The 57671-nt window shown below is 71.0% G+C and carries 47 protein-coding genes (1 of these 47 only partly in view); 34 read left to right on the forward strand and 13 right to left on the reverse strand.

The features are described 5' to 3' along the window. The 6 genes from JOF43_RS19270 to JOF43_RS19295 all read left to right on the forward strand — a co-directional run. Positions 1-627: the 3' portion of a F0F1 ATP synthase subunit delta gene (locus JOF43_RS19270; RefSeq protein ID WP_209904755.1), read on the forward strand. 189 nt of this gene lie to the left of the window's left edge; the window shows 627 of its 816 coding nt (coding positions 190-816); its start codon lies beyond the left edge, outside the window; it ends in the stop codon at positions 625-627. Positions 628-709: 82 nt separating this feature from the next. Beyond that, a complete protein-coding gene (atpA, locus tag JOF43_RS19275; RefSeq protein ID WP_209904757.1) occupies positions 710-2332 on the forward strand; it encodes a F0F1 ATP synthase subunit alpha in 1623 nt (540 codons plus the stop codon). Positions 2333-2403: 71 nt separating this feature from the next. After that, positions 2404-3315 carry a F0F1 ATP synthase subunit gamma gene (locus tag JOF43_RS19280; RefSeq protein ID WP_209904758.1) on the forward strand — a complete coding sequence of 304 codons (912 nt, stop codon included), beginning with the start codon at positions 2404-2406 and terminating at the stop codon, positions 3313-3315. 52 nt (positions 3316-3367) lie between these two features. Next, positions 3368-4825: a F0F1 ATP synthase subunit beta gene (gene atpD, locus JOF43_RS19285; RefSeq protein ID WP_209904760.1), complete on the forward strand. Its 1458-nt coding sequence runs from the start codon at positions 3368-3370 to the stop codon at positions 4823-4825. Then, entirely contained in the window at positions 4822-5094 is a 273-nt protein-coding gene (locus tag JOF43_RS19290; protein ID WP_209904762.1) for a F0F1 ATP synthase subunit epsilon, read from the forward strand. The genes atpD and JOF43_RS19290 overlap by 4 nt, the downstream gene beginning before the upstream one ends. A gap of 18 nt (positions 5095-5112) precedes the next feature. Next, positions 5113-5553, forward strand: coding sequence for a DUF2550 family protein (locus tag JOF43_RS19295; protein WP_209904764.1), 441 nt, complete (start codon positions 5113-5115; stop codon positions 5551-5553). 20 nt (positions 5554-5573) lie between these two features. Here the strand turns inward: JOF43_RS19295 and JOF43_RS19300 are convergent, their stop codons facing one another. Together JOF43_RS19300 and nucS are read right to left on the reverse strand one after the other, a co-directional pair. After that, positions 5574-6806 carry an N-acetylglucosamine-6-phosphate deacetylase gene (locus tag JOF43_RS19300; protein WP_209904766.1) on the reverse strand — a complete coding sequence of 411 codons (1233 nt, stop codon included), beginning with the start codon at positions 6804-6806 and terminating at the stop codon, positions 5574-5576. Between the two features lie 23 nt (positions 6807-6829). Continuing rightward, positions 6830-7537, reverse strand: coding sequence for an endonuclease NucS (gene nucS, locus JOF43_RS19305; RefSeq protein WP_209904768.1), 708 nt, complete (start codon positions 7535-7537; stop codon positions 6830-6832). Positions 7538-7709: 172 nt separating this feature from the next. Between nucS and JOF43_RS19310 the strand changes: the two genes are divergently transcribed. From JOF43_RS19310 to JOF43_RS19320, 3 genes are all read left to right on the forward strand, one after another. Then, entirely contained in the window at positions 7710-8612 is a 903-nt protein-coding gene (locus tag JOF43_RS19310; protein WP_342592234.1) for a hypothetical protein, read from the forward strand. Continuing rightward, complete coding sequence (locus JOF43_RS19315) at positions 8609-9694, forward strand: DUF8094 domain-containing protein (RefSeq protein ID WP_209904770.1); 1086 nt, start codon at positions 8609-8611, stop codon at positions 9692-9694. Before JOF43_RS19310 ends, JOF43_RS19315 begins: the two co-directional genes overlap by 4 nt. Positions 9695-9799: 105 nt before the next feature. After that, entirely contained in the window at positions 9800-10702 is a 903-nt protein-coding gene (locus JOF43_RS19320) for a co-chaperone YbbN (protein WP_209904772.1), read from the forward strand. Between the two features lie 34 nt (positions 10703-10736). Here the strand turns inward: JOF43_RS19320 and glgB are convergent, their stop codons facing one another. Both glgB and JOF43_RS19330 read right to left on the reverse strand, forming a co-directional pair. Next, complete coding sequence (gene glgB, locus JOF43_RS19325) at positions 10737-12968, reverse strand: 1,4-alpha-glucan branching protein GlgB (RefSeq protein WP_209904774.1); 2232 nt, start codon at positions 12966-12968, stop codon at positions 10737-10739. Position 12969: 1 nt separating this feature from the next. Further along, positions 12970-15009 carry an alpha-1,4-glucan--maltose-1-phosphate maltosyltransferase gene (locus JOF43_RS19330; protein WP_209904776.1) on the reverse strand — a complete coding sequence of 680 codons (2040 nt, stop codon included), beginning with the start codon at positions 15007-15009 and terminating at the stop codon, positions 12970-12972. A 339-nt stretch (positions 15010-15348) separates the two neighbouring features. Here JOF43_RS19330 and JOF43_RS19335 point away from each other — a divergent pair, with 339 nt between their 5' ends. The 12 genes from JOF43_RS19335 to JOF43_RS19395 all read left to right on the forward strand — a co-directional run bounded on the left by JOF43_RS19335 (position 15349) and on the right by JOF43_RS19395 (position 29813). Then, positions 15349-16470: an AAA family ATPase gene (locus JOF43_RS19335; protein ID WP_245354616.1), complete on the forward strand. Its 1122-nt coding sequence runs from the start codon at positions 15349-15351 to the stop codon at positions 16468-16470. A gap of 26 nt (positions 16471-16496) precedes the next feature. Beyond that, positions 16497-17393, forward strand: coding sequence for a DUF58 domain-containing protein (locus JOF43_RS19340; RefSeq protein WP_209904778.1), 897 nt, complete (start codon positions 16497-16499; stop codon positions 17391-17393). Further along, entirely contained in the window at positions 17380-17889 is a 510-nt protein-coding gene (locus JOF43_RS19345) for a hypothetical protein (protein ID WP_209904781.1), read from the forward strand. The genes JOF43_RS19340 and JOF43_RS19345 overlap by 14 nt, the downstream gene beginning before the upstream one ends. Next, the gene (locus JOF43_RS19350) at positions 17880-18902 is read left to right on the forward strand and encodes a vWA domain-containing protein (protein WP_209904783.1); all 1023 of its coding nucleotides are present in this window, start codon (positions 17880-17882) and stop codon (positions 18900-18902) included. Before JOF43_RS19345 ends, JOF43_RS19350 begins: the two co-directional genes overlap by 10 nt. Next, on the forward strand, positions 18887-19897 hold the full coding sequence (locus JOF43_RS19355; RefSeq protein ID WP_245354617.1) for a VWA domain-containing protein: 1011 nt from the start codon (positions 18887-18889) through the stop codon (positions 19895-19897). The genes JOF43_RS19350 and JOF43_RS19355 overlap by 16 nt, the downstream gene beginning before the upstream one ends. Further along, positions 19894-20841: a hypothetical protein gene (locus JOF43_RS19360; protein ID WP_209904785.1), complete on the forward strand. Its 948-nt coding sequence runs from the start codon at positions 19894-19896 to the stop codon at positions 20839-20841. Before JOF43_RS19355 ends, JOF43_RS19360 begins: the two co-directional genes overlap by 4 nt. Beyond that, positions 20835-22055 carry a cysteine desulfurase family protein gene (locus JOF43_RS19365; protein ID WP_342592235.1) on the forward strand — a complete coding sequence of 407 codons (1221 nt, stop codon included), beginning with the start codon at positions 20835-20837 and terminating at the stop codon, positions 22053-22055. Before JOF43_RS19360 ends, JOF43_RS19365 begins: the two co-directional genes overlap by 7 nt. 117 nt (positions 22056-22172) lie before the next feature. After that, a complete protein-coding gene (gene mnmA / locus JOF43_RS19370) occupies positions 22173-23288 on the forward strand; it encodes a tRNA 2-thiouridine(34) synthase MnmA (RefSeq protein WP_209904787.1) in 1116 nt (371 codons plus the stop codon). Next, positions 23285-24409, forward strand: coding sequence for a hypothetical protein (locus JOF43_RS19375; RefSeq protein WP_209904789.1), 1125 nt, complete (start codon positions 23285-23287; stop codon positions 24407-24409). Before mnmA ends, JOF43_RS19375 begins: the two co-directional genes overlap by 4 nt. Before the next feature lie 64 nt (positions 24410-24473). Beyond that, positions 24474-26912 carry an NAD-dependent DNA ligase LigA gene (gene ligA / locus JOF43_RS19380; protein ID WP_209904791.1) on the forward strand — a complete coding sequence of 813 codons (2439 nt, stop codon included), beginning with the start codon at positions 24474-24476 and terminating at the stop codon, positions 26910-26912. 122 nt (positions 26913-27034) lie between these two features. Further along, positions 27035-28270 (forward strand): hypothetical protein, encoded by a 1236-nt coding sequence (locus tag JOF43_RS19385; protein ID WP_209904793.1) that lies wholly within the window; start codon positions 27035-27037, stop codon positions 28268-28270. A gap of 310 nt (positions 28271-28580) precedes the next feature. Continuing rightward, a complete protein-coding gene (locus JOF43_RS19395) occupies positions 28581-29813 on the forward strand; it encodes a hypothetical protein (protein ID WP_209904794.1) in 1233 nt (410 codons plus the stop codon). On the opposite strand, the gene JOF43_RS19400 is transcribed toward JOF43_RS19395, so the two are convergent. Continuing rightward, positions 29814-32075: a RecQ family ATP-dependent DNA helicase gene (locus JOF43_RS19400; RefSeq protein ID WP_209904796.1), complete on the reverse strand. Its 2262-nt coding sequence runs from the start codon at positions 32073-32075 to the stop codon at positions 29814-29816. 132 nt (positions 32076-32207) lie between these two features. Then, positions 32208-32420, reverse strand: coding sequence for a hypothetical protein (locus tag JOF43_RS19405; protein ID WP_209904798.1), 213 nt, complete (start codon positions 32418-32420; stop codon positions 32208-32210). 74 nt (positions 32421-32494) lie between these two features. Between JOF43_RS19405 and JOF43_RS19410 the strand changes: the two genes are divergently transcribed. The 5 genes from JOF43_RS19410 (at position 32495) to ilvD (ending at position 38726) form a co-directional block, all read left to right on the forward strand. Beyond that, positions 32495-33319, forward strand: coding sequence for a GNAT family N-acetyltransferase (locus JOF43_RS19410; protein ID WP_209904800.1), 825 nt, complete (start codon positions 32495-32497; stop codon positions 33317-33319). 9 nt (positions 33320-33328) lie between these two features. Further along, complete coding sequence (gene gatC / locus JOF43_RS19415) at positions 33329-33625, forward strand: Asp-tRNA(Asn)/Glu-tRNA(Gln) amidotransferase subunit GatC (protein ID WP_209904801.1); 297 nt, start codon at positions 33329-33331, stop codon at positions 33623-33625. Between the two features lie 16 nt (positions 33626-33641). Further along, positions 33642-35156 carry an Asp-tRNA(Asn)/Glu-tRNA(Gln) amidotransferase subunit GatA gene (gatA, locus tag JOF43_RS19420; protein WP_209904803.1) on the forward strand — a complete coding sequence of 505 codons (1515 nt, stop codon included), beginning with the start codon at positions 33642-33644 and terminating at the stop codon, positions 35154-35156. Further along, a complete protein-coding gene (gene gatB / locus JOF43_RS19425; RefSeq protein WP_209904805.1) occupies positions 35153-36676 on the forward strand; it encodes an Asp-tRNA(Asn)/Glu-tRNA(Gln) amidotransferase subunit GatB in 1524 nt (507 codons plus the stop codon). The genes gatA and gatB overlap by 4 nt, the downstream gene beginning before the upstream one ends. A 217-nt stretch (positions 36677-36893) precedes the next feature. Further along, positions 36894-38726 (forward strand): dihydroxy-acid dehydratase, encoded by a 1833-nt coding sequence (gene ilvD, locus JOF43_RS19430; RefSeq protein ID WP_209904807.1) that lies wholly within the window; start codon positions 36894-36896, stop codon positions 38724-38726. 16 nt (positions 38727-38742) lie between these two features. On the opposite strand, the gene cobA is transcribed toward ilvD, so the two are convergent. The 5 genes from cobA to JOF43_RS19455 all read right to left on the reverse strand — a co-directional run bounded on the left by cobA (position 38743) and on the right by JOF43_RS19455 (position 45197). Continuing rightward, positions 38743-40329 (reverse strand): uroporphyrinogen-III C-methyltransferase, encoded by a 1587-nt coding sequence (gene cobA, locus JOF43_RS19435; RefSeq protein WP_209904809.1) that lies wholly within the window; start codon positions 40327-40329, stop codon positions 38743-38745. Positions 40330-40412: 83 nt separating this feature from the next. After that, positions 40413-41720, reverse strand: coding sequence for a sulfate adenylyltransferase subunit 1 (locus JOF43_RS19440; protein WP_209904811.1), 1308 nt, complete (start codon positions 41718-41720; stop codon positions 40413-40415). Further along, positions 41720-42658: a sulfate adenylyltransferase subunit CysD gene (gene cysD, locus JOF43_RS19445; protein WP_209904812.1), complete on the reverse strand. Its 939-nt coding sequence runs from the start codon at positions 42656-42658 to the stop codon at positions 41720-41722. The genes JOF43_RS19440 and cysD overlap by 1 nt, the downstream gene beginning before the upstream one ends. Continuing rightward, a complete protein-coding gene (locus tag JOF43_RS19450) occupies positions 42655-43473 on the reverse strand; it encodes a phosphoadenylyl-sulfate reductase (RefSeq protein ID WP_209904813.1) in 819 nt (272 codons plus the stop codon). Before JOF43_RS19450 ends, cysD begins: the two co-directional genes overlap by 4 nt. Continuing rightward, entirely contained in the window at positions 43470-45197 is a 1728-nt protein-coding gene (locus JOF43_RS19455; RefSeq protein ID WP_209904814.1) for a nitrite/sulfite reductase, read from the reverse strand. Before JOF43_RS19455 ends, JOF43_RS19450 begins: the two co-directional genes overlap by 4 nt. A 355-nt stretch (positions 45198-45552) precedes the next feature. Here JOF43_RS19455 and JOF43_RS19460 point away from each other — a divergent pair, with 355 nt between their 5' ends. The 3 genes from JOF43_RS19460 (at position 45553) to ilvC (ending at position 49064) form a co-directional block, all read left to right on the forward strand. After that, positions 45553-47310 (forward strand): acetolactate synthase large subunit, encoded by a 1758-nt coding sequence (locus tag JOF43_RS19460; RefSeq protein ID WP_209904815.1) that lies wholly within the window; start codon positions 45553-45555, stop codon positions 47308-47310. A 50-nt stretch (positions 47311-47360) separates the two neighbouring features. Then, positions 47361-47876 (forward strand): acetolactate synthase small subunit, encoded by a 516-nt coding sequence (gene ilvN / locus JOF43_RS19465; protein WP_209905403.1) that lies wholly within the window; start codon positions 47361-47363, stop codon positions 47874-47876. A gap of 156 nt (positions 47877-48032) precedes the next feature. Then, entirely contained in the window at positions 48033-49064 is a 1032-nt protein-coding gene (gene ilvC / locus JOF43_RS19470; protein WP_209904816.1) for a ketol-acid reductoisomerase, read from the forward strand. A gap of 90 nt (positions 49065-49154) precedes the next feature. Here the strand turns inward: ilvC and JOF43_RS19475 are convergent, their stop codons facing one another. Both JOF43_RS19475 and JOF43_RS19480 read right to left on the reverse strand, forming a co-directional pair. Then, positions 49155-49973 (reverse strand): ABC transporter permease, encoded by an 819-nt coding sequence (locus JOF43_RS19475; protein WP_209904817.1) that lies wholly within the window; start codon positions 49971-49973, stop codon positions 49155-49157. Beyond that, positions 49970-50875, reverse strand: a complete 906-nt coding sequence (locus tag JOF43_RS19480; protein ID WP_342592237.1) for an ABC transporter ATP-binding protein — start codon at positions 50873-50875, stop codon at positions 49970-49972. The genes JOF43_RS19475 and JOF43_RS19480 overlap by 4 nt, the downstream gene beginning before the upstream one ends. 120 nt (positions 50876-50995) lie before the next feature. Here JOF43_RS19480 and JOF43_RS19485 point away from each other — a divergent pair, with 120 nt between their 5' ends. The 5 genes from JOF43_RS19485 (at position 50996) to cimA (ending at position 57628) form a co-directional block, all read left to right on the forward strand. Next, entirely contained in the window at positions 50996-51985 is a 990-nt protein-coding gene (locus JOF43_RS19485) for a TetR/AcrR family transcriptional regulator (protein WP_209904818.1), read from the forward strand. A 161-nt stretch (positions 51986-52146) separates the two neighbouring features. Next, positions 52147-53754 carry a phosphoglycerate dehydrogenase gene (gene serA, locus JOF43_RS19490; protein WP_209904819.1) on the forward strand — a complete coding sequence of 536 codons (1608 nt, stop codon included), beginning with the start codon at positions 52147-52149 and terminating at the stop codon, positions 53752-53754. Positions 53755-53787: 33 nt separating this feature from the next. Continuing rightward, the gene (locus JOF43_RS19495) at positions 53788-54864 is read left to right on the forward strand and encodes a 3-isopropylmalate dehydrogenase (RefSeq protein WP_342592238.1); all 1077 of its coding nucleotides are present in this window, start codon (positions 53788-53790) and stop codon (positions 54862-54864) included. Between the two features lie 39 nt (positions 54865-54903). Continuing rightward, on the forward strand, positions 54904-55995 hold the full coding sequence (locus JOF43_RS19500) for a branched-chain amino acid aminotransferase (RefSeq protein WP_209904820.1): 1092 nt from the start codon (positions 54904-54906) through the stop codon (positions 55993-55995). Between the two features lie 13 nt (positions 55996-56008). Then, positions 56009-57628: a citramalate synthase gene (cimA, locus tag JOF43_RS19505; RefSeq protein ID WP_209904821.1), complete on the forward strand. Its 1620-nt coding sequence runs from the start codon at positions 56009-56011 to the stop codon at positions 57626-57628. Positions 57629-57671 lie beyond the last annotated feature (43 nt).

Below are 57671 nucleotides of genomic sequence, written 5' to 3' on the forward strand. Positions count from 1 at the left end.
GCCGTCCGTTCGCTGCTGACCGGACGCGTCGACGACGCGTCCCTCGGCCTCGCTCTCGAGGTCGTACGCCGTCGGTGGTCCGAGCAGGAGGACATCCTCGATGCGCTCGAACAGCTGGGCGTGCTCGCCCTGCTGGAGCAGTCGGAGCGCGGGGGATCCCTCGCCCAGGTGGAGGAGGAGCTCTTCCAGGTCTCTCGCCTGATCGACGACAGTCCTGAGCTGTCCTCGAGCTTCGATGACGCGCGCCAGGACCCCGCCTCCCGCGGCACCGTGGTCCGGTCGCTGCTCGAGGGCCGCGCCCACCCCCTCACGGTCGCTCTCGCCGTCCGCGCCGTCTCCCGGGCTACGGACGTGAAGCCCGCGCGCCGCGTGCGGGAGTTCGCGGACTTCGCTTCCGAGCAGCGCCGCCGGCTCCTGGCCGTCGTCGAGAGCTCCCGGCCCCTCGACGAGGCCCAGCAGTCCCGCCTGGGTGCCGTGCTCGCAGGCATCTACGGCCGTGAGGTGCAGATGAACCTCGAGGTCGTCTCGGACGTCGTGGGCGGTCTGCGGATCCATGTCGGCGACGACCTCTACGACGCAACCGTCCTCGCGCGCCTGGCCAAGGCCCGCGCACACCTGGTGTCCTGACGGCCCCGGCCGCGACACACATCCCCGCACCACTGACCAGCGCCCGCAGCGACGGGACCACGAGAGGAAGCGAAGCACCGCGATGGCTGAGCTCACGATTCGCCCGGAGGACATCCGGCACGCCCTGGACACCGCCGTGTCCCACTACCAGGCAGAGAACACCGACCGCGAGGAGATCGGCCGCGTCACCGAGTCGGCCGACGGCATCGCCCGCGTCGAGGGCCTGCCCAACGTCATGGCCAACGAGCTCGTCCGCTTCGAGAACGGCGAGCTGGGCCTGGCGCTGAACCTCGAGCTGCGCGAGATCGGTGTCGTGGTGCTCGGCGAGTTCGCCGGCATCGAGGAGGGCCAGGAGGTCCGCCGCACCGGTGAGGTCCTCTCCGTCCCCGTCGGCGACGGATATCTGGGCCGAGTGGTCGACCCCACCGGAGCCCCGATCGACGGCCTCGGCACCATCGAGACCTCCGGGCGCCGCGCGCTCGAGCTGCAGGCTCCCAGCGTCATGCAGCGCAAGAGCGTCAAGGAGCCGCTGCAGACCGGCATCAAGGCCATCGACGCGATGACGCCGATCGGCCGCGGCCAGCGCCAGCTGATCATCGGCGACCGCCAGACCGGCAAGACCGCCATCGCGATCGACACCATCTTGAACCAGAAGGAGAACTGGGCCAGCGGCGACCCGTCGAAGCAGGTGCGCTGCATCTACGTCGCGGTGGGCCAGAAGGGCTCCACGATCGCCTCCGTGCGCTCGACCCTGGAGGCCGAGGGTGCGCTGGAGTACACCACGATCGTCGCCGCCCCCGCCTCGGACCCGGCCGGCTTCAAGTACATCGCCCCCTACGCGGGCTCGGCCATCGGCCAGCACTGGATGTACGAGGGCAAGCACGTGCTCATCGTCTTCGACGACCTCTCCAAGCAGGCCGAGGCCTACCGCGCCGTGTCGCTGCTGCTGCGTCGCCCGCCGGGCCGCGAGGCCTACCCGGGTGACGTCTTCTACCTCCACTCCCGCCTGCTCGAGCGCTGCGCCAAGCTCTCGGACGCGATGGGTGGCGGCTCCATGACGGCTCTGCCGATCATCGAGACCAAGGCCAACGACGTCTCGGCCTACATCCCGACCAACGTCATCTCGATCACCGACGGCCAGTGCTTCCTGCAGTCGGACCTGTTCAACGCGAACCAGCGCCCGGCGGTCGACGTCGGCGTCTCGGTCTCCCGCGTGGGCGGCTCGGCGCAGACGAAGGCCATGAAGTCGGTCTCGGGCACGCTGAAGATCGACCTCGCGCAGTACCGCGACCTCGAGGCCTTCGCGATGTTCGCCTCCGATCTGGACTCCGCGTCCAAGCAGCAGCTCAACCGCGGCGCTCGCCTGATGGAGCTGCTCAAGCAGAACCAGTCCTCTCCCTTCCCGATGGAGGAGGAGGTCGTCTCGATCTGGGGCGGCACGAAGGGCAAATTCGACGACATCGAGGTCGAGGACGTCCGCGACTTCGAGGACCACCTGCTGGAGCACCTGCGCCACAACGGCGGCGTGCTCGAGGCGATCCGTACCTCGGGCAAGTTCGAGTCCTCCACCGAGGAGGAGCTCACCACCATCCTCGACGAGGTCAAGCAGGACTTCCTCGCCGGCAAGGGCAAGACGGCCATCAACGACGTCGCCGAGAGCCTGGAGGACGAGCAGATCGACCAGGAGACCATCGTTCGCGGCTGAACCGTCCGTCGTGCCCGCTCTCGCGGGCGGGCACGGGGCACGCCGGCTGCAGGCCACGTACGAGGAGAGACATGGGAGCACAGCAGAGGATCTACAAGCAGCGGATCGGATCCGCCCAGGGCATGAAGAAGATCTTCAAGGCCAAGGAGATGGTGGCGGCCTCGCGCATCTCCAAGGCGCACGCGCGCGTGCTCGCCACGACGCCGTACGCCGACGCCATCACGCAGGCGATCGGCTCGGTCGCCACGCACACCCAGGACGCGGAGCACCCCTTCCTGCTCCAGGACCGTGCCCAGTCCGGCCGGGCGGGGATCCTGCTGATCACGGCGGACCGCGGCATGACCGGTTCCTACTCGCACAATGCGATCCGCACCGCGGAGGAGCTGGCCAACACGCTGCGTGAGGAGGGCAAGACCCCGGTGCTGTACGTCGTCGGCCGCAAGGGCGAGACGTACTTCAGCTTCCGCAACCGACCGCCCCACCAGTCGTGGGCGCCCTACCACGAGACCCAGCTCGGCAGCCTCGGCCAGGAGATCGGACACCGGCTCTCGGCGGACCTGCTCAGCGAGGACCCGGACGTCCACCTCGACGAGCTGTACCTCGTCGGTACCCGTTTCCTCAGCCGGTTCCGGCAGGAGGCCCGGGCCAGCCGCCTGGTGCCGATGGAGCTGATGGACGCCGAGGGTGTCGACACGACGGCGTTCCCGCTGTACGAGTTCACCCCGGACCCGGCCGCGGTGCTGGAGGAGCTCATCCCCCGGTACGTCGAGTCCCGCATCGTCAACCTCCTGATGCAGTCGATGGCCTCGGAGCACGCCGCCACCCAGCGCGCCATGAAGACCGCGACCGACAACGCCCAGACCCAGATCGAGAAGTTCACGCGCCTGGCCAACGCCGCACGTCAGGCGGAGATCACGCAGGAGATCTCGGAGATCGTCGGCGGCGCCGGCGCCCTGTCCGGATCCGGCCGCACCGAACGCTGAGACCTCGCCCCGCGCTCCGCCGCGCCGGCCCGACCCCTTGGAGAGAACGCACATGACCACCACATCCCCCGCCCCCGCCACCGCGACCGGTCGTATCGCGCGTGTCACGGGTGCCGTCGTCGACATCGAGTTCCCGCCCGGGAACATCCCCGCGATGTACAACGCCCTGACCGTGAAGGTCGAGATGAGCGGCGCCGGCCTCGAACCGACCGAGCTCACCCTCGAGACCGCACAGCACCTCGGCGACGGCATGGTCCGCGCGATCGCGCTGAAGCCCACCGACGGTCTGGTGCGCGGCCAGGACGTGACCGACACCGGGGCACCTATCTCGGTGCCCGTCGGCGATGCCACCCTGGGCACCGTCTTCGACACCGTCGGCAATGCGCTGAACCTGCCCGAGGGTGAGACCCTCGAGGTCTCCGAACGCTGGCCCATCCACCGCAAGGCGCCGAACTTCGACCAGCTGGAGTCCAAGACCCAGATGTTCGAGACCGGCATCAAGTCCATCGACCTTCTGACCCCGTACGTGCAGGGCGGCAAGATCGGCCTGTTCGGCGGTGCCGGCGTGGGCAAGACGGTCCTCATCCAGGAGATGATCTACCGCGTGGCCAACAACCACGACGGCGTCTCCGTGTTCGCGGGCGTGGGCGAGCGCACCCGTGAGGGCTGGGACCTCATCGAGGAGATGACCGAGTCCGGCGTCATCGAGAAGACCGCGCTGGTCTTCGGCCAGATGGACGAGCCGCCGGGCACCCGTCTGCGCGTGGCGCTGTCCGCGCTGACCATGGCGGAGTACTTCCGCGATGTGCAGAGCCAGGACGTGCTGCTGTTCATCGACAACATCTTCCGCTTCACCCAGGCCGGCCAGGAGGTCTCCACGCTGCTGGGCCGCATGCCCTCCGCGGTGGGTTACCAGCCCAACCTGGCCGACGAGATGGGCGTGCTCCAGGAGCGCATCACCTCGACCCGCGGTCACTCGATCACTTCGATGCAGGCGATCTACGTCCCGGCCGACGACTACACGGACCCGGCCCCGGCCACCACCTTCGCCCACCTCGACGCCACCACGGAGCTGTCCCGTGAGATCGCCTCGCGCGGTCTGTACCCGGCGATCGACCCGCTGACCTCGACCTCGCGCATCCTGGACCCGCAGTACGTGGGCCAGGAGCACTACGACACCGCGGTGCGCGTGAAGCAGATCCTGCAGCGCAACAAGGAGCTCCAGGACATCATCGCGATGCTCGGCGTGGACGAGCTCTCCGAGGAGGACAAGGTCACGGTCGCCCGGGCGCGCCGCATCCAGCAGTTCCTCTCGCAGAACACCCACCTGGCCAAGCAGTTCACGGGCGTCGACGGCTCGGACGTCACGCTCCGAGACACCATCGAGGGCTTCAAGGGCATCTGTGACGGCGAGTTCGATCACATCACCGAGCAGGCGTTCTTCAACGTCGGCGGCATCGACATGGTGATGGAGAACCACCACCGCATCCAGAAGGAGATCGGGGCGTGAGCACCCTCGAGGTCACCTTCGTCGCGAGCGACCGCACCGTCTGGTCCGGACAGGCGGCGCAGGTCGTCGTGCCCGCGGCCGACGGGTCGATGGGCATCCTGCCCCGTATGCAGCCGACCCTCGCCGTGCTCGGCGACGGGCCGGTGCGGATCATCTCCGAGGACGGCTCGGTCGCCGAGCGGACCGTCCACGGCGGCTTCGTCTCGGTCGACACCGACACCGTGACCATCGGGGTCGATGACGCCGAGCTGCTCGACGCGGATCGCTGAGCCGAGTACGGTCCGTCCATGACCCACCTGAACATCCCGATCCTCGTCCTGGGGATCGGGATGTTCGTTCTCGTGCTGGCACTCGTGCTGGTGGGTCGGCAGGTGGCGCTGGCACGGCAGAGCGGCGCCTTCGAGTGCACGCTGAAGCGCCGAGGGCTCGTGGGCGGTTCCAGCTGGCAGCACGGCCAGATGCGCTTCGGCACCGACCGGCTGCGCTGGTTCCGGGCCTTCTCGCTGCGGCTTCGCCCCGAGGTGATCATCCGTCGCTCGGAGATCCTGGACGTGACCCGTCGGCGGCTGCCGGCCCGCATCGTGGGCGATGAGGACTCATATCTCCTGGAGTTCTCCCTGCGGGGCGAACGCACGATCCTCGCGACCGTCGACCTGGTCTCCGGAGCCGCGCTGAACTCCTGGATCGAGGCGGCGCCGACCGGTCTCGTCATGGGCGACGCCGACTGAGCGCCTGCTCCCCCCGATTCTCAGGACTCGACGCGCTCCCCGGCGCGCAGCACCGTGACCGCGCGCAGCCGGTCGTCCACCAGCACCGCATCGGCGCGGCAACCGGCCGCGAGCGCACCGACCCTGTCCTGCATCCCCAGCACGGCGGCCGGGACCACCGAGGCCGCGCGCACCGCCCGCACCAGGTCCACCCCGGCCTCGAGCACCGCATGGCGCACCACCTCCAGCAGGTGCGCGGTGCCCCCGGCGATCGCGGACTGGCCGCTCAGCGTCGCCACACCCTCGGCGACCGTGACGTCCAGCGCCCCCAGCCGGTACTGCCCGTCGGGCATCCCGGCTGCCGCCATCGCATCGGTCACCAGCGCCACTGCGTTGTCGGCCGCGACGGAGAAGACGTGCGCGACGGTGCGGGCGTCCAGGTGCGCTCCGTCGGCGATCACCTCGACCACCAGCTGCCCGCGGGCAGCGGCGTCGAGGGCCGCGAAGGCGGGGCCAGGATCCCGGTGATGGACGGGGCGCATCCCGTTGAAGAGGTGGGTGGCGGTGGGGCGCGGGGAGCGGCCGTGCTCCCGGCGCAGCGCCGCCGCCGAGAGCGCGACGGCCTCGCTCATCTGGGTGCTCGAACCGTCGGTATGGCCCAGTGAGGGCACCGCCCCGACCTCGGCGAGAGCGTGGATCACCTCGTCGGCATCGGATGTCTCGGGGGCGACGGTCATGGTCGCCAGCGCCCCGCCGGCGAGGTGCGCGAGCTCGCGCACCAGGTCCGCGTCCCCGCCGGTGATGTGCTCCGGGTTCTGGGCGCCGCGCCGCGCACTCGAGAGGAACGGGCCCTCGAGGTGGATCGCGGCGATCTCGCCGTCGGCCGCGAGCAGGGCCAGCTCCCCGACGCGCTCCCGAAGGGTCGCGGCATCGGCGGTGACCAGCGAGGCGACCAGTGAGGTGGTCCCGTGGCGGCGATGCTCGTGCACCGCGGCCAGCATCTCCTCGGCGGAGGGGGAGTCGGGGAAGGAGACCCCGCCGCCGCCGTGGCAGTGGAGGTCCACCAGGCCCGGCAGGATCATTCCGTCGTGCGTGAGGGTCTGCACGGCCGCATGGGGTGGGGCGGTCGCGGCGGGGCCTGCCCAGAGGATGTCACCGCCGGCGATCAGCACCAGGGCATCGGGCACCACGCCCTGCTCGAGCACAGCGGTGCCGTGCAGCGCGAGCTCGACGGACAGCGGGGCGGGGGAGAGGTCCTCGGTGGCCTCGGGCATGGGGACTCCTGGGGGTGGAGGGGTCAGAACAGCCGGGAGGCGACGTCGTCGATCCCGCGCAGCGCGTCGTAGTCCAGCGTCACGCAGTCGATGCCGCGGTCGCCCGCGAGCACGCGGGCCTGCGGTTTGATGGCCTGGGCAGCGAAGATGCCGCGCACGGGGGCGAGCAGGGGGTCGCGGTTGAGCAGCTCGAGGTAGCGCGTCAGCTGTTCGACGCCGTCGATCTCGCCGCGCCGCTTGATCTCGATGGCCACGGCGGCGCCGTCGGCGTCACGGGCCAGGATGTCCACCGGCCCGATCGCGGTGCCGTACTCACGGCGCACCAGCGACCAGCCGTCGCCGAGGGTCTCGATGTTCTCGGCGAGCAGGACTTGCAGATGCGCCTCGATGCCGTCCTTCTGCAGCCCGGGGTCGATGCCGAGCTCGTGGCTGGTGTCCTCGAGCGTCTCGTACACCCGCACCCGCAGGCGGTCGCCGGACTTGTCGTGGAGGACGTCCCACTGCTCGATCCACGCTCCCTCGGGATCGTCCGCGGCCTCCTCGGCGCTGCGGGTCGTGGTGCGCAGGGTGCACGGCGGACTCATCCAGTTCAACGGCTTGTAGCTGCCCCCGTCCGAGTGGATCAGCACGCTGCCGTCGGCCTTGACGATCAGCAGACGCGGAGCCAGCGGGAGATGGGCGGTGAGCCGACCGGTGTAGTCGACGGAACAACGAGCAACGACGAGACGCACCGCTCCAGGGTACGTCACGGGGGCCTCTGGGCCGGACATGAGAGGAGGATGAGAATCCCTTCACCTGGGTGGACATGGTCACGCGCCCCTGTCGCGCGAGATGGGCCGCACCTATCGTGGGGAGGTCACCTGCTCGGGCCCGCTCCGGGCCCCCTCGAAGGAAGAACCCATCGTGAAACGACTCCTCGCCGTGCTCCTGGTCCTGATCGGACTGATCGGACTGGTGCTGGGCCGCCTCGGCGAGACCACCTGGGCACCCGCCGCCGAGACCACTGCCACGGTCGAGCTGAGCGACCCCGGCCCTGCCGTGGTCATCGACCCGGGCGTGCTCTACGTGGGCGGTATGGAGGGTGAGGTGACGATCGAGGGCGCCTCGGACGTCTCGCTGATCACGGCCGACAACAGCGATCTCGAGGCCTACCTCGAGGACACCGCGTACACCCGTATCACCGGCGCGAGCGACTGGACGACTCTGGAGACCGAGGCGGTCAACGCCGACGGGGCGACCGAGCTGAACAGCCCCACCGAGTCCGACCTGTGGCGCACCGTCGAGACCGGGCCCTCGCCGTACACGCTCGACATCGCCGACTTCGCGGCCCAGGAGCACGGGGAGAACAAGCAGGTCTACCGCGCCCTCATGATCGTCACCGACGGCACCGAGCCCGGCGCCGAATCCGTCTCGATCACCTGGCCCGTGGACGACGAGAACCAGTGGGTCCCCTACGCCTACGCCGGCGGCGCCGCGATCGCCGTGATCGGCCTGGTGCTGCTGGTGGTCTCGATCGGCGGCCGCCGTCGCGACGAGGAGGAACTCCTCGAGGACGAGGACGAGGACCTCGCGCCCGAGGCGGTCGAGGGAGAGTCCCAGGCCACCGCCGCGGCCGCCGACACCTCCGATCTCGACGAGGACGCCGCTGGTCCCGCCGAGGCGGACCCGGCCAGTGACGACGAGGGCACCGCCGAGCCCGCGACCGAGACCCTCGCGCCCGCCTCCGAGGACGATACCGAGACCCTCGACGCCTTCGAGGACGAGTCGACGGGTGGGGACGATCCCCACCGCGAGGAGGGGCGATGAGCACCCGGAGACAGCGCCCCACCGTGCGGAAGGACCCCCAGATGACCAGCCGACCCCTCGCCCGCCGTGGCCTCCTCCTGGGAGCGGGATCCCTGCTCACCACCGGCTTCCTCGCCGCCTGCGGCTCCGAGCCGGAGCCGCCGCCCGCGCCCCCGCAGGGTCCGAAGGCTTCTCAGCCGACCCCGCAGAACACCACCGAGCAGCTGACCACGGTGGTCAGCGAGGTGAACGCCGATGTGATGGCCGCGGACAAGGCCAAGAAGTCGAAGGAGCTCGCCCCCCGGGTGTCCGGCTCCGCGGTGCACTTCCGCCAGGCCGCCTACGAATCGATCTCGACGTCCAAGGGGCTGGCGAAGTTCCTCGACGTTCCCGGCGCGACGCTGACCGTGCCCCTGACCACGGTGACTGCCGGGTTCCCGCGCGTGTCCATCGCCCTGGTCGAGGACGACGAGACGGAGGGCCTGCGCCACTTCGTCGCGCTGCAGCAGGCCGACGCCCACTCGCCCTACACCTCCTGGGGATGGGCCAAGCAGCTGTCCGGTGTCGAGATGCCGAGCGTGTCCGACGCCCGAGTCGGCGCCGAGAACGTCGCGACCGACGCCGACGGCCTGCTGATGACCCCCGCCGAGGCGCTGGAACTGTACGCGAAGACCCTCACCGACGGGGCGAAGGGCGATCCGGACCAGCAGATCGCGGAGGATCCCTTCAAGACCAGCCGGCACGAGCAGATCCAGGCCGAGCGCACTCAGCTGAACGAGGGCGTGGAGAAGGACGAGGCCGCGACCATCCGGGAGACCTACGCGGTCCACGACGAGGAGTTCGCGGGTCTGCGCACCGACGACGGGGGTGCCCTCGTGATGGGCACCATGAGGTCGAGTCGCAAGATGACCGTCCAGGACGGTGCGACCGTGCGCTACGAGGAGGACGCCTACACCAAGGTGGCCGGCACGCACGAGTTCACCGAGGAGTTCGTCCGCTCCTTCGGCATCCACGTCGCGCTGTACATCCCTCCGAAGGACGCCGATGCTCCGATCCAGCCGATCGGGGCGAGCCTGACGATCCTCGGGGCCACCGCGGAGTGATGCCGTGAGACGGCCGCGTCGCGTGCTGCCGCCGCGGCGCGCCCGCACCATCGGCGCGGACTCCCTAGACTGTCGGCGTCCCGACTTCGTCGAAGGAGCTCACCTGTGACCGATCCGTACGGCATCATCGATCTCGCCGCGCTCAAGCAGCCCGCCGGGGGTGCTCCCGGCGGGCAGTCCGCCGGGGCCGGCGCCGCCTCCGCGCATGAGGTGGCCGTCACCGAGCAGGGGCTCGAGCAGCTGGTCGCCGATTCGCAGACGATCCCGACCCTGATGCTCGTGACCAGCTCGCGCGTCCCCGACAGCGAGCAGTTCCTCGCCTCCCTGCGCCGCGCCGTCGACGCCCAGGGCGGCGCGGTCCGTCTGGCCGTCGTCGACGCCGACACCCAGCAGCGGGTGGCCGCCGCCCTGCGTGTCCAGCAGCTGCCGACGCTGCTGCTGCTGATACTCGGCCAGATCCAGCCCATCGTGCAGTCCGTGCTGCCGGATGCGGAGGTCGACAACCTGCTCACGCAGGTGCTCGAGCTCGCGAAGCAGCAGGGCCTGGAGGTCTCCGTGCCCGAGGGCGAGGAGGAGGCCGCGGCCGAGAAGCCGCTCCCCCCACTGATCGCCGAGGCCTACGAGGCGATCGAGAAGGGGGATCTCGAAGGGGCCACGGCGGCCTACGAGAAGCAGCTGAAGGAGTCGCCGGCGGACGGCGAGGCCAAGGCCGGTCTGGCGGCGGTGGGTCTGATGCGGCGCACCCAGGGAATCGACGCGGACACCGTTCGCCAGGACGCCGCGGAGAAGCCGTCGGACCTCGCCGCCCAGCTGCTGGTCGCTGACCTGGACATGCTCGGCGGCCACATCGACGACGCCTTCACCCGGCTGCTCGACCACCTGCGCGGGGCCGACCAGGAGACGAAGGACGCGATCCGTGCCCGGCTGCTGGACCTGTTCGAGGTGGCCGGTCCCGAGGACCCTCGGGTCGCCGCCGCCCGCAAGCGGCTCGCCAACCTGCTCTTCTGACGAGCCCGGGCCGTCTGGGCGGGCCGGGGCCCGTTCAGTCCTCGCGCAGTCGCTCGGGGGCCAGGATCACCGCGCCCAGCGGCGGCACCGACAACCGCACCGAGTGGTCGCGTCCGTGCAGGGCCAGGGGCTCGGCATGGACCCGCCCGAGATTGCCGATCCCGCTGCCCCCGTAGACGGGGGCGTCGGTGCTCAGCAGCTCGAGCCAGATCCCGCCCTCGGGCAGCGGCACCCGGTAGTCGTGCCACGGCTGAGGGGCGAAGTTCAGCACTGCCACCACCGGGCTCCCCTCGTCGTCGCGGCGCACGAAGGAGATCGTGTTGTGGCCGGCGTCGTCGCCGATCAGCCACTCGAAGCCGCCCGGATCCTGGTCGCGCTCGTACAGCGCGGGCAGCTCGGCCTGGAGGGCGTTGAGGTCCTTGACCAGCTGCTGGGCGCCGCGGTGCAGCGGGTACTCCAGCAGCCACCACGGCAGTCCGGCCTGCTCGGACCATTCCGTGCCCTGGGCGAACTCGCTGCCCATGAACAACAGCTGCTTGCCGGGATGGGTCCACTGCAGGGCGAGGTAGGTGCGCAGCGACGCCGCCTGCTGCCAGTCGTCGCCGGGGGCCTTGCGCAGCAGGGAGCCCTTGCCGTGGACCACCTCGTCGTGGCTGATCGGCAGCAGGAAGTTCTCGGAGTACTGGTAGACCATCGAGAAGGTCAGCTCGCCATGGCGGTGCTGGCGGTTGACGGGGTCCTGGCCGAGGTACTCCAGGGTGTCGTGCATCCAGCCCATGGTCCATTTGAAACCGAAACCGAGCCCGCCGGTGTCGGTGCCGCGGGTGACTCCGGGGAAGGAGGTGGACTCCTCGGCGATCATCACGATGCCCGGGGCCCGCTTGGTCGCGGTGGCGGTGGCCTCCTGGAGGAACGCGATGTTCTCGAGGTCCTCGCGCCCGCCGTGACGGTTGGGGATCCATTGGCCGTCCTCGCGTGAATAGTCGAGGTAGAGCATGGAGGCGACGGCGTCGACCCGCAGGCCGTCGACGTGGAACTCCTCGAGCCAGTAGCACGCGTTGGAGACCAGGAAGTTGCGCACCTCGTGCCGCCCGGTATCGAACACCAGGGTGCCCCAGTCCGGATGCTCCCCGCGCCGGGGATCGGCGTGCTCGTACAGCGGCGTGCCATCGAAGCGGGCCAGCGCCCACTCGTCCTTGGGGAAGTGGGCGGGGACCCAGTCCATGATCACCCCGATACCGGCGCCGTGCAGCGCATCGATCAGGTGGCGCAGCTCGTCGGGGGAGCCCAGGCGCGAGGTCGGGGCGTAATAGCCGGTGACCTGGTAGCCCCAGGAGCCGCCGAAGGGATGCTCCGCCAGCGGCATGAGCTCGACGTGGGTGAAGCCCATCTCGGTGACGTACTCGACCAGCTCGGTGGCCAGCGACCGGTAGCCCAGCCCGGGCCGCCAGCTGGGCAGGTGCAGCTCGTAGATCGACATCCGCGAGCTGACGGGTTCGTGCGCGGCGCGCTCGGCGAGCCAGTGCTCGTCGGTCCATTCGAAGCCGCTCGTGGTCACCACCGAGCCGGTCGCAGGCGGCACCTCGGCCCGGCGGGCCATCGGATCCGCCCGGTCGCTCCAGGTGCCGTCGGCTCCCAGCAGGCGGAACTTGTAGGTCTCGCCGTCGCCGATGCCGGGCACGAAGATCTCCCACACGCCCGAGGCACCGAGGCTGCGCAGCGCGTGGCCGCGTCCCTCCCAGCCGTTGAAGGCGCCGACGACCTGCACCGCACGGGCGTTCGGCGCCCAGACGGCGAAGGAGGTTCCCTCGACCTCCTCGAGGGTGCGCACATGGGCGCCGAGCGCCCGCCACAGCTCCTCGTGCCGGCCCTCGTGGATGAGATGGAGGTCGAGCTCCCCGACGGTGGGCAAGAAGCGGTAGGGCTCCTGGAGCTCGACGGGGTCCTCGCCCTCTGCCCAGGTGACCCGCACGGTGTAAACCACCGGCGCGGGCAGGTCGAGGGCGGCGACCCAGATCCCGTCGTACTCGTGCTCGAGGGAGCGGGAGCTGCCGTCGGGCAGGACCACCTCGACGGCGCGGGCGAAGGGCCTGAGCGTGCGCACGGTCACGGCCCCCTGGTACTCGTGCGCCCCGAGCACCGAATGGGGGTCGTGGTAGCTGCCGGTCGCGGTGGAACCGAGCTCGTGCACGCCCAGCGGCATGATCGTCGGCCCGTCGGAGCTCCCGGGGGGCGGGGACGAGGCGGGGTCGGACTTCTCAGCCATGTCAGCTCTCCTCGGGGTGGATGATCCGCAGGACGTGCGCGGGCCGGTCGGTGGCGCTGAGGATGACGTAGGGGTCGGGGCCCCAGGTGAACCGTTCGCCGGTCAGCAGGTCCTCGACCTCGAAGGCGACGGGCTCCTCCGGGTCCAGGCCGAGGGCGAGGAGGTCCAGGTGCACGGTGGTCCAGGCGTCCCGGTCGTGCGCGGTCAGGGAGATCACCAGCACGGTGTCGAGGGCGCCGGTGCCGCTGGCGGCGGCGTCGAGATGCTTGGAGAAGGCCAGGACCTGCTCGTCGTCGGTCTCGTGGAAGCGGATCGTCCTCAGCGTCTGCAGCGCCGGATGCTCGCGCCGGATGCGGTTGAGGTCGCTCAGCAGCGGTTCGAGACTGGTGCCGTCCGTGAGGGCGCCGGTGAAGTCGCGTGGTCTGTACTCGTACTTCTCGTTGTCGATCTGCTCCTGCGCACCGGGCCGCGGCACGTCCTCGACCAGCTCGTACCCGGAGTAGATGCCCCAGGTGGGCACCAGCGTGGCCGCGAGGATCGCGCGCAGCGCGAAGGCCCGTCGGCCCCCGGAGGTCATGAACGGGGTGAGGATGTCGTGGGTGGTCGGCCAGAAGCTGGGCCGCATGTAGGGGGCGGCCTCCACCAGCTCCTCGAGGTACTCGCGCAGGTCCGCCGCGGTCTCGCGCCAGGTGAAGTAGGTGTAGCTCTGGTGGTAGCCCACCTTGCCCAAGGTGTGCATCATCGTGGGCCGGGTGAACGCCTCCGCGAGGAAGACGACCTCGGGGTGCTTCTCGTCGAACTCCGCCAGCAGCTCCTCCCAGAACCGCACCGGTTTGGTGTGGGGGTTGTCGATCCGGAAAAGGGTCACCCCGTGGGCGACCCAGTGCTCGAGCAGGTCGCGGATCGCCGCGTACAGACCCTCGTAGTCGGACTCGAAGCTGAGCGGATAGATGTCCTGGTACTTCTTCGGCGGGTTCTCGGCGTAGGCGATGGTCCCGTCGGCGCGGACGGTGAACCACTCGGGATGCTCACGCACCCAGGGATGGTCGGGGGAGCACTGCAGCGCGATGTCGAGGGCCACCTCGAGCCCCAGCTCCCGTGCACGGCCGACGAAGGTGTCGAAGTCCTCCAGGGTGCCCAGGTCGGGGTGGATCGCCTCGTGACCGCCGTCGGGCGAGCCGATCGCGTAGGGGGAGCCGGGATCGCCCGGACGCGGGTCGAGAGTGTTGTTGCGGCCCTTGCGGAAGGTGGTGCCGATCGGATGGATCGGCGTGAGGTAGGCGACGTCGAAGCCCATCCGTGCGATCCGCTCCAGCGAGCGCGCGGCGGTGCGCAGGGTGCCCGAGACCCATCCCTGTTCAGGATCGAAGCGCGCGCCCTCCGAGCGCGGGAAGAACTCGTACCAGGAGCCGTACAGCGCGCGGCGGCGGTGCACGATCAGCCGGTACGGCCCAGCGACCGTGACACCCTCGCGCAGCGGCCGCAGGGCCAGCAGCGCGCGAAGGTCCGCGGCCAGTGCCGGGGCGACCCGCGCGGCGGCCGGCAGACCGGGGGCGCGCAGGGAGTCCAGCGCCGCCTGCACCACCGGAGCGTCGGTGCGGGGCCGGGTGCCGTCCTCGACCTCGGTCAGCACCCTCGCCAGCACCTTCGCACCCTCGGCGCACACGAGGTCGACGTCGATCCCGGCGGGGATCTTCACCTCGGCGGTGTGCGCCCAGCTCTCGTAGGGGGCGGAGAACGCCTCGACCCGGAAGGACCAGTGGCCGATGCGGTCCGGCCGCACCTCGGCCTCCCAGAGGTCCAGTCCCGGGTTCACGGAGGCCAGAGGCACTCGCTGCTCGGCGCCGTCGGGGCCGAGCAGCACCGCGTGGACGCCCATCGCATCGTGCCCCTCGCGGAAGGCGTTGGCCCCCACGGTGATCGTCTCGCCCTCGACGCAGGAGGCCGGGAAGCGGCCGCCGTCGACGACGGGCTGCACGTCCATGATCGGGATGCGGCCCACGCCGCCCTCCAGTCCGGTGCGGTCAGTGGTCGGGGACATGGCCTCTCCTGCCTGACACCTCGGTGTCGGGGACGGACGCGGTGACGGTCCTCACGATAGCCGCTGGCGGACGGCGCGGCCCGGTGATGAGGATCCGGTGGATCCGCGCGGTGTCGCCCCGGCGGGGCGCGCCGGGGCGTCCGATCGCCCCTCGCCGCCAGGTGCCGTTAGGATCGGTGCGGTGTCGTCGTGCTCCGCCGTCGGGGGACCGACCGGCACCGTCACGGTCATGCGGCCGGCCTCGGCCTCCGGCCGCCACGGGGGAGGGGCCGGAGCGGGGCCATGGTCCAGCTCGCACGAGCAGAACGAGTCGAACGCACGACGGGGGAGCCGCAGCGCATGAGCAATCCACCCAACCAGCCGCCGAGCCCGCAGAGCGCGCCGCAGGGACCGCCGGGAGCGCCCGCCGCGCAGGGCCCGGCCCCGGGGCAGGGTGGCCCGCAGCGCCGCCCCGGCGAATTCGCGCCGACCTCCTCCGCGATCTCCCCGGGGGACCTCGAGCGCTCGGGATCGGTCATCTCGACCATCTCCCAGGTGTTCCAGTCCCGCGTGGTCGGGCAGGAGAACCTGCGCATGACCCTGGTCGGAGCGCTCGCAGCCGGCGGGCACGTGCTGCTGGAATCCGTGCCGGGCCTGGCCAAGACGACCGCGGCGAGCGCGCTGGCCTCCTCGATCACCGGCTCCTTCGCGCGCATCCAGTGCACGCCGGACCTGATGCCCAACGACATCCTCGGCACCCAGATCTTCAACTACGGCTCCGGCACCTTCACCACCCAGCTGGGGCCGGTGCACGCCAACGTCGTGCTGCTGGACGAGATCAACCGTTCCAGCGCGAAGACCCAGTCCGCCATGCTCGAGGCGATGCAGGAGCGGCAGACCTCGATCGGCGGGGAGGTGTACCGCCTTCCCGAGCCGTTCATGGTGCTGGCCACCCAGAACCCGATCGAGGAGGAGGGCACCTACGTCCTGCCCGAGGCGCAGATGGACCGCTTCCTCATGAAGGAGATCCTGACCTACCCGCGCCCCGGCGAGGAGCACGAGATCCTGGACCGCTCCACGGCGGGCAGCCTGACCGGGCCGCGCCAGGCCGTCGGCACGGTGACCCTCGAGGACGTGCGCTTCCTGCAGGCGATGGTCGATCAGGTCTACGTCGACCCAGCCGTGAAGCGCTACATCATCGACCTGGTCTTCACGACCCGTGGCTCCGGCCCGCGCCCGGTGCCGAACCTGACGCAGTCGGTGCGCGTCGGGGCGAGCCCTCGCGGCTCCCTCGCGCTGATGCGCGTGGGCCAGGCCCACGCCCTGCTGAACGGACGCGACTACGTCACGCCCGACGACGTCCGGGCGATGCGCTACGGGGTGCTGCGTCACCGCCTCGTCCTCACCTTCGATGCCCTGGCCAGCGGGATCAAGCCCGAACAGATCATCGATGCGGTGTTCCACGCCGTGCCGATGCCCTGAGCGCCCCGGATCACGGAGAGCACGGCATGGCGACCTCCCTGCTGACCCGGGTCAAGGCCCGGGTCGACCTGCACACCTCGAACCGGGCGCGCGGCCTGATCCAGGGCCGCGGGCGCTCGCTGTTCAAGGGCAGCGGCGAGGACTTCGACGACCTGAAGTACTACCAGCCCGGCGACAAGATCTCCGAGATCGACTGGAAGGCCACGGCGCGCTCCGGGGAACCGCTGATCCGGCGGTTCAACGAGGAGCGGGTGCGCCACCTCTCGATCGTCGCGGACACCTCCTCGGCGATGGCTGCGACCGCCGCCGACGGCACCTCCAAGCGGGAGGCGATGATCCTCGCGGCCGGCATGGTCTGCTTCCTCGCCCAGAAGAACGGTGACCTGGTGGGCCTGGTCGCGGGCAATGACAACCGTCCCGTCCAGCTTCCCTCGCGCTCGAGCGACGGGCATCTGGAGCTGCTGCTGCGCAGCGTGCAGCAGGCCACCACCACCGCGGCCCCGACCGCCGACAGCTCCTGGCTGCTCGAGCGCGCCTTCCGCGTCACCTCCCACTCCACGCTGATGACGATCATCACCGACGAGGCGCATCCGACGGTCGAGGACTTCACGCTGCTGCGGCGGCTGACCACCCGGCACGACGTCCTCGTGATCCGCATCGCCGACGCCGATCCGCTGCAGAGCGGCGAACTGGACCACGACGTGGTGGACGTCGACACCCCGCGGGAGGTGGGTGCGATGGCCCGCTCCTCGAAGCGGGTGGCGCAGGACGTCGCGGCCTACCGGCGGGCTCGCCGTGAGGGCATCACCGAGATGCTCGACCGCCTGCACGTCAGCCACATGATCACCAGCGGCGAGACCACGGTGGTCGAGGACATGATCGCCATGCTGCAGTCCAGGGAGTACCGCCATGCGCGTGCCTGAGCTGACGGGCCCGGTGGCCCTGCTGGCCGAGCCCGCCCCGCCGGAGATCATCGATCCGCCCCAGTACTCCGTGGCCTGGGTGATCCTGGCAGTGCTGTGCATCCTGGTGATCACCGCCCTCATCGTGGGGACCTTGAAGATCACCCGGGCGATCGAGAAGCGGATCGCCTACCGGTCCCGCCCCGGTGACGTCGACGTCCTCAAGGCCGAGTTCCTGCGCGCCGTCAACGACGTCGCCGACCGCCACGAGGCGGGGGAGGTCGAGGCGCGAGAGGGCCACCACGAGCTCACGGGCATCATGCGCCGTTTCGTGCGCCGCACCTCCGGACACGATGTGACCAGCCAGGACATGTCCACGATCATGGCGGATCCACGCACCCGCGAGGTGGGGCAGCTCATCGCCGACCTGTACGAACCCGATTTCGCGAAGGCCTCGGACGCCGAGCTGCGTGACTCCGTGCGCCGCGCGAGGGAGGTGATCCGACGATGGTCATGACGTTCTGGTGGGTCACGGCCCTGCTGCTGCTCGCGGCGCTCGCCGTCTGGGCGATCACGTTCTGGAACCGCCGCGCGATGCGCAAGGCGCCGGTCCTGGTGGCCAACTCGCAGTACCTCGACCGCATCCCCAGCTTCGTGCGCGCCCAGCGGGTGGCGAAGGTGGTGCGCGTCCTGCAGGTCGGCATAGCCGTGCTCGGCGTCGTCGCGGCCTCCGTCCTCTCCGGGCGGATCTCCACCGAAAGGATCGAGACCCCGGACTTCTCCTCCCGTGACATCGTGCTGTGCCTGGACGTGTCCGGGTCGATGTACGAGTACGACACCGAGATCCTGGCCACCTTCGCCGAGATGGTCGACTCCTTCCAGGGGGAGCGGGTGGCGCTGACGATCTTCAACTCGACCAGCCGCACCGTCTTCCCCTTGACCAACGACTACGACCTGATCAAGCGCGAGCTCCAGGAGGGCGCCGAGGCGATCGACTTCGACGAGTTCGGTTACCGCCTGGGCAACCGCGACTACTCGGACGAGAAGGTGCGCAAGTACGTGGACTTCGTCGAGGGCACCCGCGGCATCGCCGACGAGGCCTCGGTGGTCCCGGACGGTCTGGCCTCCTGCGGCCAGGTGTTCGACCAGGCGGAGGAGGATCGCTCGCGCTCGATCATCCTGGCCACCGACAACGAGGTCAACGGGGAGCCGATCTACACCCTGCAGGAGGCCACCGAGTCGGTCGCCGCGCGCGAGATCGACCTGTACACGTTCTACCCGGGGGCCTACGAGTGCGGTCCCCAGTGCTTCGAGGAGCTGAAGACGGCGACCGAGGACCAGGACGGTGAGCTCTACGAGTCCTCGGACCCGAACGCGATCCCGTCGATCATCGACGAGATCCAGAAGACGCAGGCCAAGGCGATGGGAGCGGAGCCGACCGTGGTACGGACCGACCACCCGGCCGTCGGGTTCGTGCTGACCTTCCTCTCGCTGGTCGGCATCCTGGTGCTGGGATGGAGGGCACGCTGATGCGCCTGGAGTACCTCATGCCCCTGTGGGCGATCATCCCGTTGTTCGGCGCGATGCTGATCGTCTGCGGCGTGCTGCTGATCCGTCGGCCCCGCCAGCGCGTGGCGTGGCTGCGTCGTGGGCTGATGGTGGTGCTGCTGCTGATGGTCGCGCTGCGACCGGTGACGCCGCTGGACAGTGAGCAGACCGAGCGGATGAACGCCAACGTCTTCTTCGTCGTGGACCGCACCGGTTCGATGAACGCCGAGGACTACGCGGGCGACCAGCCGCGGCTCGAGGGCGTCAAGGCCGACATGAAGCGCATCATGGACCAGACCGAGGGTTCGCGCTACTCGGTCATCGCCTTCGACTCCACAGCCACCCAGCAGCTGCCGCTGACCACCGACGCGGGGGCCGCCACGGCCTGGATCGACACGCTGACCACCGAGCCCACCGCGTACTCGCAGGGATCGAACGTGGACCGGCCGCTGGAGTCCCTCCTGGTCGAGCTCTCCGCGACCCAGCGCGAGGACCCCGAGTCGCAGACCCTGGTCTACTTCCTCTCCGACGGGGAGAACACCGACGAGAAGGAGTCGGAGTCCTTCAGCCAGGCCGCCGGCTACATCGACGCCGGGGCGGTGCTCGGCTACGGCACCGCCGAGGGCGGGCCGATGAAGGCCAACGGCGGGCCGCAGGACGGCGAGTACATCACCGGTCCGGACGGCCAGCAGGGCATCTCCTCGATCGACGAGGAGCAGCTGCAGACCATCGCCTCCGACATGGGTGTGCCCTACATCCACCGCGACGATCCCGAGGCCGAGATCGAGGGGACCATGGACGGCATCACGCTGCGGCCGATCCCCGTCGAATCCTCCCGTGACGTGACCAGCTTCCAGGACTGGTACTGGATCGCCTCGATCCCGCTGGCGGCCCTGCTGATCTGGGAGCTGGGGGAGATGACCTACCGCCTGCCGCGTAAGCTGGATCGCCACGACATCTCAGGAGCGCAGAGATGAGCACACCGCTGAGCGAGAAGCCGCGCACCGGGGACGACGCCGATCCGACGCCGCCGGCGCTGTCGCAGGACGCCGTTGGCAGCCCCAAGGACTTCGGGCTGAACGTCCGGCGGCTGCGCCGGACCAGGATCATCGTCTTCGCCGTGCTCGCGATCCCGATCCTGCTGCTGGCCCTGCTCGCCGTGAAGTTCCTGTCGATGCCGATCACGCAGGCCACGCACCAGTCCGCCTACCAGGCGGAGGACTACCCCACGGCGATCGAGCGACTGGCTCCGGTGGAGTTCGCGAACTGGTTCGAACCGTACCTGCCGCATCTGTCCAAGGGCACCGACCTGCTGCAGCAGGGGGAGGACGCAGCGGCCGAGGAGGAGCTGCGCACCTCGATGAGTGAGTGGGAGAGCCACAGCGACCTCAACTCGCCGCTGCACGCACAGTGCAAGATCATCAACAACCTCGCGATCTCGATCGAACGTCAGGCCGACCAGATCGAGGATCCGCAGCAGCGCGCCGACCGGCTCCACGAGGCCGAGGAGATGCTGGCCGTCTGCGGTGGAGGCGGCGGTGGCGGTGAGGGCGAAGGCGGCCAGGGCGGCGGCTCCGGCAACGAGGAGTCCGAGACCACCGAGGACAACGGCGAGCGCGTGGAGGAGAAGCGCCGCGAGGCCGACGAGGAGGCCGGGAACGACCCGGACGATCGCGGCGAGCAGGGCGAGCAGGGCCAGCAGGGCGAGGACGAGGGGGAGGGCGGCGCTCCCCAGGACCCCGGCGAGCCCAAGCGCGAGGACCCCGAGGGCGAGGGCGACCCGGAGGAAGCCCCGACCGAGGGCGACGGCGAGCAGCAGAAGAAGGAGGACGAGCTGGAGGAGCGCAACAAGGACGCCCAGGGCGGCGACGGCGAGCAGCAGGACGAGGGTTCCCAGCAGGACCCGAACAAGCCGTGGTGAACGCGGCGGCGGACTGCGGGTCGCCCGGCGGCACCCCGGAGGAGCACCGCGCGTATCTCGACCATGCCGCCACCACGGTGATGCGCCCGGTCGCGCGCGAGGCCTTCCTCGAGGCGTCGACCGTGCGGGGCAATCCCTCCTCGGTGCATGCCTCGGGGCGACGGGCCCGAGCCGTGCTCGACGACGCGCTGGAGGCGATCGCGGAGCTGCTCGGGGTGCCGCGCAGCTGGCTGATCATGACCTCCGGCGGCACCGAGGCGGACAACCTGGCGATCCGCGCGGTCGCCCTCGGAGCCCTCGCGGCGGACCCGAGCCGCACGGCGGTGGCGGTCGCGGCCACGGACCATCCCGCGGTCATCGCCACCGCTCGCTCGCTGGCCGGGCTCACGCCCGCGATCCGGGCGCGCACGCTGCCCGTGGACTCCCGCGGCGTCCTGCGCGCCGACGATGCCGCGCAGCAGCTGGCCGACGGTGCGGTGGGCGTGCTCAGCGCGGCGCTGGTGAACAACGAGACCGGCGCGCGGCAGGACCTGGCCGCCCTCGCCGCGCTCGCCCGGCCCCACGGCACGCTCGTGCACACCGATGCGGTCCAGGGCGTGGGCCACGCCGATCTTCCCTCCTGGAACGACGTCGACCTGCTGTCGCTGTCCGGGCACAAGATCGGCGCCCCGGTCGGGGTGGGTGTCCTGGTCGCGAAGCCCGAAGTGCCCTTCGGGGTGGCCAGCACCGGCGGGGGTCAGCAGCGTGGAGTGCGCTCGGGGACGCTGGACCTCGCCCATGCGGCCGCCTTCGCCGCGGCGCTGCGCGCGACGCTCGAGGAGCGGGAACAGGAGAACGTCCGGGTGCGGGGACTGGCGCGGCGACTGCGCGAAGGCATCCTCGCGATCGATCCCGATGCGCGCTTCACCCTCGCGGAGGACTCCCCCCAGTCCGGCCATATCGTGCACGTGGTGTTCCCGGGCGCGGACTCCGACTCGCTGCTGTTCCTGCTGGACGAGCGGGGGGTGGACTCCTCCGCGGGCTCGGCGTGCTCGGCCGGCGTCACCCAGGCCAGCCCCGTGCTCGCGGCGATGGGCATGACCGATGCTCAGGCGCGCGGCGCCCTGCGGCTGTCGCTGGGCTGGACCAGCACCGAGCACGACGTGGAGGTGCTGTTGCGCGCCCTGCCGGAATCGCTGAGCCGGGCGCGGGCCGTGGGAGCCCTGTTCGGCTGACCCTCAGCGGCTCGAGACACAGCCGCTCACCGGGGCGCATCTCACGTCCGGGACACCTGACCGGGGCCTCCGCCGTCCGTACACTCGATGGGTGCGCATCAAGGAGGTGGCCGAAGGATGAAGGTGCTGGCAGCCATGAGCGGCGGCGTCGACTCCGCCGTCGCCGCGGCGCGCGCGGCCGAGGCCGGTCACGAGGTGGTCGGCGTCCACATGGCGCTGTCGAAGAACCGGGACCAGACCCGCAGCGGATCCCGCGGATGCTGCACCGTCGAGGACGCCTCCGACGCCCGCCGGGCGGCCGATCGCATCGGCATCCCGTACTACGTCTGGGACCTCTCCGACGACTTCCACGACCTGGTCGTGGAGGATTTCCTGTCCGAATACGCGGCCGGGCGCACCCCCAACCCCTGCGTGCGCTGCAACGAGCGCATCAAGTTCGCCTCCCTCCTGGAGCGCGCCACCCTGCTCGGCTTCGACGCCGTGTGCACCGGTCATTACGCCTCCCTGCGCACCGACGGTCCGGGCGGGGCCCCCTCGCTGCACCGCTCCCGGAACCTGGCCAAGGACCAGTCCTACGTCCTGGCCGTGATGGGCCCGGACGCCGTCGGCCGCTCGCTGTTCCCGCTCGGGGAGTACGAGACCAAGGACGAGGTGCGGGCCGAGGCGCGCTCGCGCGGACTGGGTGTCTCGACCAAGCCCGACAGCTACGACATCTGCTTCGTGGCCGACGGCGACACCCGCGGCTTCCTCGAGCGCGCTCTCGGTCAGTCGCCCGGGGAGATCCTCGACGACGACGGCACCGTGCTCGGCACGCACCAGGGCACCCACGGATTCACGATCGGTCAGCGCAAGGGACTGGGCCTCCAGCACCCCGCCGCCGACGGGGCCCCGCGGTACGTGGTCGACATCGATCCCGACTCCCGCCAGGTCGTCGTCGGCGCCGCCGAGCTGCTCTCGACCCGCGAGCTCCTCGCCACCGACGTGATCTCCTTCGAGCCGCTGGCCCCCGGCCGCGAGGTGCGCGCCCAGATCCGGGCACACGGCGAGGCGATCGCTGCCCGGGTCCTCGAGGTCCCCGCCGCCGCGGCAGAGCCGTCGGCAGAGTCCTCCGCGCCCTCGAGCCTCCGCGTGGGCCTGGAGACCCCGATCCGCGGCGTCGCGCCCGGCCAGACCCTCGTCCTGTACGACGGCGACCGCGTGCTCGCCGCCGCCACCCTGGAGCGTCGCGCATGACACCACTGGTCACCCTCACCGGGGACGGCACCTTCCGTGCGCCCAGCGCGTCCGAGGACGCCCGCCACGAGCTGCCCGAGGATCCGCACCTGGCCGCGCTGATGCGACTGCGTGCCCTGCTGGGCGACGATCTCGAGGAGCAGATCGCCACCCGGCTCTACCTCCCCTCCGCACTCGGCATCGACGAGACCGACCACACGCTGCCGGCCACCCTCGCGCTGCTCGCCGAGACCACCGGCGACCTGGTCAGCTACGGCTGGCGGCTCGGTCCCGGCATCGGTCGCGCCTGGCAGCACGCCCGTGAGCTGCGCACGCGGACCCTCGATGCGGCCCGGATCGCCCTGCTCGGCTACGAGGGGCCGCTGATGACGACCGCGCTCGGCCCGGCCACTCTCTCCGCCGCCACCTTCCTGAACTCCGGCGAGCGCACCCTGGGCGACCGCGGGGCCGTGCGCGACCTGCCGATGCTGCTGGCCGAGGGTCTGATCGACCACCTCGAGGAGCTGCGTGAACGCGTCCCCGGTGCCCGGCCCCACCTGCTGCTGCGCGAGGACGCCGTCGCCGGTGTCCACGAGGGACGGATCCCGACGCCCTCGGGGCGTCGTCACTACCCGGCGACCCCGGCGCCCGAGATCGGGATGCTGTGGCGCAGCCTGTCGGCGGCCCTGATGGATCACGGCCTGGACGCCGATGCGATCACCCTCGGCGTCGGCGCGGACGTCCGACTGCTGCGCGCCGCCCGGGACGCCGGGATCCGGCGCATGGCCATCGGTCCCCGCCGCATGCCGACCCTGGAGACCGCGGAGGGTCGCGCCCTGTGGGAGGGCATCGCGGAAGCGCACGATGACGGCTGCCGCTTCGAACTGGTCGTGGACCCGCGCCCCGGCGGGAAGCTCGCCCCCGAGCTGGAGACGATGCTGAGCATCTGGAACCGCCTCGGCCACAGCGACGCCGACGCCGCGGGATGCACCTTGCTCGCCCACACCGGTGCCGCGCACGCCGTCCATGCCGGGAAGGTCGACCCCTCGGCCCAGCCCGACCGCTCCACCCTGCTCGACGAGGGCGCCCTCGAGGCGCTGCTGCGGGTGGCTCCCACCTGGGCCGAGCGCGTCGCGAGCTGACGAGGCCGCCGCCGATCCGGTCGTACAGCTGGGCGATGTCGGACCCGTGCGTCACAATGTCCTGGTGAGCACGGACGAGCAGGAGACCCAGCCCGAGACTGCCCTGAGCGACGCCGACGAGGCGCAGCAGCGCATCGCCGAGCTGACCGCGCAGATCGAGCAGGCGCGGATCGAGTACTACGAGCACGATGCGCCGACGATGGCCGACGCCGAGTACGACGCGCTGGAGCGAGAGCTGCGCGCCCTCGAGGAGGCCAACCCGCACCTGGCCGCCGCCGATTCGCCGACCGCGACCGTCGGCGGGGCGGTGGCCGCCGGATTCGACCCGGTACCGCACATCGAGCGGATGATGAGCCTGGACAACGCCTTCAGCCTCGAGGAAGTCGACCTGTGGGCGCATCGGACCGCTGAGGGCCTCGGCGGATCCTCCGACGTCCGGTATCTCACCGAGCTGAAGATCGACGGGCTCGCCATCTCGCTGGTGTACGAGGACGGCGATCTCGTGCGCGGCGTGACCCGCGGCGACGGCCGCGTCGGCGAGGACGTCACCGCCAACGTCCGCACCATCGACTCGATCCCCGAGCGGCTGGACACCGACGAGCCGCCGGCCCTGCTCGAGGTGCGCGGGGAGATCTTCTACCCCACCTCGGAGTTCGAGGACCTGAACGAGCAGCGGCGCGAGGCCGGACTGGCCGAGTTCGCCAACCCCCGCAACACCGCTGCCGGCTCGCTGCGCCAGAAGGACGTCGCCGTGACCGCGTCGCGGGCCCTGGCCGTGTACGTCCATGGGATCGGGGCGCACGAGGGGATGACGCTCACCTCGCAGTCCCACGTGTACGAGACCCTAGAGGGCTGGGGGCTGCCGACCTCTCCGCACACCCGCGTGCTCGACTCCCTCGCGGCGGTGCGCGAGTACATCGCCCACCACGGCGGGCAGCGCCACGACGTCGAGCACGAGATCGACGGCATCGTCATCAAGATCGATTCCTTCGCCCAGCAGCGCGCCCTCGGCTCGACCGCCCGCGCCCCCCGGTGGGCGATCGCCTTCAAGTTCCCGCCCGAGGAGGTCACCACGAAGCTGCTGGACATCCAGGTCAACGTGGGCCGCACCGGGCGCGTGACCCCGTTCGGGGTGATGGAGCCGGTGAAGGTCGCCGGCTCCACCGTGCAGATGGCCACGCTGCACAATCAGTTCGAGGTCGAGCGCAAGGACGTGCTCATCGGTGACACGATCGTGCTCCGCAAGGCCGGTGACGTGATCCCGGAGATCCTGGGACCCGTCGAGACGCTGCGAGACGGCAGTGAGCGGGCCTTCGAGATGCCCCGCGAGTGCCCCGCCTGCGGCACCCCGATCGGCCCCGCGAAGGAGGGGGACAAGGACTGGCGCTGCCCGAACACACGCGATTGCCCCAGCCAGGTCACCGGCCGCATCGAGCACGCAGCCTCCCGTGGCGCCTTCGACATCGAGTCACTGGGGGAGGAGAGCGCCATCGCACTGACCGACCCCGACAAGCGCCGGCCCGAGGCGCTGGCCGCCCTGCGCGCCGGCCGCTGCGTCTACCTCCCCATCCGCGAGGCCGCGGACTCAGAGCTGCCCAGCTTCGTGGTCCTCAAGAACGGCCGGGAGGTCGAGGGCGCCGACGGCGTCCCGCTGCTGCGCATCACCGAGGAGGACGACCCGCTGCTGCCCGCGCTGCAGACGCCGGTCGTGACCACCGGGGCGAACCTCTTCGACCTCACGGCCGAGGACCTGCGAGAGATCTTCGTGTGGCAGCCCGAGCGGCGTGATGGGGAGGTCACGGGCGACTGGCGCATCCAGCCCGTCTTCTGGTCGCGCCCGCTGTTCAAGCACTACAAGCGCGAGGGGGCCTGGAAGCTGAACAGGCCCTCGGCGACCCTGAAGAACACCGAGACCCTCGCCGAGGAGCTCGAGAAGGCGAAGTCCGCTGAGCTGTGGCGGGTGCTCGTCGCGTTGTCCATCCGACACGTCGGGCCGACGGCGGCACGTTCCCTCGCCGTCGCGTACGGCGCGATGGACGCGATCCGCGAGGCGGACCTCGCCCAGCTCACCGAGACCGACGGCGTGGCCGGGATCATCGCCGAGAGCGTGCGCGAGTGGTTCACCGTGGACTGGCATCACGAGCTCGTCGACGGGTGGGCCGCCTCCGGCGTGCGAATGGTCGACGAGGTCGACGAGGGTTTCGTGAAAACGCTCGAGGGTCTGACGGTCGTGGTCACCGGCGGTCTGGAGGGTTTCACCCGGGACGGCGCCAAGGAAGCGATCATCGCCCGCGGTGGGAAGTCCTCCGGCTCCGTCTCCAAGAAGACGGACTTCGTGGTGGTGGGTGAGAACGCCGGCTCCAAGGAGGACAAGGCACGCGACCTCGGCCTGCGCATCCTCGACGAGGCCGGTTTCGTCGCGCTCCTGGAGGACGGTCCTGAGGCGGTCGCCGAGCCGACCGGCGACGGGGACGAGGCCGCCGACGAGGGAACGACGCCGTAGAAGGCCCGGGACGCCCTGTCTCCTCCGCACGAAGGAGGATCCCGATAACGGCTCGACAGCCCTCGGCGACGATGCCACGGTGGTGTGACGCACATCGCACCCCACAGAGAGGTTGATCCGCCATGAGCACCACGGTCCCCGTCCCCTCGGCCCCCGATCCGGCCGGCGCCGCCCCCAGAGCAGGGATCGCCCGCCGCGCATTGCTGCGCGGCGCGGGCATGATGGGCGTCGCCACCGCGACCGGGGCGACCCTCACCACGGCCCCCGCGCTCGCCGCCGACGCGCCGACTGCGGTCACCCCGGACTCCTTCACCCTCACCGCGGACTACGCCACGGACGCCGACGTCGTGGACGCGCTGGTGGAGCAGGCCGGCCGGGCGAGCGTGGGCGAGGTCATGGACACCGCCAATCACGAGCGGACACCCGTGAGCGGCGTCGTGGGCGGCCAGCGTCACGGCTTCCGCTTCGCCTCCGGCGACGAGAACGACTCCGACGTCGCTCCGCAGGGCATCACCACCACCCGCGATGCCGTCGGCACCACCCAGGACGGGCGGTACGACGGCCGCCAGCTCATCGCCGTCAGCTTCCACAACAGCTCGCCCAAGGGCTCTCGGATCAACCTCATCGACTGGGACTCGGACCATCCGAACCGCTACCGACGGATCCTGCTCGTGAATCCCACCGGCACCCCGGAGGAGCCCAGCTTCGAGGACGTCCCCATCCACGTCGGAGGCATCGCCTGGTACGGAAACCTGCTCTACGTGGCGGACACCGGCACGGGGATGCGAGTGTTCGACATGACCCGCATCCTCACGACGGACACCGGCGGGGACAAGGAGCAGATCGGCCGGGTGGGCGACACCTTCTACGCCCACCAGTACCGCTACGCCCTCCCGCAGGTCGGAACGATCACCTCGCACGTCGAGGGGGAGGAGCTGGTGTGGTCCACCATCTCCCTGGACCGCTCGAGCACCTCGATCGTCATGACGGAGTACCGGTGCACCGACTGCGACTATCCGGGCGGCACCACCCGCGCCGTCCGCTTCCCTTTCGCGCCGGACAGCACCCGATTCGCCGCGACGACCACCGCCACCGAGGCGTTCGAGGTCCCGCTGCACAACCTCAACGGAGTCGGCTCGTACGACGGCACCTGGTGGTTCAACAGCTCCAACTCCACGCATCAGACTCTGTACGCCTGGTCCGGCAGCGGCGAGATGACGTCACACGACTGGGTGAACTGGGGCGAGTCCCTGTCCTATTGGAAGGACGAGGACGGTCCCGACCTGCTGTGGAGCCTCCGCGAGGAGACGGGGGACCGGCCGGTCTTCGCGGTCGCAGCCTCCGACTACGGTCCGTGACCGGGCTCCGGGCAGGAGCGGATGCCGACTCGCCGACCCGGACCGTCGGCGGGGCCGCCGCCGGGCTGCCGACGATCGAGCACGCGGAGCGGGTGCAGAGCCTGGACAACGTCTTCTCCGTCGACGAGCTGCGCGAGCGGTGCACACACGTCGCTGCCGAACTCGGGAGCGAGACCGAGGAGCAAGCCTCCTCGGGGGAGTGGAAGCATCCTCCGCTCGGGGGGGGGCGGGAAAAGGTCTCGACTTGCCTCCACTGCGATGGCACGGTGGTGCGTCTCACAGCCGTACCCCACAGGAAGGCAGCTCGGCCATGAGTGCCATCGCCCCCGTTCCTCCGACATCCGATCCCCAGCGCACCGCACGAGGAGGGATCGACCGCCGCACCGTGCTGCGCGGAGCCGGACTGCTCGGGGCCGTCACCGCCGGCGGCGCGACACTGGCCGCACCGCCGGCTCACGCCGCGGACGTGCCCGAGGACATCTCCCCGGACTCCTTCACCGTCACCGCGGACTACACCACCTACGCGGATCTCGTGGAGGCGCTGCTGGAGCAGGTAGGAAGCTCGAGCGTCAGCGAGCTCATGGAAGACGCGAACTACGAACGAACTCCTGTCAGCGGGGTCGTCGACGGTCAGCTCCACGGCTTCCGCTTCGAGTCCTATCACGAGGACGTCTCGCACGTCGCACCGCAGGGCATCACCACCAGCCGCGACGCCGTCGGGAGCGCGCAGGGAGGCCGGTACGAGGGCAGGCAGCTCATCGCGGTGAGCTTCTACGACAGCTCCTTCGAGGGCTGCGGGATCAATCTCATCGACTGGGATGCGGACCATCCGAACACATATCGACAGATCCTCCTGGTCGAACCCACCGAGGACGTCGACGAGCCCAGCTTCCGCGACGTCCCGATCCACGCCGGCGGCATCGCCTGGTATGGGGACTTGCTCTACGTCGCGGACACCAACCAGGGAATGCGCGTGTTCGACATGAGACGCATCCTCACCACGGACCGCGGCGGAAAGAAGGAGCAGATCGGCCGGGTGGGGGAGACCTTCTACGCCCACCACTTCGGTTTCGCCCTCCCGCAGGTGGGCACCATCGCCACGCACCCCGGCTCCGAGGAGCTGCTCTGGAGCACGATCTCCTTGGACAGGTCGAGCACCTCCGTGGTCATGACCGAGTACCGCTGCACGGACTGCGACTACCCCGCCGGCACGACGCGTGCCGTCCGCTTCCCCTTCGCACCGGGCAGCACAAAATTCGCCTCGACCACGACGGCCACCGAGGCCCTCGAGGTCCCTCTCCACAACCTCAACGGTGTCGCCTCTTTCGACGGCACCTGGTGGTTCAACCAGTCCAACTCGACGAACAGGACCCTCCACGCCTGGTCCGGGAGCGGCGAGATGACCGCGCACCCCTGGGTGAACTGGGGCGAGTCGCTCAGCTACTGGCAGGACCCGAACGGACCCGATCTGCTCTGGAGCCTCCGTGAGGAGACGGGGGACCAGCCGGTCTTCGCGGTCGGTGCCGAGGACTACGGCGTCTGATCAACTGATCAGCGCGAGGGACAGCGGCAGCACGGGCCCGGACCCTGCGCGGCGCAGCAGACGCCCGACGAGCGTCATCGTCCAGCGAGTGTCGATCTCGTCGTCGACCAGCAGGACCGGCGCGCCTTTCAGGGCGTCGATCTGCTCGATCAGCTCCGGGGTGAGCACGAACCGGTCCCACAGCGCCGCCACCCGGAAGGCGCTGTTGCGGGCCCCGAACAGCTCCGTGGCGTCGGAGGAGGTCGGCACGTCGCCGAGATCCTGCATCCTGCCGAGGCGGGCGATGCCCGAGGCCAGTTCCCGCACCAGGTGCGGGCGGGTCGCCGAGCCGATCCCGACCACCGCCTCCGGGCGCCGGTCCCAGCCCCAGTCCGCGAGCACCTCGACCACGCGCTGGGCGATCGCCGGGGTGAGGGAGGCGTCGACCCGGTGACCCTGCTCGTCGACGCGGAGCAGTCCCCGCAACGGCACTGCCCACCCCAGGTCCGACATCCGTGCCAGTGCCCGGCCCTCCTCGACCCGCTCGGCCGGAGCGATGTTCCCTCGCAGCGGGGCACCGGAGGCCGCGGTGATCCCGAGGCGGTCCAGACCCTGCGGCCACTGCTTACGGGGGTCCACGGGCACCCCGACGCGATCCAGCAGGCGGGAGACCGCGTCGCGGGAGGTGTCCGCCGCCGGCTCCGCTCCGGTGGGGTGCGCGGCCTCCGGCGCGGCCGAGGGGGCGGCGGCCTCGGGGGTCGGGTACCAGGGCGGGGCGCACACGTCACAGCGTCCGCACGGAACGGCGGTGTCGTCATCGAGCTGACGGGCCAGGAACAGCATCCGGCACTGCTGCGGGTCGCCGCTGCGGAGGCGCTCGTAGTCGAGCATCGCCTGCTGCTCCTCGCGCCGGGCCCGGGCGACGTTCTCGTAGCGAGGGGCGTCGTAGCTCCAGGAGGCGCCGGTGGAGACCCAACCGCCCCGCACCGACTCCACCGCCCCCTCGACGGCGAGCACCTTCAGCAGCAGCTCGAGGGCGCTGCGCTTGACGTCGACCCGGGCCTCGAGCGCCGGGGTGGAGACGGGACCCGATGAGGCGCCCAGCTCGGCGAGGACGGCGTCGGCGTCGGCCTGGGCGGGCATCGAGGCGGTCGCGAAGTACTCCCAGATGGCCCGATCCTCGCGACCCGGCAGCAGCAGCACGTCGGCGGTCTCGGTCGCACGACCGGCACGACCCACCTGCTGGTAGTAGGCCACCGGGGAGCTCGGCGCCCCCAAGTGCACGACGAAGCCGAGGTCCGGCTTGTCGAAGCCCATCCCCAGAGCGCTGGTGGCCGCGAGCGCCTTGACCTCGTTGTCCTTGAGCGCTGTCTCGAGCTCGGCCCGCTCCTCGGCGTCGGTGCGGCCGGTGTAGGCGCGCACCCGGCGCTCGGGTCGGTCCAGCAGGTCCGCGAGATCCTCCGCCGCGGAGACGGTCAGGGTGTAGATGATCCCCGAGCCGGGCAGCTCGTCCAGATGGCGCACCAGGTACTCCAGGCGTGCCCGGTCATCCGGCAGCGTCAGACAGCCCAGGCGCAGCGAGTCGCGGGTGAGGGAGCCGCGCAGTGTCAGCACCGGGGCCGCGCCCTCACCCGGGGTGCCCAGCTGTTCGGCGACGTCCGCGACCACCCGGGAGTTCGCGGTCGCGGTGGTGGCGAGGACCGGCACTTCGGCGCCGAGCTCGCCGACCAGATCGCGCAGTCGCCGGTAGTCGGGACGGAAGTCGTGCCCCCAGTCGGAGATGCAGTGGGCCTCGTCGATCACCAGCAGCCCGCAGCGCGAGATCAGCCGCGGCATCTGCTCGGCCCGGAAGCGCGGGTTGACGAGGCGCTCGGGGGAGACCAGCAGGACGTCGAGCTCGTCGGCGTCGAGCGCTTCCTCGATGTCGGCCCACTCGGTGGGGTTCGCGGAGCTGATCGCCTCGGCGCGCACGCCGGCGCGGCGCGCGGCCGAGACCTGGTCGCGCATGAGGGCGATCAGCGGGGAGATGATCAGGGCCGGGCCGGCGCCGCGGCGCCGCTGCAGCAGCGCCGCGAGGAAGTACACGGCGGACTTGCCCCAGCCGGTGCGCTGGACCACCAGCACCCGTCGGCGCTCCTCGACCAGCGCCGAGATCGCCTCGAACTGCCCGTCGTGGAAATCGGCATCGGCGCGTCCGGTGAGTGCACGCAGCGCCTCCTGCGCCTCGGTGCGCAGGTCCGGGGGAGGCGTGGGCGCTGCAGTGGCCGGGGTGGGGGAGTCCATGCCCCCAGTGTGGCAAGGCACGGCGACGAACGGGATCTCGCCCCGGGAGTGTGGACGGACACGGCACCGCCGAAGCCTGTGGAGGACCGGTGGGAGGACTCTCGCGGACCTCCCGTACGACCTCTCGACCGCTCAGCTCCCGGTGTCGTCCGCGCGCTCGGCCTCCAGGCGGCGCAGCCGCTCCGAGGTGGACTCGTCGTCGCGCAGCGGGTCCTCCTTGGTGGCCAGGGCGCGCCTCATGCGCTCCTCGAGCTCCTGGGCCTCGCGGATCGCCGGGTCCTGGGAGCGCTGATCGTCGTCCTCGGGATCATGGGAGTGGTAATCGACATTCGGATCGACGGACATGTCGGGCCTGCTTCCTCGGTGCGTCCTCGGATGGAGGTACGGATTCTACCGGGGCGCTCGCTACGATCGGAGCGATGACCCTTCGCGCGCCCCGTCCCGCTGCCCGCCCCCTCAGCGGCTTCCGACTTCTCGAGGCACTGATCGCCGGATGGCGACCGTTGCAGCGCCTCGACGTCGACGGCTTCGCCCTGCTGCGCTCGCGGGGGATCACACGCCGTGCCCACAGCGCCGTCGCCCTCGACGCCCCGGACTCCGAGGAGGCCCTGGCCCCGGCGATCGACCGGGTCCAGGGCCTGTACGAGATGGCCGGGGAGTCGCCGGCGTTCCGCGTCCTGGACCTCCACGGGCCCGAGCGCCTCGACGCCGTCCTCGCCGAGCGCGGCTACACCCGGCAGGGGGAGAGCGAGGTGCTCACCACCGTCCTCGACGGATCGCGCCGGGACGTCCCTCACCCCGCGGCCGAGATCCGCACCGGCGCGCTCGACGAGGAATGGTTCGAGGCGGCCTGGCGCCTCGCCCCGCGAGATGGTGAGCAGGCGCGGGAGACCCTCCACGACATCCTCGCCGGGACGCCGAGCGTGCAGGTCCTGCTGCGGGCCGACGGAGCGACCGACGCCGAACCCGTCGCCGTCGGCCGCGCGGCCCTGGTCCCGGCCGGCAGGAGCACCGCGGCGGTGCTGAACATGATCGCCGTGGACCCCGCCCATCGTCGACAGGGGCTCGGCCTCGCCCTCTCCCGCACCCTGCTCGCCCTCGCCGCGGTCCAGGGCGCCGATCGAGCCCTGCTCGAGGTCGAGCGGGACAACGACGGGGCGAGGGCGCTGTACCGGGGCCTCGGCCTCACCCACCTGGGCACGTATCACTACCGCGTGCGCACCGGCCCCGCCGAGCGGACCTAGACTGTTCCCATGCCTTCCATCGGACGAGATGACGTCGCACGCCTCGCCGACCTCGCACGGATCCAGCTCACCGAGGAGGAGATCGCCCGCTTCGCCGGGGAGTTCGACTCCATCATGGACGCTGTCGCCTCCGTCTCCGAGGTCGCCACCGAGGACGTTCCCGCGACCTCCCACCCCCTTGCCATGACGAACGTCCTCCGGGAGGACGTCGTCGAGACCACCCTGACCCAGGAGCAGGCGCTCGCCGGCGCTCCTGAGGCCCAGGACGGCCGCTTCGCGGTCCCGCAGATCCTGGGCGAGGAGTGAGAGCGTGAGGACCCCCATGACATCCCGTGACATCATCCGCCGCAGCGCCGCCGCCCAGGCCGCGGCGCTCGAGGCCGGCGAGGTCTCCTCCGAGGAGCTCACCCGCGCCCACCTGGACCGCATCGCCGACGTCGACGGCGACCTCGGCGCCTTCCTCCACGTCAACACGGACGAAGCCCTGACCACCGCGAGGGACGTCGACTCCCGCCGCGCCGCCGGGGAGGAGCTGCACGGTCTCGCCGGTGTGCCCATCGCCGTCAAGGACGTGGTGGTCACCGAGGGCCAGCCCACCACCGCCGGCTCCAAGATCCTCGAGGGCTGGATCCCGCCCTACGACGCGACCCTGGTCCAGAAGCTCCGCGCCGCCGGCCTGCCCATTCTCGGCAAGACCAACATGGACGAGTTCGCCATGGGCTCCTCCACCGAGTCCAGCGCCTACGGCCCCACCCGCAACCCCTGGGACCGCGACCGCATCCCCGGCGGCTCCGGCGGTGGCAGCGCCGCGGCCGTCGGCGCCTACGAGGCCCCGCTCGCGATCGGCACCGACACCGGCGGCTCGATCCGCCAGCCCGGGGCCGTCACCGGCACCGTCGGCGTCAAGCCCACCTACGGCTCGGTCTCCCGCTACGGTCTGATCGCGATGGCAAGCTCCCTGGACCAGGCCGGCCCCGTCACCCGCACCGTGGAGGACGCAGCGCTGCTGCACGAGCTCATCGCCGGGCACGACCCCCACGACTCCACCTCGCTGCCCGACCCTGTCGGCGCGTACACCCAGGCGGCACGCGGCAAGGACGTCAAGGGCCTGCGGATCGGCGTCATCGAGGAGCTCGAGGGGGAGGGCTTCGCCCCCGAGGTCCGCGCCCGCTTCACCGAGTCCCTCGACCAGCTCGAGCGGGCGGGGGCGGAGATCGTGCGGGTGGCCTGCCCGAACTTCCGCTATGCGCTGGGGGCCTACTACCTGATCATGCCCTCGGAGGCATCATCGAACCTCGCCAAGTTCGACGGCATGCGCTTCGGCCTGCGGGTGGTCCCCGAAGACCATCCCACTGCCGAGAACGTCATGAAGGCGACCCGCGGCGCCGGCTTCGGCGACGAGGTCAAGCGCCGCATCCTGCTGGGCACCTATGCGCTGTCGGCCGGCTACTACGACGCCTACTACGGCAGCGCCCAGAAGGTGCGCACCCTGGTCCAGCGCGACTTCTCCGCCGCCTTCGAGCAGGTCGACGTGCTCGCCTCGCCCACCTCGCCCACCGTCGCCTTCCGGCTCGGCGAGAAGGTCGACGACCCGATGGCGATGTACATGAACGACATCGCCACCATCCCCGCCAACCTCGCCGGCACCCCGGGTATCTCGGTGCCCAGCGGTCTGGCCGAGGACGGACTGCCCGCCGGCATCCAGTTCCTCGCCCCGGCTCGCGCCGACGAGCGCCTCTACCGCGTCGGCGGTGCCCTCGAGGCGCTGCTCGAGGACGCCTGGGGAGGCCCCCTGCTGGCCACGGCGCCCGAACTCACCGCAGGAGCGACCCGATGAGCACCGCACAGCCCACCGCGCCGACCGCCCCGGTCGACTACGACGAGGCGATCGCCCGCTTCGACCCGGTCCTCGGCATCGAGGTCCATGTCGAGCTCGGCACCGCCACCAAGATGTTCGACGGCGCCCCCAACATCTTCGCCGCCGAGCCGAACACCGCGATCACCCCGACCTCGCTCGGTCTGCCCGGGTCCCTGCCGGTCGTGAACCGCCGCGCCGTCGAGTACGCGATCAGGATCGGCCTGGCGCTGAACTGCTCGATCGCGGAGAACTGCCGCTTCGCGCGCAAGCAGTACTTCTACCCCGACCTGACCAAGAACTTCCAGACCTCGCAGTACGACGAGCCGATCGCCTACGAGGGCTGGGTCGATGTCGAGCTGGAGGACGGCGAGATCATCCGCGTCGAGATCGAGCGCGCCCACATGGAGGAGGACGCCGGCAAGAACACCCACGTCGGCGGCGCCACCGGGCGGATCCACGGCGCGACCCACTCCCAGGTCGACTACAACCGCGCCGGCGTGCCGCTGGTCGAGATCGTCACCAAGCCCATCCCGGACACGAAGGGGAGGGCCCCCGAGGTCGCGGCCGCCTATGTGCGCACTTTGCGGGACATCTTCCGGGCCCTGGACGTCTCCGAGGCGAGGATGGAGCGCGGCAACGTGCGCGCCGACGTCAACGTGTCCCTGCGCGCGGACCCCTCCGCGCCGCTGGGGACCCGCTCCGAGACCAAGAACGTCAACTCCTTCCGGTCCATCGACCGCACCGTGCGCTACGAGATCTCCCGCCAGGCGGGGATCCTCGACGCGGGCGGCAGCGTGGTCCAGGAGACCCGCCACTTCCACGAGGACACCGGCGAGACCTCCTCGGGACGCCCGAAGTCCGACGCGGAGGACTACCGCTACTTCCCCGAGCCGGATCTGGTCCCTCTCGCCCCGAGCCGGGAATGGGTCGAGGAGATCCGCGGCTCCCTGCCGGAGCTGCCGGCCGCCCGCCGGCGCCGCCTGCTGGGGGAGTGGAGCTTCACCGATTTCGAGATGCGCGACGTGATCAACGCGGGCGCCCTCGATCTCCTCGAGTCCACCGTGACGGCCGGTGCGAGCCCGCAGAGCGCCCGCAAGTGGTGGATGGGCGAGCTCGCCCGCACCGCGCGCGAACAGGACGTGGACCTCGATGCGCTGGTGGTCACCCCGGCGCAGGTCGCCGAGCTGCAGGGCCTCGTGGATGCGGACAAGATCAACGACAAGATCGCCAAGCAGGTGCTCACCCGGGTCCTCGACGGCCAGGGCGACCCGACGGCGATCATCGAGCGGGAGGGTCTCGCGGTCGTCTCCGACGACTCGGTGCTCACCGGCGCCGTCGAGCAGGCCATCGCCGAGAACCCGGACGTGGTCGCCAAGATCCAGGGCGGCAAGGTGCAGGCCATCGGCGCTCTCATCGGCCCGGTCATGAAGGCCACCCGCGGCCAGGCCGACGCCGGCCGCGTGCGCGAGCTGATCATGGAGAAGCTCGGCGTGAGCTGAGCCGTCCGACGAACGTCCTGCGGTCGGTCGGTCCGCGGCGCCGGGGAGGGATGCCCGGGCCGCGGGCCGGCCGTCCGCTTCTCGTGGCACGGCTCGGGAGCCGGATGAGCTGCTGGGACGTGCCGAGGAAGCGGCGGGGCAGGGGGACGGGACCCGGGGTGGTCCACCGTCCGGATGGTGACATCCGCATCTCGCATGTCGGCGTAGAGTTCTTCCCATGCCTCAGCTCCGCTCCCGCACCTCGACCCACGGCCGCAATATGGCCGGCGCCCGCGCCCTGTGGCGTGCGACCGGCATGAAGAGCGGCGACTTCGGCAAACCGATCATCGCGATCGCGAACTCGTACACCCAGTTCGTGCCGGGTCACGTCCACCTCAAGAACATGGGTGACCTCGTCGCCGGCGCGATCAAGGAGGCCGGCGGCATCTCCAAGGAGTTCAACACCATCGCCGTGGACGACGGCATCGCCATGGGTCATGGCGGCATGCTCTACTCGTTGCCCAGCCGCGACATCATCGCCGACTCCATCGAGTACATGGTCAACGCCCATACGGCCGACGCCCTGGTGTGCATCTCCAACTGCGACAAGATCACCCCGGGCCATCTGATGGCCGCGATGCGGTTGAACATCCCGGTCATCTTCGTCTCGGGCGGTCCCTCCGAGTCCGGGAAGCCGGTCGAGGGCGTCACCGAGAACCGCATCGACCTGGTCGACGCGATGGCGCTCAGCGCCGACGATTCCGTCACCGACGCGCAGCTCGCCGAGGTGGAGGAGAACGCCTGCCCCACCTGCGGCTCGTGCTCCGGAATGTTCACGGCGAACTCGATGAACTGCCTCACCGAAGTGCTGGGGCTCTCCCTGCCCGGCAACGGCACCACGCTGGCCACCCACGCCTTCCGCAAGGAGCTCTTCCTCGAGGCCGGCCGGACGATCGTGAACCTGGCCACGCGCTACTACGAGGAGGGCGACGAGTCGGTGCTGCCGCGCTCGGTCGCGTCCCGGGCCGCGTTCTCCAACGCCATGGCCATGGACGTCGCCATGGGTGGCTCCACCAACACGATCCTGCACATCCTGGCCGTCGCGATCGAGGCAGGGGTCGACTTCGGCCTCGAGGACATCGACCGGATCTCCCGCCTGGTGCCCACGCTCTCCAAGGTCGCCCCCAACGGCACCGCCCACGTCGAGGACGTCCACCGCGCGGGCGGCATCCCCGCCATCCTCGGCGAGCTCGACCGTGCGGGACTGCTGGACCACACGGTGCACACGGTGCACTCGCCGGACCTCTCCAGTTGGCTTGCCGAGTGGGACATCCGCGGAGGCTCCGCCTCCCCGAAGGCCGAGGCCCTGTTCCATGCCGCTCCCGGCGGCGTCCGCACCACGCAGGCCTTCTCCACGACGAACACCTGGGACGACCTGGACACCGACAGCGAGAACGGCGTGGTCCGCGCGGTCCCGCACGCCTACACCAAGGACGGCGGACTCGCCGTGCTCACGGGCAACCTGGCCCATGACGGTGCGGTGTTCAAGACCGCCGGCGTCACCGAGGACCTGTTCCACTTCGAGGGCACCGCGGTGGTCTGCGATTCCCAGGAGGAGGCCGTCCAGAAGATCCTCGACAAGACGGTCCGGGCCGGGAACGTCGTGGTGATCCGCTACGAGGGGCCACAGGGCGGTCCCGGCATGCAGGAGATGCTCTACCCGACTTCGTTCCTCAAGGGGCGCGGGCTCGGCAAGACCTGCGCCCTGATCACCGACGGCCGCTTCTCCGGGGGCACCAGCGGAGTCTCCATCGGGCACATCTCCCCGGAGGCGGCCGAGGGCGGTCTCATCGGTCTCATCGAGGACGGCGATCCGATCATCATGGACGTCGACAAGCGCCTGCTGGAGCTCGACGTCGACGAGGAGGAGCTGGCGCGCCGTCGCGCGGCCAAGGGGTCCCTGCCGTGGCGCCCCGAGCACCGTGAGCGTGAGGTGACGCAGGCCCTCAAGGTCTACGCGCACCTGGTGCGGTCGGCGACCTACGGCGCCACCCGCCGGCCTCTGGACTGATCCACGACGCGTCCGCTCAGCTGCCGAGGACCTGGCGGTAGCGCTCCACGGCGACCTCCGCCACGAGCGGATGGTCGCCGAGCGGCGCGGCCACCAGGTCCGCCCCGGCCGGGGCCAGCTGGTCGTGGAAGAACCCCGGCGCGAGCAGGTAGGTCGCCAGCGCCACCCGGGAACCGGTGCGCTCGCGGGCACAGGAGACCGCCTCGGGCAGGGAGGGCTCGGCGGCCGCGAGGAACCCGACGATCACCTCGCGCCCCAGCGTCTCCGTGAGCAGCCGGCCCATCTCGTGGGCCATCGCCTGACCGGCCGGATCCCGCGTGCCCGCCGCAGCCAGGACCACCGCGTCGCCGTCGCTCGCTCCGGCCTCGGCCAGACGCTGCGCGAGGACGAGCGCGAGCCGCGGATCGGGGCCGAGCGGCGCAGCGGCCACCGCTTCCCGGTCGGCCACCGCAGCGGAGATGTCCCGGTCGACGTGGACGCCGGTCGAGAGCAGCAGCGGCACCACCACGGCAGCGGCCGGGGCGTCGTCCTCTCGGGTCCGGACGGCCGCTCGCACCTCGGCCTGCTCGGCCACGACGGCGGCGACCTCCGGTGTCTGGACGTCGAGGTAGGCCTCGCGCACGGGGACGTCCGGGATCTCGCGGGCGATCCGTCGCAGCAGCGCGCGCACCGTGTCGCGCCCTGCCCGCGAGCGGGTTCCGTGGGCGCAGCCGACGAGAACCGGCGGGTGCGGCGTGGAGGTCGGTTCGACCGCGCTGTCGTCGTCCGCTGCGGCGCTCGGGCGGGGCAGCGCCTCGCGGCCGGCGCCGCGGGGACTGCCGACGGGCTCGGGAGGGTGCAGGAAGCCCTCGGCGGCGGTGCGGCCGACGGTGATGACCGCCGGGAAGCCGACGCCCGCCTCGGCGGCGACCTGGTCGATGGTCCCGAGCCGCCCGTGGACGGTCCGCTGCTCCGGGAGGCTCGCATTCTGCACCACGGCGACCGGAGTGGCGGGGTCGACCCCGTTCAGCAGCGCCTGCGCCACCAGACGTGGCAGCCAGCCGACGCCCATCATGAGCACCGTCGTGGTGCCCGGGTCGCGCAGGGCGGCGAGGTCCGCGGGGCCGAGGTCGCCATGGGCATTGACCACGTGGAGCGCGACGGCGGTCCCGCGGTGGGTGACCGGCACGTCGCCGGCCCCGGGCCCCGCGATCGCCGAGGTCACTCCGGGCACGACCTGCACCGGGACGTCCGCTGCGCGACAGGCGAGGATCTCCTCGCCGCCCCGACCGAGCAGGAAGGGATCCCCTCCCTTGAGCCGGGCCACCCGATGCCCGGCCCGGGCACGGTCCACCAGCAGCGACTCGATGCCCTCCTGATCCACGGCGTGGCGGCCCGGCTGCTTGCCCACGTCGATCACCTCGATGCCGTTGCCCAGCAGTTCGGTGAGGCCTCGCGGGCCCAGCCGGTCCACCACCACCACGTCGGCCTGGCCCAGCAGAGCCAGCCCCCGCACGGTGATCAGGTCGAGCGCGCCCGGACCGCCGCCGATGAGGGCCACGGATCCTGCGGGGAGCACGGCGCCGCCGAGCCCGTCGACGAGGTCGGCCAGGGTCGGGGTCATGGGGTCTCGCGATCTGTGGAGCGGACAGGAGCCGGGACGGCGGCAGCAGCGGCGGAGACGGCCCGCGAGTCAGGCGTGGCCGCTCACTCCCGGCCCGGCACCTCGACCATGCCCGCCGCCAGCGTGGTGGCGTCCTGCGGGTCGAGCACGATGAACGCCCCGCCGTCGCGGGAGGAGGAGTAGGACTCCACCGGCAGCGGCTCCGCGAACTGCAGGTCCACCCGCACCAGGTCGTTGAGATCGGCGCTGGTGGTGGGGACCTGGGTGAGACGGGCGATGTCGAGGCGCTCGTGGATCGCGGTGACCAGCGCGTGCACGGTGCGGGTCCCGTGCTTGACCAGCACCCGGGCGCCCTCACGCAGCGGAGCCGGGGACAACCACGCCAGCACGGCGGAGGTGGTCTGGACGGGGGTGGGCACGACCCCGCTGCCGAGCAGGTCGCCGCGGGAGACATCGACCTCGTCGGCCAGCCGCAGCGTGACCGACAGCCCGGACTCGGCCCGGGAAACGGTCTCAGCGCCGAGATCGATGCCGGCGACGGTCGTGGTCCGTCCGGACGCGGCCACGACGACCTCGTCACCGACGGCGACGGCACCGGAGGTGATCAGCCCCGCATAGCCGCGGTAGTCGACGTGGGCGGCATCCCGCGCGCCCTGCTGAGGACGGATCACCAGCTGCACCGGCATCCGGAACCGATCGCGCGGGAGGTCCCGGCCCGGGGGCAGGGACTCCAGCAGCTCCAGCAGGGAGGGGCCCTGGTACCAGGGGGTCGCCGCGGAGGTCCTCACCACGTTGTCGCCGTGCAGGGCCGACAGCGGCACCACGGCCGGCACCGGCACGGACAGCGCCTCGGCCACCGGGAGCAGCTGCGAGGAGACGTCGGCGTACACCTGCCGGGGGTCCTCGACGAGATCGATCTTGTTCAGGGCCACGATCACGTGGGGGACCCGCAGGAGTGCGGCCAGGGCCAGGTGGCGCCGGGTCTGCTCGAGGACGCCGTGGCGCGCGTCGACCAGCACCACCACGACGTCGGCGGTGGAGGCGCCGGTGACCATGTTGCGCGTGTACTCGACGTGCCCGGGGGTGTCGGCCAGCACGTAGGAGCGCTCGGCGGTCGCGAAGTAGCGATAGGCGACGTCGATCGTGATGCCCTGCTCGCGCTCGGCGCGCAGCCCATCGGTCAGCAGGGCCAGATCGGCCAGCTCACCGGTCCAGCCGCGACGCCGGCTCGCGTCCTCGACCGCGGCCAGCTGATCGGCGAGCACGGACTTGGTGTCGTGCAGCAGCCGCCCGATGAGAGTCGACTTGCCGTCGTCGACGCTGCCGGCCGTCGCCAGGCGCAGCAGGGTGGGAGCGGCCTCGCGCCCCGGAGTCAGGGTGCTCGTGCCCATCAGAAGTAGCCCTCCTTCTTGCGGTCCTCCATGGCGGCCTCGGAGAGACGGTCGTCGGCACGCGTGGCCCCGCGCTCGGTGATCGTGCTCGCGGCGACCTCGGCGATCACGGCCTCGACGTCGCGCGCGCTCGAGGGCACGGCGCCGGTGCAGGACATGTCGCCCACGGTGCGGTACCGGACCGTGCGCACGGTGGGATGCTCGTCCTCGCGCGGCCGGGCCCAGTCGCCGGGGGAGAGCAGCATGCCGTCGCGCTCGACCACTTCGCGCTCATGGGCGTAGTAGAGGGACGGCAGGGCGATGTCCTCCCGCGCGATGTAGCGCCATACGTCGAGCTCGGTCCAGTTCGACAGGGGGAAGACGCGCACGTGCTCCCCGGGACGCCGGCGGGTGTTGTACAGGTGCCACAGCTCGGGGCGCTGGTTCTTGGGATCCCAGTGTCCGAAGGCGTTGCGGAGGCTGACGATCCGCTCCTTGGCCCGGGCCTTGTCCTCGTCGCGACGCCCGCCGCCGAACACGGCGTCGAAGCGGTGCTCCGCGATGGCGTCGAGCAGGGGGAGGGTCTGCAGCGGATTGCGGGTGCCGTCGGGCCGTTCGCTCAGCCGCCCGTCGTCGAGATAATCCTGCACCGAGGCGACGTGCAGGTCCACTCCGTAGCGGCCGACGGCCTCGTCCCGGAACTCCAGCACCTCGGGGAAGTTGTGCCCGGTGTCGACGTGCAGCACGGGGAAGGGGACCGGGGCGGGCCACAGCGCCTTCGCGGCGAGGTGCAGCATCACCACGGAGTCCTTGCCGCCGGAGAACAGCATCACGGGGCGCTCGAGCTCCCCGACCACCTCCCGGATGATGTGGACGGCCTCGGCCTCGAGCACGTCGAGCAGGCCGGGACGCTCGGGCTCCGTGGCGAGAGCCGACAGGTCCGGGGTCAGGGTCGTCATCTCTCCTCCTGGGCGGGGTCGACGGTGAGCAGGGACAGGGGAGCGACCGTCGGGGGCGAGGACGGCTCCTGCGCCGCGGAGTCGTCGGCGGGGTGCAGCCCGCACTCGGTCTTCGCCGAGCCGGACCAGCGCCCGGCCCGCGGGTCCTCCCCCGGGGCGACCGCGCGGGTGCAGGGAGCGCAGCCGATGCTCGGGAATCCCTGCTGCAGCAGCGGGTTCTCCGGGAGGCCGTGATCGTGCGAGTACCCCATGACCTGTCCGAAGGACCAGGAGACCAGGGGATTGATCTTCACCAGGTCGAAGGCCTCGTCATAGGTGACCAGCGGGGTGTCGGCCCGGGTGGGGCCCTCCTCGCGCCGCACGCCGGTGACCCAGGCGTCGTACCCGGACAGGGAGCGGCGCAGCGGCTCCACCTTGCGCAGCGCGCAGCAGGTCGAGGGGTCCCGGTCGTGCAGCCTCGCCCCGTGGTCCGCGTCCTGCTCGGCGACGGTGCGCTCGGGGAGCACGTCGACCACGTGCACGTCGAGCTCGGCGGCGACCCGGTCGCGGGTGGCCAGCGTCTCCGGGAAGTGGTAGCCGGTCTCGAGGAACAGCACGTCCACCCCGGGGCGGTGGCGGGAGACCACGTGCGGGAGCACCGCGTCGGCCATGCTGCAGGCGACGGCCAGGGAGGAGCCGAAGACCTCCGCGGCCCAGGCGCTGACGGCCTCGGTGACCTGATCGGGGCCCAGCTCGTCCTCGAGCGCCGCGAAGCGCGGCGCCGCCTCCGCGACCAGGGCCCGCAGTCGGGCGGTGCGCTCGGTGCTCGCGCTCATCGCAGCTCCTCGTCCTCGGCGCGGTGCGCCCAGGCGGCGAAGGTCTCGCCGGGGGCGCGGGAATCGAGGAAGCTGCGCAGGAGGCGCTCGACGTAGTCCGACAGGTCGCGGGCGGCGACCTTGTGTCCGCGCAGCGTGCGGCCGAGCTGGGGTTCCTCGAGCCCGGGGGCGGCGAGCGAGCCGCCCAGGTGGACCTGGAAGCCGGGAACCTGGTCACCGGCCTCGGTGGTGATGATCTGGCCCTTCAGCCCGATGTCTGCGGTCTGGATCCGGGCGCAGGAGTTCGGGCATCCATTCACGTGCAGGCTGATCGGCTCCTCGAGCAGGGGCTCGAGGTCGGTGAGGCGATCCTCGAGCTCGTCGAGGGTCCGCTCCGTGGTGTCCTTGGTGTCGACGATCGCGAGCTTGCAGAACTCGAGGCCGGTGCAGGCCATGGTCGAGCGCCGCAGGAAGCCGGGCTTCACGCGCAGGCCGAGGCCCTCGAGGCCGGCGACCAGCTCGTCGGTGCGCTCGGCGGGGACGCCGAGCACGACCAGCGACTGGAACGGGGTCAGCCGCACGGCGTCGGCGCCGACGGATTCGACCAGGTCCGCGAGGTCGGTGAGCATCGAGCCGCCGACCCGTCCCACGGTGGTCGAGGCGCCGACGTAGTTGCGGCCGTCCTTCTGCCGGTGGACCCCGACGTGGTCGCCGCGGCCGGTGGGCGGGCCGGGGGCGGGCCCGTCGGCCAGGGCGTAGCCGAGGTACTCGGTCTCAAGCACCTCGCGGAAGCGCTCGGGGCCCCAGGCGGCCAGCAGGAACTTCAGCCGGGCCTTGTTCCGCAGCCGGCGGAACCCGTAGTCGCGGAAGATCTGCACCACGCCGTGCCAGACGTCGGCGGCCTGGTCCTCGCGCACGAAGGCACCGAGCCGTTCGGCCAGGCGCGGGCTGGTCGACAGCGCCCCGCCCACCCAGAGGTCGTAGCCGGGGCCGAGCTCTGGGTGAACCACGCCGACCAGCGAGATGTCGTTGATCTCGTGGACGACGTCCTGGCTCGGGTGACCGGTGATGGCGGTCTTGAACTTGCGCGGCAGGTTCGCCAGCTCCGGGTCCCCGAGGTAGCGGTGGGTGATCTCGCTGATCACCGGGGTGGGATCGATGATCTCGTCGGCCGCGATCCCGGCCACCGGGCTGCCGAGGAAGCCACGGGGGGTGTCACCGCAGGCGGTGGTGGTCTCGAGGCCGACCTCCGCCAGACGCTCCCAGATCTCGGGGACGTCCTCGATCCTGACCCAGTGGTACTGGATGTTCTCGCGGTCGGAGACGTCGGCCGTGCTGCGGGCGAACTCGGTGGAGATGCCCCCGAGGGTCCGCAGCGCCGTCGGGCCCAGGGCCGCGCCGTCGGTCCGCACCCGCATCATGAAGAAGCGGTCCTCGAGCTCGTGCGGCTCGAGCTGCGCGGTGCGGCCCCCGTCGATGCCCGGCTTGCGCTGGGTGTACAGGCCCCACCAGCGGAAGCGGCCGTGGAGGTCGTCGTCCGGGATCGAATCGAAGCCGCCGGGGGCGTAGACCTGCTCGATGCGCTCACGCACGTTGAGGCCGTTGTCGGCGGCCTTGACCTCCTCGTTCGAGTTCAGCGGCGTCGACCCGTCGACCTTCCACTGCCCCTGCGGCTTCCCGGAGCGGGAGGGGCGTGCGCGGTCGGCGCCGGTCGGCGGACGGGTCGGGGTCTCGGTGCTCGACATGGGGCCCAGCATGCAGGCTTATGCCTCACATTACAAACGCTAAGAGACAATGTGTCGGACTGCGTCCAGGGCTCTACGTCGGGGACGTCGAGGGGCGGGACCGATGTCTCGCCATGCGGACCGGTGGCGCATTGCGGCGGGAACGCTCTACTGTGTGGGCATGCAGACGATCCTTCTCGTAGTCATCGAGCGCGGCTGACGCCCGTTCGTCTCTTCGAGACGTCATCCGCGCCCCTCCCCGAGCCCCAGGCGGAGGGGCTTTTTCGTGTCCCGATCCAGGATCGACGGCAGGAGGGGATAAGCCGTGGAACGCATCGCAGTTCACCCCACCGTCCGAGACGACGAAGGAGTTCCGATGACCGGACAGCAGATGACCGGCGCCCAGGCGCTGATCGAGTCCCTCAAACACGCCGGGGCCGAGGTCGTCTTCGGCCTTCCCGGCGGGTGCATCCTGCCCACGTACGACCCGCTGATGGACGCCGAGGACATCCGTCACATCCTGGTGCGCCATGAGCAGGGCGCCGGACATGCCGCGAGCGGGTACGCCCACGCCACCGGCAAGGTCGGGGTGTGCCTGGTGACCTCCGGGCCTGGCGCCACCAACCTCATCACCGCGATCGCCGATGCGCAGATGGACTCGATCCCGTTGGTCGCGATCACCGGGCAGGTCGGCTCCCAGTTCATCGGCACCGACGCCTTCCAGGAGGCGGACATCGTCGGGATGACGATGCCTGTTACCAAACACAACTTCCTGGTCTCCGATGCCGCCGACATCCCCAAGGTCATCAAGCAGGCCTTCCACATCGCCTCGACCGGCCGCCCCGGCGCCGTCCTGGTGGATGTCACCAAGGACGCCCAGCAGGCGATGACCGAGTTCGTGTGGCCGGAGGCGCTGGACCTGCCCGGCTATCGCCCCGATCCGCGCCCCCACACCAAGCAGATCCGCGAGGCTGCGAAGCTCCTGCTCGAGGCCGAGCGCCCAGTCTTCCTGCTCGGCGGCGGGGTGTTGCGCGGCCGCGCGAGCAAGGAGGTCGGCGAACTGATCGACGTCTCCGGAGCGCCTTTCGTGACCACTCTGATGGCGCGCGGCGCCCTGCCGGACTCCCACCCCAACCACCTCGGTATGCCCGGCATGCACGGCACCGTCTCTGCCGTCTCCGCCCTGCAGCGATCCGACCTCATCGTGAACATCGGAGCGCGCTTCGATGATCGAGTCACCGGCGTCCTCGACTCCTTCGCGCCGGGGGCGAAGGTCGTCCATGCGGACGTCGATCCGGCCGAGATCTCCAAGAACCGCGAAGCCGATGTGCCGATCGTGGGTCAGGCCGCCGACGTCGCCCGCGCCCTGGCCGCCGAGCTGCGCGAGCAGGTCTCCGGCGAGGACACCCGCAACTACGGGGCGTGGTGGAACACCTTGACGATGCTGCGGGAGAACTACCCTCTGGGATGGACCGAGACCGCCGACGGCTTCACCGCCCCGCAGAAGGTGATCTCCCGGATCGGTGCCATCTCGGGGCCGGACTCGATCTACGTCGCCGGCGTGGGGCAGCACCAGATGTGGTCCAGCCAGTTCATCACGTACGAGCAGCCCTGCACCTGGATCAACTCCGGAGGTCTGGGCACCATGGGTTACTCGGTGCCGGCGGCGATGGGCGCGAAGGTCGGTCAGCCCTCCAAGGTCGTCTGGTCCATCGATGGCGACGGCTGCTTCCAGATGACCAATCAGGAGCTCGCCACCTGCGTCATCAACGACATCCCGATCAAGGTCGCGGTCATCAACAACTCCAGCCTCGGCATGGTGCGCCAGTGGCAGAACCTGTTCTATGAGCAGCGCTATTCCCATACCGACCTGAACACCGGGCACGGCACCCGCCGCGTCCCCGACTTCGTCAAGCTGGCCGAGGCCTACGGCGCCGTCGGCCTGCGCTGCGAGCGTGACGAGGACATCGACGAGACCATCCGCCAGGCGATGGAGATCAACGACCGACCCGTGGTCGTGGACTTCACGGTCAGCGCCGACGCCATGGTGTGGCCGATGGTGCCGGCAGGGGTCTCCAACGACGAGATCCAGATCGCCCAGGGCATGAGCCCCGAGTGGGAGAGGGACATCTGAGAATGAGCACGAACCAGTCCGCCGCGAACACCCCCGCCGCGGAGCACGTGATGACCCCTGACAGCCAGACCCTCTCGGTGCTGGTCGAGAACAAGCCCGGCGTGCTCACCCGCGTCACCGCGCTGTTCTCGCGCCGCGGGTACAACATCTCCTCGCTCGCGGTCGGACCGACCGAGCACCCGGAGATCTCCCGCATCACCGTTGTCGTCGACGTGGACCAGCGTCGGCTCGAGCAGATCACCAAGCAGCTCAACAAACTGGTGAACGTGCTCAAGATCGTCCAGCTCGACGCGCGGCAGACCGTCCAGCGCGAGCTGATCCTCATCAAGGTCACCGCGGACAACGCGACGCGTACCTCGGTGCTGGAGATCGTCCAGATGTTCCGGGCGAAGGTGGTCGATGCGGCTGCCGACTCCGTGACCATCGAAGCGACCGGCACGCAGGACAAGCTCGCCGCGCTGCTGGAGATGCTGGAGTCCTTCGGCGTCCGCGAGATCGTCAAGTCCGGCGAGGTCGCCATCGGCCGCGGCGGCCGAGCGATCACCGACCGGAGTCTGCTGGGCTGACCGACGTACTGCGAGCTCGCGAGCGGCAGGAGACCAGCAGTTACCACGGGCTGAGACGCCCTCTCATCACGTAAGACACACGGCGATAGGATCGACCTGTCGCCCGGGGCGTCGCCCTCGGGCTCCGCCCCGCACCCCAACACGAAGGAGCACAACGTGGCCGAGATCTACTACGACGACAACGCCGATCTGTCCCTCATCCAGGGCAAGAAGGTCGCCATCGTCGGCTTCGGCTCCCAGGGCCACGCCCACGCGCTGAACCTGCGCGACAGCGGCGTCGAGGTCCGCGTCGGCCTGCGCGAGGGCTCGAAGTCCCGCGCCAAGGCGGAGGAGCAGGGTCTGGGCGTCGGCACCGTCGCCGAGGTCTCCGAGTGGGCGGACCTCATCATGATCCTCACCCCGGACCAGGATCAGCGGAAGGTCTACGCCGAGTCCATCCAGCCGCACCTGCGCGAGGGCAAGGCGCTCGCCTTCGCCCACGGCTTCAACATCCGCTTCGGCTACATCGAGGCCCCCGCCGGCGTCGACGTGCTGCTCATCGCCCCGAAGGCTCCCGGCCACACCGTGCGTCGCGAGTTCGTCGCCGGCCGCGGCATCCCGGACATCGTCGCCGTCGAGCAGGACTCCACCGGCTCCGCCTGGGACCTCGCCTTCGCCTACGCCAAGGGTATCGGCGGCACCCGGGCCGGCGTCATCAAGACCACCTTCACCGAGGAGACCGAGACCGACCTGTTCGGTGAGCAGGCGGTGCTGTGCGGCGGCATGAGCCACCTCGTCCAGGCGGGCTTCGAGACCCTCGCCGAGGCCGGTTACCAGCCGGAGATCGCCTACTTCGAGGTCCTCCACGAGCTCAAGCTGATCGTCGACCTCATGCACGAGGGCGGCATCGCCAAGCAGCGCTGGTCGATCTCCGACACCGCCGAGTACGGCGACTACGTCTCCGGGCCGCGCGTGGTGACCGCCGAGACCAAGGCGGCGATGAAGGACATCCTCTCCGACATCCAGGACGGGACCTTCGCCCGGCGCTTCATCGACGACCAGGACCAGGGCGCGCCCGATTTCACCTCGCTGCGCGATCAGGAGGCGAAGCACCAGATCGAGACCGTCGGCCGGGATCTGCGCAAGATGTTCTCCTGGAGCGCCCAGGCGCTCGATACGGACTACACCGAGGGCAGCGCCGCGCGCTGAGACCCCTCGGACAGCCAGGAGCCCCGCAGCGAACAGGATGGTTCGCTGCGGGGCTCCTGGCTGTCCGGGACTCGGCAGTCCCGGCCTTCCTCAGCGGTCGCCGCTGCGCCGGAAGGCGAGCGCCGTGAGCACCATCGCGCCCGCGGTGATCCCGATGCTCCAGGCCAGGGGCGCCAGCAGCTGCGCCTCGCCGGCCCCGATCAGCAGTGCACGCAGGGCGTCCACCAGCGGCCCCATCGGCTGGTGCGTGGCGATCGGCTGCAGCCACTCGGGCATGGTCGCGATCGGCACGAAGGCGCTGGAGAGATAGGGCAGGAAGAGCAGGACGAAGCCGTAGCCGTTGGCGGCCTCCGGGCTCCCGGCGACCAGTCCGATGCAGGCGAACAACGCGGTGATCGCGAGGATCCACAGGGCGACCAGGCCCAGGACGGCGACCCACTCCAGCACGGTGGCGGTGGGCCGGAAGCCGATCAGGAGAGCCACCAGGATCACGATCACGGTCGCCAGGAGGTTGCGCAGCACGCTCGCCACCACGTGCCCGGCCAGCACGGTGGCCGCGGTGATGGGCATGGTGCGGAACCGCCGCATGGCGCCGAGCGTGACATCGCGATTGACCGAGACGGCCACGGAGGCGGCGCCGTAGCCGGCGCAGGTGAGGATCACGCCGGGAACGACGAAGTCCACATAGCCCTCGGCGATGATCGCGCCGCCGAAGACGTAGGTGAACAGCAGCAGGAGCATCACGGGCAGGGCGACGGCCATCAGCAGGCCTTCGCCGTCGCGCAGACTGTGGCGCAGGCTGCGGCCGATGAACACGGCGCTGGAGCGCAGGGCGCCCGTCCCGAGCGGACGGCGGGCCGCGGTGCGGGGCGGGGGCGTGCGCAGCGGGGCAGGGGCGAGGGAGGTCATGCCGCGGTCTCCTGTCGGTCCAAGGGCTCCTGGGTCAGAGCCGTGAAGGCGTCGTCGAGCGTGGGGGAGCGCAGCTCCGCGCGCAGGTCCTTTTCTTGGTCCTGGATCTGCGCCATGGCGCCGCGCAGCGAGGCGGCGGTGCCGTCGGTGTCGATCCCGCGCACCTCCGACCCGTCGTGGTCCAGCAGCACCAGCCGCTGTCCGCCGACGGCGGCGGTGAGCTCCGCGGCGGTGCCGTCGGCGACGATGCGTCCGCCCCGCATCACAGCGATGCGCTCGGCGAGTGCCTCGGCCTCGTCCAGCGTCTGCGTGGTGAGGAAGACGGTGGTGCCCGAGCCGGCCAGGGTGCGCACGTCGTCCCAGACGCGGCGTCTGCTCACGGGGTCGAGCCCGGTGGTGGGCTCGTCCAGGAACAGGACGGCGGGCTGGGTGATGAGCGAGGCGGCCAGATCCAAGCGCCGCCGCATGCCGCCGGAGTAGGTGGCGACGGTGCGCCGCCCCGCCGGTGCGAGGTCGAACTGCTCGAGCAGCTCGTCCGCGCGGCGGGATGCCGTGCGTGCGAGGCCGAGGAGGCGGCCGAGCATGACGAGGTTCTCCCGACCCGTCAGGAGGTCGTCGAGCGTGGTCTCCTGTCCGGTGGCGGCGATGAGGCGCCGGGCCTCGCGCGGGGCGCGGACCACGTCCACGCCTGCGATGTGCGCGGTGCCGGAGTCCGGGCGCACGAGGGTGGTGAGGATCGAGACGAGGGTGGTCTTGCCGGCCCCGTTGGGGCCGAGCAGGGCGAACACGCCGCCGTCGAGGGTGAGGTCGAGATGATCCAGCACGGGATCGCGATAGGACTTCGTGATCCCGGAGATCTCGAGGGTGGGGCCCATGGTCACTCCGATCTGTGTGCGTCGCACGCTGTATGCAACATAAACAGTATGGAGTGTACGCAGTGACGGCGCAACAGGGTGGACGCGAGAACTGTGTGTGACGTACGCTGAGAGGCGAGCACGCGGCGAGCAGGAGGAGGAGCGAGGATGGCAGGGCAGGATCATGAAGGGGCCTCTCGGCTGGTGGCGATGGCCTGGGGCCTCGCGGCGGCACCGCAGCGCGGCCCCCGGCGCGAGCTGAGTCACGAGCGCATCGTCGAGGCCGCGATCGAGATCGCCGATGCCGAAGGCCTCGCCGCGGTGACGATGCAGCGCGTCGCCCGGGCCTTCGACTTCACGACCATGGCGCTGTACCGCTACGTCTCCTCGAAGGACGATCTCCAGCGGCTCATGCTCGACGGGATCGCCGCGGGCGAGACGTGGGCGGTCGACGACGAGGACTGGCGCGCCGGCCTCGAGCAGTGGACGCGGATCATGGTGGGGACCTACCGGAGCCATCCGTGGTCCCTGGAGATCCCGCTGGCCCGCGAGACCATGCTCATGCCGGGTCAGGTCCGTGCCGTGGACGCCGGGATGCGGGCGATGCGCTCGCTGCCCGCCACTGCCGGCGACAAGCTGGGGGTGCTGATGCTGCTGGCGGTCAACGCCCGCGGATTCGCCTCGCTGGACCGGGAGATGGCGCGGGCGGAGGCTGACGACGTCCTGGCGACGCGGCACCTGCTGCAGGAGATCGTCGCCGACGGGCGGTTCCCCGATGCCCAGGCCGTCATCGAATCCGGCGAGTACTTCGGGGAGGAGGGATCGGAAGGAGAGGGAGCAGATGGTCTCGAGGACGTCGCCGTCGCCCTCTCGCTGCTGATGCCGGGCATCGAGAGGGTGTTCGAGGCGGACGACCACGCGGCAGGGGGGCAGGCATCCGAGCCGGACGACCCCGCCCGGAGCCCCGAGTGGGAGCTCGCGGCGGCCGAGGCCGACCTCACCTCGGTGATCGCGCTGCGCAAGGCCACCCAGCGACGTGCGCGGGACCTGGAGAAGCGGGAGGGTCGCCTCCGCTCGGACCGGGATCGTGCGAAGGTGCGGGCGAAGGAGGCGGCCAAGGCCGCGGCGAAGCAGGCGGCGGAGGAGGACCGGGACTGAATGACCTGGATCGGGGCCTGCCGCAAGCGGTTCCTCGCATCCCCGGAAGGGGCTGTCTCGGATCCTGGCCTGTGTGACCGCATGGCGGACAGCGGCGTAGTCTTTTCTCGGTGCGGGCGACGGCACGCCCGGCACCGCCACCCGACCCGGAGGTACATCCCGTGACGCGACCCGTCGTGCTGCTCGCCGAAGAACTCTCGCCCGCCACCATCGAGGTCTTCGGCGACGATGCCGATGTCCGCCATGTCGACGGCACGGACCGTGACGCCCTCCTCAGCGCTGTCGGTCAGGCCGACGCGCTGCTGGTCCGCTCCGCCACGCAGGTTGACGCGGAGGTGTTCGCCGCCGCGAAAGGACTGAAGGTCATCGCGCGTGCGGGCGTGGGGCTGGACAATGTCGACGTCGCGGCCGCCACCGCCGCCGGCGTCATGGTCATCAATGCCCCCACCTCGAACATCGTCTCGGCGGCGGAGCTCGCCGTGACGCTGATCCTGACCTCCCTGCGCAATGTCGCCCGTGCCGACGCCTCCGTGAAGGCGGGTCGCTGGGAGCGCAAGCAGCTCAGCGGTGTCGAGCTGCTGGGCAAGACCGTCGGTGTGGTCGGCTTCGGCCGGATCGGGCAGCTGGTCGCCGAACGGCTCGCCCCCTTCGACGTGCAGCTGCTCGCCTACGACCCCTACGTCAGCCATACCCGGGCCGCCGAGCTCGGCGCCCGCGTGGTCGAGCTCGACGAGCTCATGGCCGAAGCCGACGTGGTCACGGTCCACATGCCCAAGACCCCCGAGACCACGGGTCTCATCGGCACCGAGCAGTTCGCACTGGCCAAGCCCTCCCTGCACATCGTCAACGCCGCCCGCGGCGGCCTGATCGACGAGGACGCCCTGTACGAGGCACTGTCCACGGGCCGTATCGCCGGTGCTGGCCTGGACGTGTACACCTCGGAGCCGCCCGCGAGCTCGGAGAGCGCCGCGCGCCTGCTCGAGCTCGAGAACATCACGCTCACCCCGCACCTGGGCGCCTCCACGGCCGAAGCGCAGGAGAAGGCCGGCGTCGCCGTCGCCAAGTCCGTGCGCCTGGCGCTGGGCGGGGAGCTCGTGCCCGACGCCGTGAACGTCGCCGGCGGTGCGATCGACGACCTGGTCCGCCCCGGCGTGGCCCTCGCCGACCGCCTCGGCCAGCTGTTCACCGCTCTGGCCGGGGAGTCGCCCGAGCTGCTCGACATCGAGGTGCACGGCGAGATCGCCTCCCGCGACGTCACCGCCCTGAAGCTCTCCGCGCTGCGCGGCGCCTTCCGCGGCGTGGTGACCGAGCAGGTCAGCTACGTCAACGCCCCGGTCCTCGCCGAGGAGCGCGGCATCACCGTGCAGCTGGTGACCGACGAGACCTCCGAGCGGTTCCGCAATGTCGTCACCCTCCGCGGAACCCTGCGCGACGGCACGGTCGTCTCCGTCTCCGGCACCCTCAGCGGCGTAGACCAGGAGCACAAGCTCACCGAGGTCGCCGGCCATGCCCTGGAGGTGCCGCTGAGCGACCACCTGCTGCTGATCCGCTATGACGACGGACCCGGCCTGATCGGCCAGTACGGCGCCGGGCTCGGCGAGGCCGGGGTGAACATCGCCGGTATGCAGGTCTCGCGCAAGGGCAACGAGCGCGGGGCCGAGGCGCTCGTGGTGCTCGACCTCGACGAGTCGGTCGACCGTGACCTGGCCGAACGGATCGGCGAGCGCATCGGCGCCCACTCGATCCACGCCGTCGACCTCGTGTACTGATCCGCCCCCAGTCATCCCAGAACCGGAGTTCCCGTGAGCGATATCGACGCATCCGTCCCGCCCGTCCTCAAGCTCGCCGTCATCGAGGGCGACGGCATCGGCCAGGAGGTCGTCCCCCAGGGCGTGCGCGCCCTGCGCGCCGCCCTGGAGCCCGTCGGCGTCACCGTCGCGACCACCGAGTTCGACCTCGGTGCCGGCCGGTGGCACCGCACGGGGGAGACCCTCACCGACGAGGACATGGCCCGTCTGGCGGAGCACGACGCGATCCTGCTCGGCGCCGTCGGCGACCCCGACGTCCCCTCGGGCGTTCTCGAGCGGGGCATGCTGCTGAAGCTCCGCTTCGGCTTCGACCATTACGTGAACCTGCGCCCCACCAAGCTGCTGCCGGGCGTGCCCTCCCCGCTCGCCGATCCAGGTGACATGGACTTCCTGGTGGTGCGCGAGGGCACCGAGGGCCCGTACGTCGGCAACGGAGGCTCGATGCGCACCGGCACCGAGCTCGAGGTCGCCACCGAGGTCTCCCTGAACACCGCCGTCGGCGTCGAGCGCGTGGTCCGCTACGCCTTCGAGCAGGCCGAGAAGCGGCGCGGGAAGCTGACCCTGGTCCACAAGCACAACGTGCTGGTCCACGCCGGCCACCTGTGGCAGCGGATCGTCGACCGGGTCGGTGCCGAGCACCCCGACGTCACCGTGGACTACGCCCACGTCGATGCCGCGATGATCTACCTCGCGACCGATCCGGGCCGCTTCGATGTCATCGTCACGGACAACCTCTTCGGCGACATCGTCACCGACCTGGCCGCGGCCGTCGGCGGCGGCATCGGCCTCGCCGCGAGCGGCAACCTCAACCCCTCCGGCGACTACCCCTCGATGTTCGAGCCCGTCCACGGCTCCGCCCCGGACATCGCAGGGAAGGACCTGGCCGACCCCACGGCCACGGTGCTCTCGGTCGCGCTGCTGCTGGACCATCTCGGCCAGCTCGAGCCCGCCGCCGCGGTGCGCGCCGCCGTCGAATCCGACCTCGCCGCCCGGACCGGCTCCGAGATCCTCGCCGCGCGGGGGACCACGCAGATCGGCGACGATCTGGTGGCCGCGATCTCCGGTCGCTGACACACTTGCCCTGACCACCCCTGCCTCGAGGAGCATCCCATGAGTGCGCTCGCCTTCACCCAGACCGACCAGGCCCGTCGCATCGGCGAGGACGAGCGCGCCCGTATCCTCGCCGATCCCGGATTCGGCCAGTACTACACCGACTTCATGGCCCATGCGTCCTGGCGCGAGGCGTGCGGCTGGGACCGCGGAGAGGTGGTGCCCTTCGGCCCGCTCTACCTCTCGCCCGCCGCCGCGGTGCTGCACTACGGCCAGGAGATCTTCGAGGGCCTCAAGGCGTTCCGTCACGCCGACGGCTCGGTGTGGACCTTCCGTCCCGAGCGCAACGCCGAACGCCTGCAGCGCTCCGCGCGCCGGCTCGCGCTGCCGGAGCTGCCGACCGAGGCCTTCCTGGACTCGCTGCGGGCGGTCGTCACGGCCGACGAGCCCTGGGTCCCCGAGGCCACCAGCGAGGAGTCGCTGTACCTGCGGCCCTTCATGTTCGCCTCCGAGGAGTTCCTGGGGGTGCGGGCGGCGCACGCCGTGGAGTACTACGTCATCGCGTCCCCGGCCGGTCCCTACTTCCCCCGCGGCGTCCAGCCGCTGGTCGTGTGGATCACCGATGAGTACGCCCGCGCCGGGGCCGGCGGCACCGGTGCCGCCAAGTGCGGCGGGAACTACGCCTCCTCGCTGCTGGGCAAGCGGGAGGCCGCCGAGCACGGGGCCGACGAGATCCTGTTCCTGGACTCCGAGACCCACACGAGCATCGACGAGCTGTCGGGGATGAACGTCTTCGCGATCACCGCCGACGGGCGCCTCCTGACGCCGGCGCTGACCGGCTCGATCCTCGAGGGAGTCACCCGGGAGTCGATCCTGCGCCTGGCCGCTGACCGCGGTCTGGAGCCGCTCGAGCAGAAGCTCGAGATGAGCGAGATCCTCGCCCAGCTCGGCTCCGGGGAGATCACCGAGATGTTCGCCTGCGGCACCGCGGCCGTCATCAACCCGATCGGTGAGTTCCGGGCCCACGGCGGCAGCTGGAGAGTCGGTGACGGCGGCTCCGGCGAGATCACCCTGGCGCTGCGTCAGGAGCTCACCGACATCCAGTACGGCCGCGTCCCGGACCGTCACGGCTGGCTCACCCGACTGGTCTGAGCGCACGATGTCCATGACGCAGCACAACGCTCCGGAACCCGCCTTCCATGTCTACGACACGACCCTGCGGGACGGCTCCCAGCAGGAGGGCCTGACCCTGTCGGTCACCGACAAGCTCGCCGTCGCCCGACTCCTGGACGAGCTGGGGGTGACCTACATCGAGGGCGGCTGGCCCGGTGCGGTGCCTCGCGACACCGAATTCTTCGCCCGCGCGGCGAGCGAGCTCGAGCTGACCACCGCGCGCCTGGCCGCCTTCGGCGCCACCCGCAAGGCCGGGGTCCCGGTCGCCGAGGACTCCCAGGTGGCGGCGCTGCTGGGTTCCGGCGCACCGACCATCACCCTGGTCGCCAAGTCGGATCTCCGCCATGTCCACGCAGCGCTGCGCACCACGGGGGAGGAGAACCTCGCCATGGTGCGCGAGACCGTGGCGCATTTGGTGCGTCAGGGTCGGGAGGTCTTCGTCGACGCCGAGCACTTCTTCGACGGCTTCGGACACGACCCCGACTACACCACTGCCGTCGTCCTGGCCGCCTATGAGGCAGGGGCTGAGGTCGTGGCCCTGTGCGACACGAACGGGGGGATGCTCCCGCACCAGGTCACCGAGATCGTCGAGGACCTGCGCTCCCGCCTGGAGGTGGCGGGCCACGCCGACGCCCGCCTGGGTGTGCACACCCACAACGACTCCGGCTGCGCGGTCGCCAACGCGCTGACCGCCGTGCGGGCAGGGATCACCCACGTCCAGGGCTGTGTGAACGGCTACGGGGAGCGCACCGGCAATGCCGACCTGCTCACCCTGCTCGCCGACCTGCAGCTGAAGATGGGCATGGAGCTGGTGCCCGAGGAGGCCTTCGCCGAGACCACGCGCATCGCGCACGCGATCGGCGAGATCGTGAACATGCCGGTCACCCCGCGCGCCCCCTACGTCGGGGCGAGCGCCTTCGCGCACAAGGCGGGTCTGCACGCGAGCGCGATCCGGGTGGACCCGGACCTCTACCAGCACATCGATCCGCGCGCCATCGGCAACGACATGCGCATGATCATCTCCGACATGGCCGGTCGCGCCTCCATCGAGCTCAAGGGGCGCGAGCTCGGCTTCGACCTCGCCGGCGATCCCGACCTGCTCTCCCGCCTGGCCTCCTCGGTCAAGCAGCGCGAGGCGGTGGGCTATTCCTACGAGGCGGCCGACGCCTCCTTCGAGCTGCTGCTGCTGGACCAGCTCGGCGAGGTGCCCCGCTACGTCGAGGTCGAGTCCTGGCGCGCCACCTCCCAGCAGGGCCGTGACGGATCGCTGGAGACCGAGGCGACCGTGAAGCTGGTGGGCGACGTCCACGGCGAGCGCGAGCGGAAGGTGGCCATCGCCGAGGGCAACGGGCCCGTCAATGCTCTGGACCTCGCCCTGCGCGCGGCGCTGCGAGAACGGTTCCCGATGGTCGACGAGTTCGAGCTGCAGGACTTCAAGGTGCGCATCCTCGACGCGCACCATGGCACCGACGCCACCACCCGGGTGCTCGTGCGCACCTCGGGCCGGGGCCTCGAGTTCCAGACGGTGGGCGTGGGTCCGAACGTCATCGAGGCTTCCTGGGAGGCGGTCTTCGACGCCTACACTTACGGGCTGTACAAGACGGGCGTCTGAGCGGACCTCCCTTCCCGTCGGCCGGCTCCTGACGCGCGAGGAC

Source organism: Brachybacterium sacelli, from assembly GCF_017876545.1.
GTDB classification, from domain to species: Bacteria; Actinomycetota; Actinomycetes; order Actinomycetales; family Dermabacteraceae; genus Brachybacterium; species Brachybacterium sacelli.

Bases quoted from the DNA above. Each gene is read 5' to 3' on its own strand.
- JOF43_RS19335 (WP_245354616.1), top strand. From the start codon at position 15,349: ATGAGCAATCCACCCAACCAGCCGCCGAGCCCGCAGAGCGCGCCGCAG.
- JOF43_RS19385 (WP_209904793.1), top strand. From the start codon at position 27,035: ATGAGCACCACGGTCCCCGTCCCCTCGGCCCCCGATCCGGCCGGCGCC.
- JOF43_RS19330 (WP_209904776.1), bottom strand. From the start codon at position 15,009: ATGTCCCCGACCACTGACCGCACCGGACTGGAGGGCGGCGTGGGCCGC.
- JOF43_RS19345 (WP_209904781.1), top strand. From the start codon at position 17,380: ATGCGCGTGCCTGAGCTGACGGGCCCGGTGGCCCTGCTGGCCGAGCCC.
- JOF43_RS19405 (WP_209904798.1), bottom strand. From the start codon at position 32,420: ATGTCCGTCGATCCGAATGTCGATTACCACTCCCATGATCCCGAGGAC.
- JOF43_RS19395 (WP_209904794.1), top strand. From the start codon at position 28,581: ATGAGTGCCATCGCCCCCGTTCCTCCGACATCCGATCCCCAGCGCACC.
- JOF43_RS19485 (WP_209904818.1), top strand. From the start codon at position 50,996: ATGGCAGGGCAGGATCATGAAGGGGCCTCTCGGCTGGTGGCGATGGCC.
- cimA (WP_209904821.1), top strand. From the start codon at position 56,009: ATGACGCAGCACAACGCTCCGGAACCCGCCTTCCATGTCTACGACACG.
- JOF43_RS19455 (WP_209904814.1), bottom strand. From the start codon at position 45,197: ATGTCGAGCACCGAGACCCCGACCCGTCCGCCGACCGGCGCCGACCGC.
- JOF43_RS19375 (WP_209904789.1), top strand. From the start codon at position 23,285: ATGACACCACTGGTCACCCTCACCGGGGACGGCACCTTCCGTGCGCCC.
- JOF43_RS19355 (WP_245354617.1), top strand. From the start codon at position 18,887: ATGGAGGGCACGCTGATGCGCCTGGAGTACCTCATGCCCCTGTGGGCG.
- atpD (WP_209904760.1), top strand. From the start codon at position 3,368: ATGACCACCACATCCCCCGCCCCCGCCACCGCGACCGGTCGTATCGCG.
- JOF43_RS19460 (WP_209904815.1), top strand. From the start codon at position 45,553: ATGACCGGACAGCAGATGACCGGCGCCCAGGCGCTGATCGAGTCCCTC.
- JOF43_RS19360 (WP_209904785.1), top strand. From the start codon at position 19,894: ATGAGCACACCGCTGAGCGAGAAGCCGCGCACCGGGGACGACGCCGAT.
- gatC (WP_209904801.1), top strand. From the start codon at position 33,329: ATGCCTTCCATCGGACGAGATGACGTCGCACGCCTCGCCGACCTCGCA.
- glgB (WP_209904774.1), bottom strand. From the start codon at position 12,968: ATGGCTGAGAAGTCCGACCCCGCCTCGTCCCCGCCCCCCGGGAGCTCC.
- cysD (WP_209904812.1), bottom strand. From the start codon at position 42,658: ATGACGACCCTGACCCCGGACCTGTCGGCTCTCGCCACGGAGCCCGAG.
- JOF43_RS19440 (WP_209904811.1), bottom strand. From the start codon at position 41,720: ATGGGCACGAGCACCCTGACTCCGGGGCGCGAGGCCGCTCCCACCCTG.
- JOF43_RS19450 (WP_209904813.1), bottom strand. From the start codon at position 43,473: ATGAGCGCGAGCACCGAGCGCACCGCCCGACTGCGGGCCCTGGTCGCG.
- JOF43_RS19475 (WP_209904817.1), bottom strand. From the start codon at position 49,973: ATGACCTCCCTCGCCCCTGCCCCGCTGCGCACGCCCCCGCCCCGCACC.
- JOF43_RS19340 (WP_209904778.1), top strand. From the start codon at position 16,497: ATGGCGACCTCCCTGCTGACCCGGGTCAAGGCCCGGGTCGACCTGCAC.
- JOF43_RS19410 (WP_209904800.1), top strand. From the start codon at position 32,495: ATGACCCTTCGCGCGCCCCGTCCCGCTGCCCGCCCCCTCAGCGGCTTC.
- mnmA (WP_209904787.1), top strand. From the start codon at position 22,173: ATGAAGGTGCTGGCAGCCATGAGCGGCGGCGTCGACTCCGCCGTCGCC.
- JOF43_RS19500 (WP_209904820.1), top strand. From the start codon at position 54,904: ATGAGTGCGCTCGCCTTCACCCAGACCGACCAGGCCCGTCGCATCGGC.
- atpA (WP_209904757.1), top strand. From the start codon at position 710: ATGGCTGAGCTCACGATTCGCCCGGAGGACATCCGGCACGCCCTGGAC.
- JOF43_RS19400 (WP_209904796.1), bottom strand. From the start codon at position 32,075: ATGGACTCCCCCACCCCGGCCACTGCAGCGCCCACGCCTCCCCCGGAC.
- JOF43_RS19295 (WP_209904764.1), top strand. From the start codon at position 5,113: ATGACCCACCTGAACATCCCGATCCTCGTCCTGGGGATCGGGATGTTC.
- JOF43_RS19350 (WP_209904783.1), top strand. From the start codon at position 17,880: ATGGTCATGACGTTCTGGTGGGTCACGGCCCTGCTGCTGCTCGCGGCG.
- JOF43_RS19300 (WP_209904766.1), bottom strand. From the start codon at position 6,806: ATGCCCGAGGCCACCGAGGACCTCTCCCCCGCCCCGCTGTCCGTCGAG.
- gatB (WP_209904805.1), top strand. From the start codon at position 35,153: ATGAGCACCGCACAGCCCACCGCGCCGACCGCCCCGGTCGACTACGAC.
- JOF43_RS19315 (WP_209904770.1), top strand. From the start codon at position 8,609: ATGAGCACCCGGAGACAGCGCCCCACCGTGCGGAAGGACCCCCAGATG.
- cobA (WP_209904809.1), bottom strand. From the start codon at position 40,329: ATGACCCCGACCCTGGCCGACCTCGTCGACGGGCTCGGCGGCGCCGTG.
- gatA (WP_209904803.1), top strand. From the start codon at position 33,642: ATGACATCCCGTGACATCATCCGCCGCAGCGCCGCCGCCCAGGCCGCG.
- ilvD (WP_209904807.1), top strand. From the start codon at position 36,894: ATGCCTCAGCTCCGCTCCCGCACCTCGACCCACGGCCGCAATATGGCC.
- JOF43_RS19280 (WP_209904758.1), top strand. From the start codon at position 2,404: ATGGGAGCACAGCAGAGGATCTACAAGCAGCGGATCGGATCCGCCCAG.
- ilvN (WP_209905403.1), top strand. From the start codon at position 47,361: ATGACCCCTGACAGCCAGACCCTCTCGGTGCTGGTCGAGAACAAGCCC.